Below are 50187 nucleotides of genomic sequence, written 5' to 3'. Positions count from 1 at the left end.
GGGGCTTCGCGCGTACCGGGCGGTCAGTCCCGCGGCTGCGAGGCCGCGAGCGCCCCGACCCGCTTGCGGACGGCGAACCAGCCGCCGACGAGCAGGAGCGCGATGACGGGGACGAGGTTCACGGTCGTCCGGCCGATGCCGCCGCCGTACCACATGAGGAACAGGACGGTGGCGAGGAAGACCAGCGTCACGATCTGCGTGTACGGCGCCCAGGGCAGCTTGTAGGACGGGCGGGTGACCTTGCCCTCCTTGGAGCGGGACCAGAACAGCAGCGAGCAGAGCATGATCATGCCCCAGGTGCCGAGGATGCCGAGGGAGGCGAGGTTCAGGACGATCTCGAAGGCCTCGCCGGGCATGACGTAGTTCAGGCCGACGCCGAGCACACCGAAGGCGGCGGTGAGCAGGATGCCGCCGTAGGGGACGTGGCCCTTGTTCATCCGGGCGGTGAACCGGGGCGCGGAGCCCGCCATCGCCATCGAGCGCAGGATGCGGCCGGTGGAGTACAGGCCGGAGTTCAGGCTGGACAGGGCGGCGGTGAGGACGACCAGGTTCATGATGTCCGACGTGCCCGGGATGCCGAGCTTGTCGAAGACGGTGACGAAGGGGCTCTGGTCGCCGGAGAAGGAGGTGTACGGCAGCAGCAGCGAGAGCAGGACGACGGAACCGACGTAGAACAGGCCCACGCGCCACATGATCGAGTTGATCGCCTTCGGCATGATCTTCTCGGGGTTCTCGGTCTCACCGGCGGCGACGCCGACCAGCTCGACGGAGGCGTAGGCGAAGACGACGCCCTGGACGACCATCAGCATGGGAAGCATGCCGAGCGGGAACATGCCGCCGCTGTCGGTGATGGTGGACAGGCCCGGGGTGTGACCGCCGACCTCGTGGGAGGTGACGACCAGGAAGATGCCGACGCACATGAAGATCACCAGCGCGGCGACCTTGATGATCGCGAACCAGAACTCCATCTCGCCGAAGTACTTCACGGAGATCAGGTTCGCGGTGAGGACGATCGCGAGGGCGATCATGGCGAGCGCCCACTGCGGGACATCGCTGAACAGCGCCCAGTAGTGGGCGAAGACGGCGGCCGCGGTGATGTCGGCGACGGCAGTGGTCGACCAGTTGAGGAAGTAGAGCCAGCCGGCCGTATAGGCGCCCTTCTCGCCCATGAACTCACGGGCGTACGAGACGAAGGCACCGGAGGACGGGCGGTAGAGCACCAGCTCACCGAGGGCCCGGACGACGAAGAAGGCGAAGACGCCGCAGACGGCGTACGCGATGGCGAGAGAGGGGCCCGCACCGGCCAGGCGGCCGCCGGCGCCGAGGAAGAGGCCGGTGCCGATCGCGCCACCGATGGCGATCATGTTGACGTGGCGGGACTTGAGGTCCTTGCTGTAACCGGCGTCACCGGCGTCGATGTGGGGGGCGCCCGTCGCCGCCGGCGTGCCCGGGCTCGGGGTGTCGGCCGCAGGCATGGTGCGGTCACTCATCTGGAAGTCGCCTTTGTGAGGGATCGTGCGGTATCAGCCGGCCGTGCGCGGGTGATGGGGGTGGTCACCGCGACAGAAGGCCAGGGCACATAGTCACGGCTTCGCCGCCGTTTGGCTGTGGCCTATGTCACGTACGGGCCGATCTGAGGTTTTCCTGAGGTTACCGACTGGTTCGTCGGCATTGAGCAGCTTAAGGGGTGGGGCTACGGCGCGAGGACGTCGAGTTCGAGCAGAGCGCCCGCCGCGATCTCCCTGGTGAGCTCCTCGGCACGGACCGCGTCCCGCTCCCGCACGGCCTCGGCGACCCGCACATGGAGGGTGACGGCGGCCGGGTCGGGGTCCTCGAACATCACACGGTGGTGGGTGCGGCCCGCGAGGACCTCCGCCACCACGTCCCCGAGGCGGGCGAACATCTCGTTGCCGGAGGCGTCGAGGACGACACGGTGGAAGGCGATGTCGTGGACGAGGTACGCCTCCAGCTGCCCGCCGCGCGAGGTGGCGACCATGCCCAGGGCCTGCTCGGTGAGTTCACGGCACTGCTCGGGGGTGGCGTGCGTGGCGGCGAGACCGGCCGCGACCGGTTCGACGGCGGAGCGGAGCACGGTCAGGGACCTGAGCTGGCGGGGGCGGTCGCTGCCGGCCAGCCGCCAGCGGATGACCCGCGGGTCGTACACGTTCCACTGCGCGGTGGGACGCACGGTCACACCGACGCGGCGGCGCGACTCCACCAGGTGCATCGACTCCAGGACGCGGACGACCTCGCGGATCACGGTGCGTGAGACCTCGAAACGCTGGGCGAGCTCGTCGGTGCGCAGCACACTGCCCGGCGGGCACTCCCCCGCGGTGATGGCCAGGCCCAGGGTGTCCAGCACATGCGTATGGAGCCCCTGGCCCTGCGTCGTCATATGCATAGCGTAACCGCCGCCGAAAAGTATGACTTTTATGTCACAGCCTCTTGTATATGTCGTACCTCATGGGTTTCAGTGTGCGGCGGCGGATGCCGCGGTGGCGTCCGATCGATGTCGAGGACAGCGAGGCACTCACCCATGCAACAACCCCCCGTCGTCGTCGTGATGGGCGTGGCCGGGACCGGTAAGACCACCGTCGGTTCACTGGTCGCCGAGCGCCTCGGTGTGCCCTACGCCGAGGGCGACGACTTCCACCCAGGGGCGAACATCGCCAAGATGTCGGCCGGCGTCCCGCTGGACGACGACGACCGGTGGCCCTGGCTCGACGCGATCGGGCGGTGGGCGCACGGGCGGGCGGCCCTCGGCGGGGTGGTGAGCAGCTCGGCGCTGAAGCGGGCGTACCGCGACCGGTTGCGCGCGGCCGCGCCCGGCGTCGTCTTCCTGCACCTGACCGGTGACCGGGCGCTGATCGAGCGGCGGATGGCCGCGCGCAAGGGGCACTTCATGCCCACCGCGCTGCTGGACTCCCAGTTCGCGGCGCTTCAGCCGCTCGGTGACGACGAGGCCGGGGTGTCCCTGGACGTCTCCGGATCTCCGGAGGACATCGCCGACCGGGCCGTCGCCGCACTGGGCCCGCTCGCCGGTCGCTGAACCCCAGGCAGGCGCGCCCCTGTCGTCCACGGGTGCGCCCCTTCCGTCCCCGGGCGCCCGGCAGCGCCGCCCCTGCCGTCCTCCCGAGCGGGCCGTGCCGTTTCCCCGCGGCCCGTGCCGTATCCCCGCACGGCCTGCCGGCCCCGTCCACTTCGCCGGGCCCGGCCCCTGACCTCCGACCCTGATTCCCGACCCCCGACCCCCGACCCCGATCCCCGAGGAACCCCTGTGACCAGTCTCAGCGTCGAGACGCTGGCAGCGGACGCCACCGAGCCGATCACCTCGGCCGCCAACGCCCAACTGGGCATCGCCGTCCTGGCGGGCATCGCCGTCATCGTCCTGCTCATCACGCGGCTCAAGCTCCACGCCTTCCTCGCACTGACCATAGGTTCGCTGGCGCTCGGCGCCTTCGCCGGCGCCCCGCTCGACGCGGCCATCGCCTCGTTCAGCAAGGGCCTCGGCTCGACCGTCGCGGGCGTCGGTGTGCTCATCGCCCTCGGGGCGATCCTCGGCAAGCTGCTCGCCGACTCCGGCGGCGCGGACCGGATCGTCGACACGATCCTGGCCAGGGCGGGCGGCCGCGCCATGCCGTGGGCGATGGTGTTGATCGCCTCGGTGATCGGGCTGCCGCTCTTCTTCGAGGTCGGCATCGTGCTGCTGATCCCGGTGGTGCTGATGGTCGCCAAGCGCGGCGACTACTCACTGATGCGGATCGGGGTGCCGGCGCTGGCGGGCCTGTCCGTGATGCACGGACTGATTCCGCCGCACCCCGGCCCGCTGGTCGCCATCGACGCCATCGGGGCGGACCTGGGCGTCACACTGGCGCTGGGCATCGTCGTCGCCGTCCCGACGGTGGTCGTCGCCGGTCCGCTGTTCTCCCGGTACGCGGCACGGTGGGTGGACGTACCGGTGCCCGAGCGCATGATCCCCCAGCGGGCGTCCGACCGCCTGGAGCGGCGGCCCGGCTTCGGCGTCACGGTGGCGACCGTTCTGCTGCCCGTGGTGCTGATGCTGGTCAAGGCACTGGTGGACATCGTCGTCGACGACCCGGAGAACCATGTGCAGCGGGTGGCCGACGTCGTCGGCTCGCCGCTGATCGCGCTGCTCGCCGCGGTCCTGGTGGGCATCTTCACGCTGGGCCGCGCGGCCGGCTTCACCAAGGAGCGGATCTCCTCGACCGTGGAGACGTCGCTCGCCCCGATCGCAGGGGTCCTGCTGATCGTCGGCGCGGGCGGCGGCTTCAAGCAGACGCTGATCGACGTGGGTGTCGGGCGGATGATCCTGGACTTCTCCGAGAACTGGGCGATCCCGGCGCTGCTGCTGGCCTGGCTGATCGCGGTGGCGATCCGGCTGGCCACCGGATCGGCGACCGTCGCCACCATTTCGGCGGCCGGACTGGTGGCGCCGCTGGCGGCCGACATGTCGACGTCGCACGCGGCACTGCTGGTGCTGGCGATCGGCGCGGGCTCCCTCTTCTTCAGCCACGTCAACGACGCCGGTTTCTGGCTGGTGAAGGAGTACTTCGGGATGAGCGTCGGCCAGACGATCAAGACCTGGTCGGTGATGGAGACCATCATCTCGGTCGTCGGGATCGTGTTCGTGCTGCTGCTGTCGCTGGTGCTGTAGGCACGGGTGTTCCGTGGTGGAGGGGACGCCGACCTGCCAGACTGACGCTCCATGGCGGACACCGAGCGGCTCAAGCCGTACCTGCTGGCATTTCCCGGGCCGTCGCGCGACCGGTTGGTCGCCGCCGTGCTGTCGGGTGAGAAGACGTCGACGACCGGACTGCTCGCCGAGTACGAGGCGGAGGACGAGGAACTCCCGCCCGTCGGCGAGCGGTCGGCGCTGATCGACTCGGACGGCCGCGAAGTGGCGGTGCTGGAACTGACGGAAGTCCGTGTCCTGCCGCTCGGCGAGGTGGACCTGCGCCACGCGCTTGACGAGGGCGAGGGCTACTCGTCGGTCGCCGGATGGCGCGCGGGCCACGAGAGGTTCTGGCACAGCGCCGAGATGCGCGAGGCACTCGGGGACCCGGACTTCACGGTCGATGACACCACGCTGGTCGTCGCCGAGCGGTTCCGGGTCGCGGAGGTGCTGGGATGAGTGGTGTCGACGAGGCCGTCGCGGGCGAACTGCGGCTCCTCGACCCGGCCGTACGGGCGTCCCGGACCGAGGCGGCGCGACTGCTGCACCCGGACTTCGTGGAGGTCGGCGCCTCCGGGCGGCGGTGGAGCCGGGACGGCATGCTCGCCGCGCTGCCGGAGATGGCGGGCGGCGACCCGGACGGGCCACGGTACGAGGTGTCCGGCATGAGGGGCGTCCTGCTGGCGCCGGACCTGGTGCACCTGACGTTCGAGACGGTCGTCGAGGGCCGCCGCGCCCGGCGCAGCTCCATATGGCGCCGGGACCCGGGCGCCGGCGGCGCCTGGCGGCTCTACTACCACCAGGGCACTCCGGTGCCGGGGGAATCCGGGACCTGAGGTCCGCGTAGCGGAGCACCGTTCACATGGCGCGCCCCCGCCCCCGGGAGGCGGGTGCTCCCGGGGCGGGGCCGCCCGCGAGGAGGGGCGCCCGCGAAGAGGCGCACCACCGCAGAAGGCCACCCGCCCAGAAGGCCACCCGCGAGGAGGGCGCCCGAGGAGGGCCGCCCGTGAAGAAGCGCACCACCGCAGAAGCCGACCGCGAGGAGGGCCGCCCGCCAGGGGGCGTTTCGCCTAGGAGCCGACCGCCTTCGCGGCGGCCCGGCCGGCCGCGCGGCCGGAGAAGATGCACCCGCCGAGGAACGTGCCCTCCAGGGAGCGGTAGCCGTGGACGCCGCCGCCGCCGAAACCGGCCGCTTCACCCGCCGCGTACACGCCGGGGAGCGGGGTGCCGCCGGCGGTGAGGACCCGGGACGACAGGTCGGTCTCCAGACCACCGAGCGACTTGCGGGTGAGGATGTTCAGGCGCACGGCGATCAGCGGGCCGGCCCCGGGGTCGAGGAGGCGGTGCGGGGCGACCGTACGGATCAGCCGGTCGCCGAGGTACTTGCGGGCCCCGCGGACCGCCGTGACCTGGAGGTCCTTGGTGAAGGGGTTGGCGATCTCCCGGTCGCGGGCGGTGATCTCGCGCCGCAGCCCGGCCTCGTCGATCAGCGGTTCCTTCGTCAGCGCGTTCATACCGCGCACCAGGGACGGCAGGTCCTTCTCGATGACGAAGTCGGCGCCGTGGTCCATGAACGCCTTGACCGGGCCGGGCACGTCGGCGCGGGCACGGTCCAGCACGCCGCGTACGGATCTGCCGGTGAGGTCCGGGTTCTGTTCGGAGCCGGAGAGGGTGAACTCCTTTCCGATGATGCGCTGGTTGAGGACGAACCAGGTGTAGCCGTACCCGGACCGCATGATGTGCTCGAGGGTGCCGAGCGTGTCGAAGCCGGGGAAGAGCGGGACGGGCAGCCGGCGGCCGCGGGCGTCCAGCCAGAGGGAGGACGGGCCGGGCAGGATGCGGATGCCGTGCCGGGCCCAGATGGGGTTCCAGTTCTCGATTCCCTCGGTGTAGTGCCACATCCGGTCGCGGTTGATGTGGTGGGCGCCGGCCTCCTCGGCGATGCCGAGCATCAGCCCGTCGACGTGGGCCGGTACACCGGAGAGCATCTTCTCGGGAGGAGTGCCGAGCCGCTCGGGCCACTGGGCGCGGACGAGGTCGTGGTTGCCGCCGATACCGCCGGAGGTGACGACCACGGCCTGGGCCCGGTACTCGAACGCACCGGTGACCTGTCGGCTGCTGGCCGTGCCGCGTACGGCGCCCGACGGCTCCAGGATCTCGCCGCTGACGGTGTCGACGGCGCCCGCGGTGCGGCCGAGGCCGGTGACGCGGTGCCGGAACGCCAGGCGTACGAGGCCCCTGGCCACGCCCGCGCGGACGCGCCGCTCGAACGGGGCGACCAGGCCGGGGCCGGTGCCCCAGGTGATGTGGAAGCGCGGCACGGAGTTGCCGTGCCCGGTGGCGTCGTAGCCGCCTCGCTCGGCCCAGCCGACGACGGGGAAGAAGCGGACGCCCTGCCGGCGCAGCCAGGCCCGCTTCTCGCCCGCCGCGAAGTCCACGTACGCCTCGGCCCACTTGCGCGGCCAGTGGTCCTCGGGCCGGTCGAAGCCCGCCGTGCCGAACCAGTCCTGGAGCGCGAGCGCGTGGCTGTCACGGATGCGCATCCGGCGCTGCTCGGGCGAGTCGACGAAGAAGAGCCCGCCGAAGGACCAGTGCGCCTGGCCGCCGATGGACTGCTCCGGTTCCTGGTCGAGGAGGATGACGCTGCGCCCGGCGTCGACGAGCTCGGCGGTGGCCACCAGGCCCGCGAGGCCCGCCCCGATCACGATCACATCTGCGTCGTACGCCATGGGTCATCATCCTTGTCGGCAGGGTGCTCCGATCTTCGGTACGCGGCGGTAACACGTCAACAGGTGGAGGGTGATTCGATGGGCGGCACGGGTGCGGCGGACGAGATCCTGGACGTCGTCGACGAGCACGACGAGGTGGTGGCGCGACTGCCGCGCGGCGAGGTGTACGCGCGGGGGCTGCGCCACCGGTGTGTGTTCGTCCTCGCGCGGGACGCCGAGGACCGGGTGTTCGTCCACCGCCGCACGGCCGGCAAGCTGGTCTTCCCGTCCCTGTACGACATGTTCGTGGGCGGTGTCGTCGGGGCGGGCGAGGGCTACGACGAGGCGGCGCTGCGCGAGGCGGAGGAGGAGCTGGGCGTACGGGGTCTGCCGAGGCCCGCACCGCTGTTCCGGTTCCTGTACGAGGACGGCGGCGGGCGCGGGTCGTGGTGGTCGGCCGTGTACGAGGTGCGGTGCGCCCTGCCGGTTGACCCGCAGCCGGAGGAGGTGGCGTGGTACGCGTTCCTGCCGGAGCGGGAGGTCGAGGCGCGCCTCGGTGAGTGGGAGTGGGTGCCGGACGGGCTGGCGGCGTACGAAAGGCTGCGGGCACACCGCGCCGGTAAGCTGATCATGTGAGTGATTTCGTGCGGGGCCTGCGGCTGTGGTTGTCGCCGCAGCGGATCCGGGAAGAAGGCGATACGCCCGACTACCGGTTCTCCCTCGCCAATGAGCGCACCTTCCTCGCCTGGATCCGTACCGCGCTCGCCCTCGTCGGTGGCGGGTTCGCGGTGGACCAGTTCCTGCCCGACCTGCGCTGGGGCGTCCGGGTCGGGATGGCGCTCGTGCTGCTGGCCGCCGGGGCGCTGTGCGCGCTGCGGGCGGTGAACCACTGGGTGCGGTGCGAGCGGGCGATGCGGCGGGACGAGGACCTGCCCGTCAGCCGGTTCCCGACCTTGCTGAGCCTGGCCGTGGGCCTGGTGGCCGGCGCGATGGTGCTGGTCGTCCTGCTCGGCTGGAGCGGCTGATGGCGGGTGGTCCGGCCGACGTCCGCGATCCGGGGCTGCAGCCGGAGCGGACGCGGCTGGCGTGGCGGCGTACGACGTTGTCGGCGACCGTCGCCGCGGTGCTCGCCGCCAAGCAGGCCGTGCACGACGAGGTCACGGCGGCCGGGCTGGTGGGCGCTGCGCTGTCGCTGCTGGTGTTGCTGGTGTTCCTGCGGGTGTCCCATCGCCGGATGGTGGCGCTGGGGACGGCGCGCCCGCGTCCGCTGACGCCCCGCGGGGCGGCCGCGGCGGCGGCGTGCACCGTGGCGCTGGCCGCCTTCGCGGTGGGCGTGGTGCTGTAGCCGGTCAGTCGCCGCGTCCCGTGGTCACGACGACCTTGCCGTGCAGGCCGCCCTCCATGTTGGCGCGCTGGGCGTCGGCGGCCTGCTCCAGGGGGAAGGTCCTGGCGACCCGTACCGTCAGCGCGCCTTCCTCCACCAGTCCGGCGAGCGCCGTGAGGTCCGCCGTGTCGGGGCGCACCCAGTAGTAGTGGCCGCCCATGCCCAGCACCTCGCCGTCCGCGATGGACGCGAGGCGGCCCTCGGGGGCGAGCAGGGCGGCCGAGTCCTTCAGCATCTGGCCGCCGACCGTGTCGAACGCGGCGTCCACGCCGTGCGGCGCCAGCTCCCGGACGCGGCCCGTGAAGCCGTCGCCGTACGGCACCGGTTCCGCGCCCAGCTCGCGCACCCGGTCCTGGCCGTTGTCGCGGGAGGCGCCGATGACGCGGGCTCCGAGGTGCCGGGCGATCTGCACGGCCATCGAGCCGACGGCGCCCGACGCGGCGTGCACCAGGACGGTGTCGCCCGGCCGGACGCGCAGGGCCCGGTGCAGCACCTGGTAGGCGGTGAGCCCCGCCAGCGGGAGGGCGGCCGCCTCCTCGAAGCCCAGGTTGCGCGGCTTGCGCGCGAGGGTACGGACGGGTGCGGCGACGTACTCGGCGAAGGTGCCGTGGCAGAGCACGTCCTCGCGTACGTACCCCATGACCTCGTCGCCGACCGAGAACTCGGGTACGGACACCCCGGGCTGGATGACGACGCCGGAGACGTCCCAGCCGGGGATCACCGGGAAGACGGTGTCGAAGGCCGTGTCGAGGTACCCCGCCTGGGCCTTCCAGTCGACAGGGTTGACCGCTGCCGCGCGTACTTCCACGAGTACCTTGTCGGGTCCCACCTTGGGGTCGGGGTGGTCGCCGAATTCGAGGACCTCGGGGCCGCCGTAGCGGCTGTAGCTGATCGCCTTCATGGTCCGACCCTCCGGCCGGTCCCGCACGACCGCAAGCCGAAACGGATCAATGGCGGCAAAAGGGACTAGCCTGGGAGTGTCACCGACGTCCACGCCGGAGGTCCGCGATGACCGCCCTCCACCAGGAACACTCCGCCCACGCCCACGCCCACGGTCCCGCCTGCGGGCATCAGGCGCTGGTCCACAACGATCACCTCGACTACGTGCACGACGGGCACCTGCACCGGGAGCACTCCGGGCACTGGGACGAGTGCGAGCCGGGCGAGCACGTCGCCCACAGCGGGCACGCCCATGAGCACGGCGACGGCTGCGGCCATCCGGCCGTCGCGCACGGCGACCACGTCGACTATGTGCACGAGGGCCACCGGCACGCCGCCCACGACGACCACTGGGACGACCACTGACCACGTCGACGACCGCCGACCACGTCGTCACCGGCACGGCACCGCTGCGAAGCCGCGCCGGGAACGCCGCACAGGCGGGCGGACGGTGGGGTTCGTCCACCTGGCCGGTGGGGCGATCAGCGGTGCGGGGCGGGGGGATCGGCTCCCGCACCCGCGGGCGGAAAGGCCTCCGCCACCAGCGCGCGACCGCCGAGGTGACCCAGGCGGGGGCGGTCATCCGCGTGGCCGCGGCCCCCGCGCGCTGACGCCGGCCTCCGGCGTGGGCGGGTCCGCCGCCCGTCCGTTCGGCGAGGCGGAAGAGGCCGTTCACGTCGGTGACCGGTGGCCGGGAAGTGCCTCGGCGAGGGATCGGGCGGGGTCCGGGTACGCGCTGTCCCCGTAGGTCTCGCGGGCCCCGGGGGCGCGTTCCCTGGTGACATCCTCCACGCCGGCGGACGCCCTGGGAGCCGAGGAGGGACGGTAGGGACGGTACGGCGACCAGGTCCGGATGACCGGACGTCGTCGGCCAGCAGCGCGATATCCCTACGTGAACCTTGTTCAGTGAGCCGGCCGGAGGGTCGGACTGGCGCACACGGGTTCGGGCCCGGCACTGGACGACATACCGACTGGTCGGTCATGCTGCGTACACCACTGTCCTTCCCGTCGCCGGAGGTGCGAACGATGAGCTCAGCTCCCCCACCAGGTCTCGATCCCGAGCGGTTGCGCGGCTTCCTGGACCGCGAGCGGCCCGGCCTGGTGAGCGGACCGCTCAGCGCCCGCATCATCGAGGGCGGCCGGTCGAACCTCACGTACGTCGTCACCGACGGCACCGGCCAGTGGGTGGTGCGCCGCCCGCCGCTCGGCCACGTCCTGGCCACCGCGCACGACATGAAGCGCGAGCACCGGGTGATCAGCGCCCTGCACCCGACGGCGGTGCCGGTCCCGGAACCGCTGGTGCTGTGCCAGGACGAGGAGGTGCTCGGAGCACCGTTCTACGTCATGGAGTTCGTGGCCGGGACGCCGTACCGCACCGCCGAACAGCTCGCCCCGCTCGGTCCCGAGCGCACGCGGGCCGCGGTCCTGGGGCTGGTCGACACGCTGGTGGACCTGCACGCGGTGGACCCCGAGGCGGTGGGGCTCGGCGACTTCGGGCGGCCCGACGGGTTCCTGGACCGGCAGTTGCGGCGCTGGGGCAAGCAGTTGGACGCCTCCCGCAGCCGCGACCTGCCCGGGATCGACGAGTTGCACGCCGCGCTCGGCCGCGAGCTGCCCCGCTCCCCCGCCCCGGCCGTCGTCCACGGCGACTACCGCCTCGACAACGCCCTCCTGGACGAGGACGACCGGGTGGGCGCCGTACTGGACTGGGAGATGTCCACGCTCGGCGACCCGCTCACCGACCTGGGCCTGCTGACCATGTACAGCGTCCCGCTGGACCTGCCGCACTCCCCCGTCTCCACCACCGCGGCGGTGCCCGGCCACCCGACCCCCGCCGAGCTGATCGAGCGCTACGCCGCCCGCTCCGGCCGCGACACCTCCGCCATCTCCTGGTACACGGCCTTCGCCTGGTTCAAGCTCGCCGTGATCCTGGAGGGCATCCACTACCGCTACACCCTCGGGCAGACCGTCGGCGCCGGCTTCGACCGCATCGGCGACCTCGTGCCCGTCTTCATCGAGCACGGCCTCACCACCCTCCAGGAAGGCTGACCGACACCCATGGACTTCGCATTCGACGCGCGCACCGAGGAACTGCGAGCGCGACTCCTCGCCTTCATGGACGAGTTCGTGTACCCCGCGGAGGAGGTGGCGCACGAGCAGCGGGCGAAACTCGCCTCGCCGTGGGACACCCCGGCCGTGGTCGAGGAGCTGAAGGCCGAGGCGCGCAGGCAGGGCCTGTGGAACCTCTTCCTGCCCGACGAGGAGCACGGGGCGGGCCTGACCAACCTCCAGTACGCGCCGCTCGCGGAGATCACCGGCCGCTCGCCGCAGCTGGCGCCCACCGCGCTGAACTGCGCGGCCCCGGACACCGGCAACATGGAGGTGCTCGCCCAGTTCGGTGACGAGCGGCAGCGGGAGCGGTGGCTCCGGCCGCTGCTCGCCGGGGAGATCCGGTCGGCCTTCGCGATGACGGAGCCGGAGGTCGCCTCGTCGGACGCGACGAACATCGAGACCCGCATCCGGCGGGACGGCGACGACTACGTCATCAACGGCCGCAAGTGGTACATCTCCGGCGCGATGAACCCGGACTGCGCGATCTTCATCGTGATGGGCAAGACCGACCCGGACGGCGAGGACATCCGCCGTCAGCAGTCGATGGTCCTGGTGCCCCGGGACACCCCGGGCCTGCACGTCCGGCGGGCGATGCAGGTGTACGGGTACGAGGACCACTCCCACGGCGGGCACGCCGAGGTCGTGTTCGAGGATGTCCGCGTCCCGGCGGCGAACCTGATCGGCGAGGAGGGCGGCGGCTTCGCCATCGCCCAGGCCCGGCTCGGCCCCGGCCGGATCCACCACTGCATGCGGCTGATCGGCATGGCCGAGCGGGCGATCGAGCTGATGTGCCGCCGCGCCGTGTCCCGTACGGCCTTCGGGAAGCCGCTGGCGGCACAGGGCCAGGTGCGGGAGTGGATCGCGGACGCCCGGGTGACGGTGGAGCAGCTGCGGCTGCTGGTGCTGAAGACCGCCTGGCTGATGGACACGGTCGGCAACCGTGGCGCGCACACCGAGATCCAGTCCATCAAGATCGCGACACCCCGCGCGGTGGTCGACATCATCGACAAGGCGGTCCAGGTGCATGGCGCGGGTGGGGTCAGCCAGGACTTCCCGCTCGCCGAACTGTGGGCCGCGGCGCGGACGCTGAAGCTGGCGGACGGCCCGGACGAGGTGCACCAGCGGTCGCTGGCGCGGCGGGAGCTGAAGAAGTACGTCTGACGATCCGTACGGTGGTGAGAAGCCCGGGGCCGCGGCCGGTCCCGGGCTTTACCACATGCGAGAGGCCCGGCAGGCGGAAACGGCACCAAGACGGCGGAATCCGGTGTCCCCGGCCTAGTTTCGGCCAAGGATCCCCGATTCGGCGGCGCACAGACAACCCACAGGGCCGACCGCCGGCTCTCACACGCCGGAGACGGCCACGCGCCATGACCACGCGCACCCGCCCGTCGTCCGCCGTCCCGACAGGCACTCGCAGAACGAGGAACGATGACCAGATCCCCCCAGGCCCGTCTCGGGCGCTCGGTGATCGCCGGAGCCGCGGCCGTCGCCGTGACCGCCGGTATCGTCGCCGCCGCGCCCGACGGCAAGGCCGCCCCGTCCGCCCCGCGGCTCAGCCTGATCGCCGCCTCGCAGTCGGTGACCCTCGACTCGTACAAGGAAGAGCCCGGCGTCTACCTCGACCTCGGTACGTACGTCACCGCCGAGAACGCCCCGCTGGAGCTGAAGGTGACCCGGAAGTCCTACAAGGACCCGGTCGTCGCCAGGCAGGTCTTCCGGGAGGGCGGCAAGACCCGGGAGAAGGTCCTGCCCAAGGGGCTGGTGAAGGACTTCGGCGGGCTGCCCGGCTTCCTCCGGATCACGGTCACCGACGCGGCGGGCAAGACCGTGCTGAACAGGTCCGAGACCTTCTGCCCCAACAACGCGTCCGGCCGGGTGCGTCCTGACGCGCCGGCCACCTCGAAGTACCCCGAGAGCTGCCCCACCAACCCGTTCACGCTCGGCTCCGTGTGGGGCGTGGAGAAGGGCTGGGCCGCCAACGCCTACGCGGGTGTCTACTCCGAGCCCGTGGCACTGCCGCCGGGGAAGTACACGGCCAAGGTGTCCGTGGCGAAGCAGTACCGCGACGTGTTCGGCATCGCCGACAAGCCGCAGACGGTGAAGGTGACCGTGCGGGAGGTCAGCTTCGAGGGCGCCGCCGGCGCCGCACCCGCCGCGCGGCGCGACGCCCACCCGGCGGGCCATGGCGCGCCCGCCGGTCACTCCGCGCCCACCGGCCAGGCGGGTCACGGCGGGCACGCCGGTCACGGCGGGCACGCCGGTCACGGCGCGGTGGCCCCGGCCGCGCCCGCGGCCCCGACGAGCGGCGCCGGGCCCTCGTACAACGTGGGTCACGGGCCGCTCGTCCCGGCGCCGCCCGCCGTGCCCTGGGCCGTGAAGAAACAGGGCCTCAAGGCGGGCGCGCGGATGGGTGACGGAGCCGGGCGGACGGACGGATCCCGTAAGGCGCCCGCCGTGAAGGCCGCGCCCAAGCGGCCGACGGGCAAGGTGACGGTGCCGAACGTGCCCAAGCCCGATCTGCGTTCGCTGCCCGCCTACGGCATCACCGTCAACGAGCCCGTCACGGAGGGCCCCGACAAGGGCAAGGACTTCCTGTCGTTCAGCGCCAACGTGTGGAACGCCGGTCCCGCGCAGCTGGTGGTCGACGGCTTCCGTTCGCCCGGCAAGGAGCTGATGGACGCCTACCAGTACTTCTACGACGCCAAGGGCAAGCAGGTCGGCTACACACCGACCGGCACCATGGAATGGGACCCGCGTCCCGGCCACGAGCACTGGCACTTCACCGACTTCGCCAGCTACCGGCTGCTGAAGGCCGACCAGAAGGAGGCCGTGCGCAGTGGCAAGGAGGCCTTCTGCCTCGCCAACACCGACGCGGTCGACTACACGGTGAAGAACGCCAACTGGCATCCGTTCAACACGGACCTGTCCACGGCGTGCGGTCAGCAGAACTCCATCTCCGTGCGTGAGGTTCTCGACGTCGGCTCCGGCGACACCTACACCCAGGACCTCCCCGGCCAGTCGTTCGACATCACCTCGCTGCCGAACGGCACCTACTACATCCAGGTGCTGGCCAACCCGGAGAAGCGGCTCAAGGAGACCGACCTCACCAACAACAGCGCACTGCGCAAGATCGTTCTCGGTGGCAAGAAGGGCGCGCGTACGGTGACCGTGCCCGCTCACCACCTGGTGAACGCCAACTGACAGCCGGCCGGTGCTCCTCCGGATCAGGCTCGCAAGGCCCTCAGCAGCAGGTCGGCCAGGTGCTCGGCCACCTGCTGGGGGCTGAGCGGGCCGTCCGGGCGGTACCAGGTGGACAGGTGGTGGACCGAACCGAAGTGGTAGTCCACCACCAGGTCCGCGGGCGTCGCCGTGGAGAAGACGCCTTCCGCCTGCCCCTCCTCGATGAGGGCCCGGAACCGCTCGTGGTAGCGGCGCCGCTCCGCGCGCACCTGCTTGTTCTTCTCCGGGCTCAGATGGTGCATCGACCGGAAGAAGATCGACGCGTCGTCGAGGTTCTCGATGGTGGTGACGACCACGTCGGCGGCGGCGTCCCGCAGCCGCTGGTCCACGGGGGCGTCCGCTCCCGCGAAGGCGTCCAGCCGCTCCTGCTGGAGCCGCAGCACGCGCGCGTACACCTCCTGGAGCAGGTCCTCCTTGGAGCCGAAGTAGTGGTAGAGGGCGCCCTTGGTGACGCCGGCCGCCTCGACGATCTCCTGGACCGAGGTGCGGTCGTACCCCTGTTCGGCGAAGAGCCGGGTGGCGGTGGCCAGCAGCCTCTGGGGGACGGGGGTGCCGTTCCCGTCCGTCGTCCTGGCCATGTGCCGCCACCTCTCTCGTACGCGTGCGTGTCGCCGGGTCCTACGCGGGGTAACGCAGTTCCCGCCTGAGGATCTTCCCACTCGTCGTTTTCGGCAGTTCCGGCAGGATCTCGACCTCGCGGGGATACTTGTACGCCGCGAGGCGCCGCTCGCAGTACGCGGAGAGCTCGGCGGGTCCGGCCGAGGCGCCCGGACGCAGACTGACGTAGGCCTTGACCGTCTCGCCCCGGTAGGCGTCGGGGACGCCCACGACGGCCGCCTCGCGGACCGCCGGATGGGTGTAGAGCACGTCCTCGACCTCACGCGGCCACACCTTGAAGCCCGAGGCGTTGATCATGTCCTTCTTGCGGTCGACGACGTAGAGCCAGCCGTCCGGATCCATGAAACCGATGTCGCCGGTGCGCAGCTCGTCGTCCGGGAACGTCTCGGCGGTGGCCTCCGGCAGCCGCCAGTAACCCGGCACGACCTGCGGGCCGCGTACCGCGATCTCGCCCTGTTCGCCGAACGGCACCTCCTCGCCGTTCTCGTCCACGATCCGGACGACGGTCTCGGGCCCGGGGACGCCCACCGAGAGGGTGCCGGAGGCGGGGTCGACCGGCGCCTCCTTCTCCGGCGGTACGGCGGCGCAGGGGGCGGTGCACTCGGTGAGGCCGTAGCCGTTGCGGATGTAGGGGCCGAAGCCGGACCGGAACTTCTCGACGAGCGCCGGGGGCACCGGGGCGCCGCCGGAGGAGATGACCTGGAAGGACGCGAAGTGGCCCGGCGTGGCCGCGGGGTGGGCGGCCAGCGCCATGAAGGCGGTGGAGGGGCCGACGGTGTAGGCGGGGCGGTGCTCGGCGAAGGCGTCCAGGACGACGCCCGCCTCGAAGCGGTACGCGAGGACGAGGGTGCCCGCGTTGGCGAAGCAGGCGGCCAGTTCGCAGACCATGCCGGTGATGTGGAAGAGCGGAGCGAGGGCGAAGTAGGCGGCGCCTTCGGCGATGGGGTGGCCGGTGCGCTGCCGCTCGGCGTTGTACATGATCCCGCGGTGCAGGTTCATGGCGCCCTTGGGCGTTCCGCTGGTGCCGGAGGTGTAGCTGATCAGGGCCACGTCGGCGGCGGTGAGGTCGCGCCCGCGCCCCGGCGCCGGGTGCTCCGCCCGGGCGACGGCGACCAGGTCGTCGGTGTCGTCCGGCACGGGCAGCCGGTCGAAGCCGAGGACGCGCGGGTCGTCGCGCGTCTGCAGGTCCTTCTCGCAGGCGGTGAGGGCGATGCGTACGGGCGAGTCGGCGGCCGTCTCGCGCAGGTACCCCTCCCAGGCGCGGTCGGAGCAGACCAGGGCGGTGGCCCCGGAGTCGTCCAGGACGTGCGCGACCTCGGCCGACTTGTACATCGGGTTCAGCGGGACGACGGTCGCGCCCGCCTTCCAGGCCCCGAGCAGGGCGAGGACGAAGTGCGGGGTGTTCTGGAGCATGATCGCGACCCGGTCGCCGCGTCCGACGCCCCGGGAGGCCAGGTGGCCGGCCACCGAGTCGGAGAGCGCGTCGGTCTCGCGGTAGCTCAGCCGCCCGTCGAAGTAGGCCAGGGCGGGGTGCTCGGGGGCCCGGGCGGCGGCGGCGCGGAAGGCGTGCACCACGGTGGCGGCCGGCCGTACCGGGGCCCGCTGGGCGTCGCTGAGCTGTGCGAGCCACGGCTTGGCCGCGTAGATCGAGGTCGTCGGCTTCACTCCCCGCTGCCCTCCCACTTCTGCTGGATGTGGCTCATATTGTTCAGCCACCGCTCGGGGTCGCTCGCACGGGCCCGGTAGTAGCCGGCGGCCTCGGGGTGGGGAAGGATCAGGAACCGGTCGGCCTCCATGCCCTCGAACAGCGCGTCGGCGACGTCCTCGGGCTCGATGGCGGTGGGGGCGAGGACGAGTTCGCCCGCCGAGCCGGCGGAGGCGAGCATGTCCGTACGGACGCCCTGCGGGCAGATCGCGTGCACCTTGAGGCCGCGGTGGCGGTAGGTGAGCGAGAGCCACTCGGCGAAGGCGTAGGCGCCGTGCTTGGAGACGCTGTAGGGCGCGGCGCCGACCATGGTGAGCAGTCCGGCGGCCGAGACGGTGGAGACGAAGCGGCCGGTGCCGCGCTCCAGCCAGTCGGGCAGCAGGGCGCGGGCCGCGCGGACGTGGGCCATCACGTTGACGTCCCAGGCGGCAGCCCAGACGTGCTCCTCGGCGAAGGCGTCTCCGGGGGAGGCCAGGCCCGCGTTGGCGCAGTAGACGTCGACAGTGCCGCCGAGCGCGTCGCGCGCCTCTTCGATGACGGCGGAGGCGTCGCCCGGGACGGCGGCGCCGCCGATCTCGTCGGCGACGGCCTTGGCGCGGCCGGGGTCGATGTCGTTGACGACGACGCGGGCCCCTTCGGCGGCGAATCTGCGGGCGAGCGCGGCCCCGATGCCGCCGCCCGCTCCGGTGACGACCACGCCCGCGCCCTGGACCGTACTCATCGGGACCCGCCTCTCGTCGTGACTTCGCGGCCATCGCTGGTGACCGAGGGACAGACTAACCAGTCGGTATGTGCGGGGGGAAGGCCGTGGCGCCGGGGGTCTCGGTGGCGGGAGGGCCTTGGCGCCGGGGATCTCCGTGGCGGAGGGCCTTGGCGCGGCCGGAGGGCCCTGGCGCCGGGGGGAAGGCCGTCGTGCCGGGGTCGGACGTCGTGCCGGGGAAGGGGGTGGGGCCGGGGGAAGGCTGTGGCGCCGAGGGAAGGCCGTCGTGCCGCCTTCGTTCCCCGGGGCCGGAGGGCGCGCTAGCGTGCGAGTCCGGATCGGTCGAGCGTCACGGAGGTGTCGGATGAGCGTGTCCAGACGGGGTCTGCTGGTCGCCGGTGGCGCGGCGGGAGTGGTGGCCGCCGCCCCGGGCCGGGCGGCCGCGCACGGAGTCGGCCGCCGGGTACGTACCGGCTTCGACCGGCTCGCGGCGGACGGGTACGCGGCGCTGGCCGGGCAGCGGGTGGGTGTGGTGACCAACCCGACGGGGGTGACCTCCGAGGTGCGGCACATCGTGGACGTCATGCACGCCGACGACCGGGTGGACCTGGTGGCGGTGTTCGGCCCCGAGCACGGCTTCCGGGGCACCGCCCAGGCGGGCGGTTCGGAGGGGCGGTACGACGACCCGGCGACCGGCCTGCCGGTGTACGACACGTACCTGAAGAACGGGCAGGCGCTGGCGGACGTCTTCACCGCCTCGGGGGCCGACACGGTCGTCTTCGACATCCAGGACGTGGGCGCGCGTTTCTACACGTACATCTGGACCCTGTACGACTGCATGGTGGCGGCGGCGCTGGCGGGGAAACGTTTCATGGTGCTGGACCGGCCGAACCCGGTGACCGGGCGGGCCGCCCTCGGGCCCGTACTGGACAAGGCGTTCGCGACGTTCGTGGGGCGGGAGCCGATCGCCCAGGCCCACGGGATGACGGTGGCGGAACTGGCCCGGCTGTTCAACGGCGAGTTCCTGGCGAAGCCGGTGGACCTGGCGACGGTACGGATGTCCGGGTGGCGGCGGAGCGACTTCTTCGACACGACGGGGCTGCCGTGGGTGCCTCCGAGCCCCAACATGCCGACGCCGGACACCGCACTGGTGTACCCCGGGACCTGCCTGTTCGAGGGCACGAACCTGTCGGAGGGGCGAGGCACGACCCGGCCCTTCGAACTCCTGGGCGCCGAGGGAGTCGACCGGCGGTGGGCGGAGGCGGCGAACGCCCTGGAGCTGCCGGGGGTGCACTTCCGCGAGGCGTACTTCGCCCCGGTGTTCTCCAAGTTCCAGGGGAAGACGGTGGGCGGGGTGCAGCTGCACGTGGACGACCGGGAGGCATTCGATCCGGTGCGCACGGGTATCGGACTGCTGGTGACGGCGAAGCGGAGCTGGAGCGGTTTCGCCTGGCGGGCGGACAACTGGATCGACAAGCTGACCGGTTCGACGAAGGTGCGGACGCTGATCGACGCGGGCGCGGGTACCGACGAGGTCGTGGGCGCCTGGGAGGCGGACCTCGCGGTTTTCCGGGCGGTGCGGCGGCGGTACCTGGCATACCGCTGAGCGGGTCCGGACCGCCGGTGGCCGAACCGGCCACGGAGGGGCGGGCGGAAGGCATTTCCGTCCGGCCGTCCGGAACGGTGGTATCCCGCCGTTGCCGTCGATCGTGCGATGCGACCGGTGAGGACGTATTTGTGCGGGCCCCGTCGCGCGGGATCCCGCGCTGTGGTGAGGGAGCGTCACTTCTCCGGAATCACCACACGGGGTGTCGTGGAGGCATTTCACGTCAGATGTCCCGCTGATGGACTCCATTCGTTTTTCGATGGAGCCGAACTGGGAACCCGTACGTCCATTCATCGACGCCGAAGTACGAGTGACGGAGGTGGCAGTGCGATGGCCGGTTTCCGGAGCCTGGCAAGACAGGTACGTGACCCAGGCTGCGATCTGGCGCTGCGGCGGTATTCGCTCCGCAAGTGCCTTGAGCGATTCGCCCCTTATGGGCACCGGGCGACCTGGGACCACCTGTGCTCCAGGCACAGGTTCGGGCCCGAGGACCGGGAGCCCGATCCGGCGCGGCTGGTGGCCGCGCTCGATGAACTGGAGGAGGCGCGGGCGGTGTGGCTCGCGTACGAGGAGCAGTTCGCCGCGCGCCGCAGGCGGGAGAAGCACGACGGGCTCCGGCGGCCCGGCTGGATCGACGACTGGCACCGGCGCACCTGGGGCGGCAACGGCATAGCACGGTGCGACGACCCGTCGCTGCACCCCACGGTGCCGCTGGCGGAGGCGCTGCGCCGGCTGATCACCGCTCTGGAGGCCGGGCCGGGCGAGCACTGCCCGGTGTGCGCGGGGGACGCGATCGTCTGGCGGCCGGACCTGTCGAACGAGCCGTGGTTCGGGCCGGTGTGCACCGACTGCGGTGTGGTGGTGCCGCAGGCGGTGCTGACGCCCGAGGCGCTGGCGCTGGCCAAACGGAGCCGGCACAAGGAACTCGCGTCGGTGGCATGAGCGCGGCAATGCGCGGGGGCGCGCGTCGGCGTCGGCACGCCCCCGTCGCCTGACACCGGCGCGCCTCGGCGCCGCCGTTTCCCGCGCCGATGTCGCTGCCGCCGTTGCCGGCGCCGCCGTTGCTGCCGGGGGCGGTGACGTTGGGGACGGTGACGGCCGGGCCGCGTCGAGGGCGGGCACGTCGTCATCGACGCACGCTGCGGGTGACGCCGTGTGAGCCGCGTGCTGCGGTGGGCCCTGGCGCGTGTTGCGGGTGACTGCCACGTGGGGCGCGTGCTGCCCCGATGGGCGGCGGCGTGGAGCGTGTGCTGCCGGTGGGCCCTGGCACGTGGTGCGGGTGACTGCCGACTGGAGCGCGTGCTGCCGGTGGGGCCTGGGCGCGTGCTGCCGGTGGGGATCGGGCGTCCGGGGGATTGACCGGTGGGCGGGCGGGACCGGGGCCCGGGGGTGTGCGCCGGCTGCCCAAGAAGGCGCGTCCGTCGGCCTGCGGAGGTGGAAGACGGTCGCCGCTGGAGGCGTTGTCAGTGGCCGGTGTCACCATCGAGGCATGATCCAGGTCTGCCTGAACGGGACCCGCGAGGCGGGGGATTCCGCCGCCGTCCCCATGTCGCCGGACGCCATGGCCGAGTCGGCCGCCTCGGCGGTGGCGGCGGGGGCCGCCGAGGTGCACGTCCACCCCAAGACGCCGTGCGGGGACGACACGTTGTCGCCGCGCGCGGTGGCCGCGGTGCTGAGAGCCATACGGGAGGCGGTGGACGTCCCGGTCGGGGTGACCACCGGCGCGTGGGCCGAGCCGGATTGGCGGCGGCGCGTGGAGCGGGTGCGGTCCTGGACGGAGCTGCCCGACTTCGCCTCGGTCAACTGGCACGAGCCGGGTGCCGAGGAGGTCGCCGCCGCGCTGCTGGAGCGCGGCGTGGGCGTGGAGGCGGGCCTCTGGTCGGGGACAAACGGGGCGCGGCGGTTCCTGGCGTGGCCCCTGGCGCCCCGGGTGTCGCGCGTGCTGGCCGAGGTCATGGACCAGGACCCGGTGACGGCCCCGGACACCGCCCGCGCCCTGCTGGCGGAGGTGGGCGGCGCTCATGGCGTACCGGTGCTGCTGCACGGCGAGGACGGCGGGGCGTGGCCGGTGCTGCGCCTGGCGGTGCGGCTCGGGCTGGACACCCGTGTCGGCCTGGAGGACACGCTGCTGCTGCCCGACGGCCGGCCCGCGGAGTCGAACGCGCGGCTGGTCACTGCGGCGTGGGCGGAAGGCGACCGTAGCGAGCGCTGAATCCGGTGGGCCACCGGATTCCCGCCACCGGCGTGTACGGAGCCGGAGTCCAGGACCTGACGTACGGCGCCGACGGCCGCGGCCAGGAAGTGGGTCGCGCCCGCCCGGCCACCGAGCGGTACAGCCCGGTGTGGGCGGCCGGGCGATAGCCAAGGCCGTGAGCCCCGCCTACCTCACCAGGGAGGGCGGCACCGAGTACGAGTGAGAATTATTGAGTGCACCCTTGTCAACTTTCGCGGGTGGAGTTATAAGGAAGGCAGAGGGTCAACAGCATCCGTGAGCAAGCAGAGGAGGGACCGACGATGCTGATGCGAACCGACCCCTTCCGTGAGCTCGACCGGCTCACCGAACGTCTGCTGGGCACCAGCGCCCACCCGGCGGCCATGCCGATGGACGCCTACCGCGAAGGGGACACGTTCGTCGTCCTGCTCGACCTTCCGGGCGTCACTCCGGAGAGCATCGACCTGGACGTGGAGCGCAATGTGCTCACCGTCCGGGCCGAGCGCCGGACCGCCCCGGCCGGTGACGCGGAGATGGTGATCGCCGAGCGACCCGCCGGGACCTTCAGCCGCCAGCTGTTCCTGGGCGAGACACTGGACACCGACCGCATCGAGGCGTCCTACGACATGGGCGTCCTCACCCTGCGGATCCCGGTCGCCGAGCAGGCCAAGCCGCGCAGGATCGAGATCAGCGGCGGCAGCGACCGCAAGCGGATCACGGGCTGATCCGCCCGCCGCACCGCACGATGGGCGGGGACGGGCCCCGCACCCGGCCCCGCCCGCACCCGTCGATCAAGGCCGAGGGAGAGAGATGCGCATGCAGTGGGACGCGTTCCTGGCCGCAGTACAGGAACGCGGTGAGTACCCCTCCCGGCGGGAGGCCGACCGGGCCGCTCGCGTCGTCCTGGCCCTGCTGGGGGCACATCTCGTCGGCAATGAGCGGGCCGAGCTGGCCGCCGGCCTGCCCGAGACGTGTGCCCTGGTGCTGCTCAACCCGCTCCCCGCGGCCGAGCCGCTCGGACCGGAGCGGTTCGTGCGGGCCACGGCGGCGTGGATCGAGGGCGCCACGGAGGAGACGGCCAAGTGGGACGTGGGAGCGGTCCTCAGCGTGGCGGCGGACACGGCGGGCGACGACCTGATGCGCCGGATACTCCTCCAGCTGCCGCCGGGCTACGACCTGCTCTTCGGCCGCCCCGGCATGACCTGACCCGGCCTCTCCCCCGGAGGCCCGGCACCGGGCGCTGACCGGTCGGCGCCGTCCCGCGCCCGCACTCACCTCTGCGTACGCGCCTTCGACGAGGGGCCGTCCGGCGAGGCCGGCCGCCGCCGCTCGGGCAGCAGGCGCGATCCGGCCATACGCTCGCCGAAGACGTCGTCCGGGTTGGAGAGCACACACGTCTCCAGGGAGAGGCAGCCGCACCCGATGCAGTCGGTGAGGTGGTCCCGCAGCCGGCTCAGCTGTTTGATCCGCTCGTCGAGTTCCGAGCGCCACGCCTCCGACAGGCGCGCCCAGTCCTCCCGGTTCGGTGTCCGTTCCTCGGGAAGTTCCGCCAGGGCGTCCCGGATCGTCGCGAGCGGGATGCCCACCCGCTGGGCGGCACGCACGAAGGCGACGCGGCGCAGCGCGTCCCTGCCGTAACGGCGCTGGTTGCCGCTGGTGCGGCGGCTGCTGATGAGGCCCTTGGACTCGTAGAAGTGCAGGGCCGAGACGGCCGCCCCGCTGCGTGCGGAGAGCTGGCCGACCGTGAGCTCGTGGATCTTCTCTGGAAGCTGCGGCATCCCTCGAAGCCTACTGGGCAGCACCTGCTCTCCGTTGACAGGACCGTGTCGCCCCCAGCATGCTGAGCAAGCGCTTAGACATCGAGTGTCAGGGGAGCCGGAACATGGCAGAGCCGAGGATCTTCACGTCCGCCGACGAACTGCGCGCAGCGGTCGGCGAGCAGCTGGGGCACAGCGACTGGCTGGAGGTCGAGCAGAAGAGGATCGACCTGTTCGCCGAGGCCACGGGCGACCACCAGTGGATCCATGTGGACCCGGAGCGGGCCGCGGCCGGACCGTTCGGCACGACCATCGCGCACGGCTACCTCACGCTGTCGCTGCTCCCCCTCCTCGTACCGCAGATCATGCGGGTGGAGGGCATGAAGATGGGCGTCAACTACGGCGCCAACAAGGTCCGTTTCCCCGCCCCGGTGCCGGTCGGGTCGCGGCTGCGCGCGACGGCCGTTCTGAAGAACGTCGAGGACGCGGGCGGCGGCGTGCAGGTGACGGCCGTGGTGACGGTGGAGCGCGAGGGGGGCGACAAGCCGGTGTGCGTCGCCGAGTCGGTGTCCCGCTACTACTTCTGAACGCCGGGCGCCCCGGCGCCCACCATGCGCAGCACGAGGTCGGCGTAGAGAGCGCCGACCTCGTCGGGCGTCCGGCGCCCCTCCGTGTTGAACCAGCGGGCCACGTCGATGCAGAGCGAGAGGACGGCGAGGGTGGTGCCGGAGACGTCCGGGACGTCGAACTCGCCCGCGGCCACGCCCTCGTTGATGATGCGGCGCACCGCGGCGTCGCTCTCGCGGCGCAGCTCGAAGATCTCCTCGCGGTGGTCGTCGCCGAGCGAGTCGAGTTCGTACTGGACCACGCGGGCGGTGGTGCGCCGCCCGGCGTGCCAGCGGACGAAGGAGCGTACGGCGTCGGCGAGCCGCTCCGCGGCGGTGCCGGGCCCGTCGGCGGCGGCCCGGAGGATCTCCAGCGCCTTCACATGGCCGATGCGGCTGATCCGGTGGAGCAGCTCTTCCTTGGTCTTGTAGTGGATGTAGAGCGCGGCCGGGCTCATCCCGGCCCGGCCCGCGATGTCCCGGGTGGTGGTGGCGTGGTAGCCGCGCTCGGCGAAGGCCTCGACGGCGGCGACGAGCAGCCGCCTGGCCGCGTCGGGGGTCACCTCGCCCCACGGCGTGTCCTCCCCGCCGGCCACTTCCTCCGCCGTGCTCATCGTTCGCCCCTTCCGGTGGTCACAGGACGAACACCATACCCCGACAGTGAGCAAGCGCTTAGAGCTTCTGGAAGGGGTCGTGCTCCGCGAGCAGCTTCTCCAGCCGGGCCTGGTCGACCCGGCTGACGATCTGCCCCGCTTCCTGACGGTCGCGGACGACCTTGGCGAGGGTGAAGGCGGAGGTGGTGAGGTAGAGGACCGCGACGCCCAGGAAGGCGCGCACCCAGGCGTCGGCCTCGAGGTTGAAGACGCCGAGGGCGACAGCGCCCAGCGCGATCGCGAAGGAGGCGACGGCCTGCCCGTAGTAGGCGGCCGTGTTCTGCTGCTTGACGGGTGTGTTCTCGCTCATGCGGCCAGGATGTGCGGCTGTGGCGCGGCCCGCATCCGTCGCCGTACTCATGCGGTACTCAGGCGGGGCTGCCGGTCAGAACGCGGAGACCCCCGTCAGGGCGCGGCCGATGATGAGCTTCTGGATCTGGCTGGTGCCCTCGTACAGGGTCATCACGCGGGCGTCGCGGAGCAGCTTGCCGACCGGGTACTCGTCGATGTAGCCGTAACCGCCGAAGACCTGGAGGGCGCTGTTGGCCGAGCGCACGGCGGCCTCGGAGGCGAAGAGCTTGGCCTTGGAGGCGGCCGTGGCGAACTCCTGCCCCCGGTCGACGAGGTCGGCGACCCGCCAGGTCAGCAGCCGCGCCGCGTCCACGTCGACGGAGATGTCACTGATCAGCTCCTGGACGAGCTGGTACGACGCGATCGGCTTGCCGAACTGCTCCCGCTCCCCCGCGTACCGCACGGCCGCGTCCAGCGCGGCCTGGGCGATGCCGACGCACCCGGCGGCGACGGACATCCGCCCCTTGGCCAGCGCGGACATGGCGATGGAGAAGCCCTTGCCCTCCGGGCCCATCAGCGCGGAGGCGGGCACCCGGACGTCCTCCAGCACCAGTTCGGCGGTGGCCTGGCCGCGCAGGCCGAGCTTGCCGTGAATGGTGCGGCGGGTGAGGCCGGGGGTGTCGGTGGGGACGAGGAAGGCGGAGACACCCCGGTGGCCGGGGGTGTCGTTGGTACGGGCGAAGAGGAGCACCACATCGGCCCAGGTGCCGTTGGTGATGAACATCTTCGTGCCGTTGATGACGTAGTCGCCGCCGTCGCGCACGGCCCGGGTGGTGAGGTTCCCCGCGTCGGAGCCGGTGCCGGGTTCCGTGAGGCCGAAGCAGCCGAGGGCGTCACCGGCGGTGAGACGGGGCAGCCAGTGCCGCTTCTGTTCCTCGTCGCCCCAGGCCGCGATGGTCTTGGTGACCAGACCCAGCGAGACGGACACGATGCCGCGCACCGACGAGTCACCGCGTCCCAGCTCCTCGGTGACCAGGCAGTACGCCAGGTGGTCGCCGCCCGAGCCGCCGTACTGCTCGGGGACGGTCAGGCCCAGGAAGCCGAGCTCGCCGAGCTTCTTGACGATCGACTTGTCGACGTTCTCGGCCCGGTCCCATGCGACGACGTGCGGGGCGATCTCGCGCCGGACGAAGTCCTCGGCGAGCTGCCTGACGGCCGTCTGCTCCTCGCTCAGCTCCAGGTTCACACGCGGTCACCCCACTTTAACTATCACTGCTAGTTTCTTTTTCCAGGCCTACTATGTGCCGCATGGCCCGACCGCGCAAGCCCCTCCTCAGCCGAGACCGCATCGTCGCCGCGGCCGGCGCGCTCGTGGACGCGGAGGGACTGGAAGCCGTCTCGACCCGTCGCCTCGCGGCCGAGCTGGGCGTCAGCGGGCCGTCGCTCTACAACCACTTCCGCACCAAGGACGAGATCCTGGAGGCGGTCGCGGACTCGGTGAGCGCGAAGGTCGACCTGTCGATGTTCGACGAGGACGACGGCCGCGACTGGCGGACCGCCCTGCACGACTGGGCCGTCTCCTACCGCGCGGCCCTGACCGACCACCCCAACATCGTCCCCGTCCTCGCCCGCGGCCCCGGACGCCGCCCGGCCGGTCTCCGCGTCGCCGACGCCGTCTTCGGCGCCATGGTCCGCGCGGGCTGGCCCCCGGCCCACGCCACCCACATCGGCGCGCTGATGCGGTACTTCATCACCGGCTCGGCGCTCGGGTCCTTCGCCCGCGGCTTCGTCGACGACGAGACGGCCTACGACCCGGCCGACTACCCCCACCTCGGCCAGGCCCACCTGCTCGCCGAACGGCAGGAGCAGGTCGACGAGGGCGCCTTCGAGACGGGCCTGCGGGCCCTGCTGGACGGACTCGCGGTGCGGTACGAGGGAGCGGTACGGCGCTGAGCGCGCGACGGGGCGGTCCGGCACCCGCCGGACCGCGGGCGCGCCCCGGAGGGACCGGGCGTGCCGAGCGGGCCACGGGTGATCCCGGGCGATGGGCGGCTCCCGGCCGCGGAAGGCGGACCCCATGGCCGGGAGCACGGCACCGCGGGACGCCGCCGTCAGCGAGAAGCGGCCCGGGCGGCCCGTGAGGCGAGGATCCTGATCGAGACCAGGGCGATCACGGCGAGGCCCATGATGTAGCCGGAGACGGCCATCGACGTGCCGGTCGCCTCCAGCAGCAGCACCATCACGAACGGCGCCAGCCCGCCGCCGAACACGGCGGCGATCTGGTAGCCGAGCGAGGCGCCCGTGTAGCGCATCTCCGGCGTGAACAGCTCGGCGAACAGCGCCGCTTGCGGGCCGTACATGATGCTGAGGAAGCAGCTGGTGACGAAGGTGCCGACGGCGAGCCACACCAGGGAGCCGGTGTCGATGAGCAGGAACAGCGGAACCGCCCACACCAGCAGTCCGGCCGCGCCCAGCGCGTAGATCCGCAGTCGGCCGATGCGGTCGGACAGGGCCGCCGAGGCCGGTATGAGCACCAGTTGGGTGAGGCTGACGCACAGGGAGACGGTGAGGACCGCGCCGCGCTCCATGGCGAGTTCGCGGGTCGCGTAGTCCAGCACGCCGGTGATGATGATGTAGAAGGTCGCGGTGTTGACGGCGAACGACCCCCCGGCGAGGAAGACCGTGCCGAGGTGCCGGCGCAGGATGATGCCCAGCGGCGACCGGGCCTCGCTCCTCTCCTTCTCCGTCAGCGCCCGTTCGGCGGCCTTGAACTCGGGGGTCTCCTCGACCCGGGTGTGGATGTACCAGGCGAGGCCGAGGACCAGGAAGCCGACGAGGAAGGGCACCCGCCAGCCCCAGGCGGCGAACGCGGCATCGCTGGTGAACGCTCCGGCGGCCAGGAACACGGTGTTGGCGGTCACGACGCCGATCGGGACGCCGAGCTGGACGAGGCTGCCGTACAGGCCCCGCTTGCCCTCGGGGGCGTACTCGGTGGCCATGAGCATCGCGCCGCCCCACTGGGCACCCACGGCGATGCCCTGGAGGATCCGCAGGACGACCAGCAGCAGCGGCGCGGCGATGCCGATCGTCTCGTACGTGGGCAGCAGCCCGATACCGGTGGTGGCCAGGCCCATCAGGGTGAGGGCCATGACCAGCATCGGCTTGCGGCCGCGCTTGTCGCCGAGCTGGCCCGCGATGATCCCGCCGACGGGCCGGGCGAGGAACCCGACGGCGAACGTCGCGAAGGCGGCGAGGACGCCGGCGGACGCGCTGCCGGACGGGAAGTACAGGTCGCCGAGGACGAGGGCGGCGGCGATACCGAAGACGAAGTAGTCGTACCACTCGACCGCGGAGGCGAGCGCGGCCGCGGTGGCCACCTTGCGCCGGTTGCGGTCGCTCGGGGCGGTGGTGGGCGGAGGGGACGAGGGTGCCGTGTCCATGCGGTGCACGCTCCGGGGGGTGCGGGGGACGGAAAGGGGGGCGGCGCCTTGATCCCGGGGACCGTACCGACCGGCTGGTATGGCGGTCAACGGCTCATACGGTCACGATTTCCGGCCCGTGCGCGCAGCCGCCGTGAGCGGCGCGGACAGCACGGAGACCCCGGCCGCGCGGGGGCGGCCGGGGTGTCCGTCGGGTGGTGCCGGAGGGCTAGAAGACGACCAGGGCCCGCCCGCCCCTGCCCGCGATCATGTTGTCGAACGCCGCCGGGATGCCGTCCAGCGCGATCCGCTCGGTGACGAGAGCGCCCAGGTCGAACCGCCCGGCCCGGATGTGGGCGGCGATGGCCGGCAGGTCCTCGGCCGGGCGGGAGTTGCCGTACACGCAGCCGGAGAGCGTGCGGCCCCAGTGGAAGATCTCCAGGGCGTTGAACGTCACCTGCTGGTCCTTGCCGCCGATGCCGACGACCGTGGTGCGGCCACCGCGCCGGGTGGATTCCCAGGCGGTACGGATGGTGACGGCGCGGCCGACGCACTCGACGGCCACGTCGGCGCCGTGGCCCCCGGTGAGCTTGCGGATCTCCCGGGCGGTGGTCTCGGAGGCGACGAGGTACTCGGTGGCGCCGGCCCGCCGGGCGAGTTCCTCCTTCTCGGGCGACACGTCGACGGCGATGACCGTCCCGGCGCCCGCGATGCGGGCCGCCTGGAGCGCGGCGAGGCCCACTCCGCCGACGCCGAACACGACGACGGACTCGCCCGCGCGCACCCGGGCGGAGTGGTGGACGGCCCCGAACCCGGTGAGGACGGCGCAGCCGAGCAGGGCGGCGTCGGTGAGCGGTACGCCGTCGGGGGCGGGCAGCACGCAGGTGGCGGGGACGACGGTCTCCTCGGCGAACGCGGCGACGTTCAGACCCGGGTAGAGCTCGGTGCCGTCCTCGGCGACGGCGTGGACCCTGCCCGCGCCGGTGAGCGCGTCGGCGCAGAGCCACACCTCGCCGAGCGTGCAGGGATGGCAGGAGCCGCAGGAGGGCGCCCAGTTGAGGACGACGTCGTCGCCGGGGGCGACATCGGTGACGCCGTCACCGACGGCGAGCACCGTTCCGGCGCCCTCGTGGCCCAGGACCGCGGGGACGGGAAGCCGCATGGTGCCGTTGGACAGGGACAGGTCGGAGTGGCAGACGCCGGCTGCGGCGAGGCGGACCCTCACCTGGCCGGGGCCGGGCTCCGGGAGTTCGATGCCGGTGATCTCCAGAGGAGCACCTATGGCGGGCAGGACGGCGGCGCGGACCACGATCGTTGTCTCCCGGTCTCGGTCAGAACTGAAGGGACTTGGTCTGAAGGTATTCGGCGAGGCCGTGCGCGCCCAGTTCGCGCCCGACGCCCGACTGCTTGTAGCCCCCGAAGGGGGCGAGCGGGTTGAACCGGCCACCGTTGATGTCGACCTGGCCCGTCTCCATCCGGCGGGCGAAGGCGACGGCGGTCTCCTCGTCGGCCGCCCACACCGCGCCGGCGAGGCCGTACACGGTGCCGTTGGCGATCCGCAGGGCGTCGTCCTCGTCCTCGTACGGCAGGATCGAGACGACCGGCCCGAAGATCTCCTCCTGGGCGATGGTCATGCCGGGCGTGACGTCCGCGAAGACGGTGGGGCTGACGTAGTAGCCCTTGTCGAGAGGGGCTTCGGGACCGCCGGCGACGAGCCGGGCGCCTTCCGCGATGCCCTGCTCGATGTAGCCGCGCACGCGTTCCTGCTGCTTGGCGTTGACGAGCGGGCCGATACGGTCGCCGGGCACGTACTTGGCGACGGCCTGGGCGGCGAGGGCGACGGCCTCCTCGTGCTGCTCACGGTGGACCAGCATCCGCGTCCAGGCGCTGCACGTCTGGCCGGAGTTGGACATGACGTTGGCGATCCCGACGTTGACCGCCTTGGCGAGATCGGCTCCGGGCAGGATGACGTTGGCGGACTTGCCGCCGAGCTCCAGGGCGACGCGCTTGACGGCCGCGCCGGCCAGGGCGCCGATCCGCCTGCCGACGGCGGTGGAGCCGGTGAAGGAGACCATGTCGACGCCGTCGTGCTCGGCGAGGGCCTGGCCGGCGACCGGGCCGAGCCCCGTCACGAGGTTGAACACGCCGGCGGGCAGACCGGCCGCGTCCACGGCCTCGGCGAACAGCTGGGCGGTCAGGGGCGTGTCCTCGGCGGGCTTGAGGACGACCGTGCACCCGGCGGCCAGGGCGGGCGCCACCTTGGCGACGATCTGGTGCAGCGGGTAGTTCCAGGGCGTGATGGCGCCCACCACGCCGACCGGCTCCAGCAGGACGGTGGAGTTGCCGGCCTTCTCCTCGAAGGCGTACGTCGCCGTCAGGTCCGCGTACGTGCCCGCGACGGCGACGGGCAGGCCCGCGTGGATGGCCTGGGCCGCCTGCGGCGGGGCGCCGAGCTCCGCCGTGACGGTCGCGGCGATCTCGTCCTTGCGGGCGGCCAGGGCGTCGCGCAGGGCGGCGATGCGGGCGGCCCGGTCGGCCGGCGCGGTGGCCGCCCACCCGGGGAACGCGGCGCGGGCCGCCCGGACCGCCGCGTCGACGTCCTCGACCGTGCCGGCCGGGACGTGGCCGATGACCTGCTCGTCGGCCGGGTTCACCACCGCGATGGTGCCGGTGCCGGCGGCGGGCCGCCACGCGCCGTCGATGTACATCCCGTCGTGGGCCTTCATCCGCTTCTCCTTCGGCCTTCGGACCTGTCTGGTCGGTCGTCCCCTCCAAACTAGCGGTGGTAGTTTTTGGATGCCAGGGGCTACGGGACCGACCACATCACATCAGAAGTCCACCGAGGTCCGTTCATCGAGGCGGGCCACCGACTCCTGGCCGAAAGCGCGCTCGTAGGCGTCGCGGATCCGCTCGATCCGCGGGTCGCGCGCCTTGGCCTCCCCCGCCGGGTACAGCAGGATCAGTTCGTACGACCGCTCCCGCTCGATCCGGCCGCTCGCGTCACGCCACTGCCCGCGCCCCTCCTGCACGGTCAGCCCCTCGGGAAAGGCGGGCGTGACCTCGCGGTCGACGAAGGCCATGAACTGCTGGTCCGTGACGGCCGGTCCCCCGTCGGGCCGCTCGGTCCCGAAGAGCAGCCTCGTCTCCAGGTACGCCGCGCCGCGGGCCGTGGCCGCGGTAGCGGTAGCGGTAGCGGTAGCGGTAGCGGCGGCCTGGTCGCCGAGGGTCGCGTACGCGGCGGGGGCGCCGGCCGCGAGCAGGACCGTCGCCGTGGTGAGCGCCAGTCGGGAACGGGTGGTGGTGAGAAGCGGCACGACGGAACCCTTTCCGTACGGGGGCGGGAGCGTCGATCACTCTGGCAGGCCGCGTCTCCGCGGTGCGGCCGAAACACCGGATCGGGCCGGATCCGGGCGGCGGTGCGGCCGCCGCGGACCGACGGCCACCAGCCCGGCGGCGCCCGGCCCTGGAGCGCCCGGTGCCTCACCCGGTCCGACGGGGACGGTCAGCCGGATCGGGGCGTCCGCGGCCTCGTCGGCCGGCGCGTCGACCGGGCCGACCGCGAACGCCGTGAGGCCGGCGCCCGGCCCCGGTGCGATCCGCCCCGCCTCCCCCTGCTCGCCGGCCGGGCCGCGCCGGGCCGCGCGGGGCACGGGCCGGGCGAGGACCTGCCGGGCGTCGTGGTGGGCGGCCGGCCGGCCGGAGCCGTGCGCCGGGTACGCCCTCGCGTCCCGCAGGTCGCGGCAGCGCCAGGCCCGCGACGCCCGCTCCTCCCCGAGCCGCCCGGACCACTCGTCGGTGTGGTCGTCCCGGGTGTACGCGGCGTGCGGCGGCTGCATCGAGGCGATGACGCCCGGGTCGGCGAAGCGGGCCCCTCGGCCCGGTGGGGCACCGGACGGGCGGACGCGGCGTCGGGGACGGCCCTGAAGGGGCCGGGCGCCCACCACCGCACCCTCCCGGCCGGCCGGGATCAGACCCGCTGCCGCGGCCCGCGCCGCCCCGCCCCGGCACCGACGGACGCGCCGGGCCCCCGCCCCGCCCGTACGCCCAGACCCGCCGCCGCCAGGAGCAGGGCGCCCAGCATGACGAACGGAGCGGCCGGGCCGGCGAGTCCGGCGATCATCCCGGCGGACGCCGGTGCCGCGACCTGGCCGAGCCGGTTGCCCGTCAGGCGCAGCGCGAGGGCCGTGGAGCGGGCCTCGTCGGGAGCGGCCCGGACCACGGTCGTCATCGACAGCGGCTGGCCGGCACCGAGGCAGAAGCCCAGCACGGCCAGCATCACGGCGAGCGCCCACACCGGGACGGGCAGCGCGATGCCCGCGCACAGCACCGCGGCGAGCAGGCATGTCACGGTCAGCAGCGCCGTACGACCCAGCAGCCGCAGCAGCGGGGTCATGACCAGCCGGCAGGCGATGGTGGCGGCGGCACGCAGGCTCAGCAGCAGACCGATGGTGGCGGGCGGGATGGAGCGGTGCTCACCGACGACCGGCAGGTAGGCGGTCAGGATGTCGGTCGTGGAGAGCACGGCGAGGCTGATGAAGATGCCGGCGGGCACTCCGCGCGTACGGAGGATGTGGTGGACGGGGACCTTCTGCGGCGCCCTGTCCCGCTCCACGCGCGCGTGCCCGGGGTTGGTGTCGCGGTGCTCGACGCGCCGGAGGGACGTGAGGGCGACCGTGGCGACGGCGGCCGAGACGACCAGGGCGAGGGCGCCGCCGCGGCCCATGTCGTCGCCGATGAGGAGCCCCGCCGCGACCGGTCCGGCGAGCTGCCCGAGCGAGGCGCCGATGGTGAAGTGGCCGAAGTTCCGGTCCTGTTCGCCCGGCGCCGACCGGCGGGCCACGAGCGACTGGGCACCGATCACGAAGCTCAGGTGGCCGAGGCCCATGACCCCGCTCCACGCCGCCATCCACACCGGCGACCCGGCCGCCCCGCTCAGCGCGCACCCGCCCGCGATCAGCACCACTCCCACGAGCAGCAGGGGTGCGCACCGCCCCCGGTCGGTCCTGCGCCCGAGCGGTACGGCGGCGAACAGCGGCAGCAGCGCGTACCCGCCCGCGATGACGCCGATCGCGCGCTCGTCCGCGCCGAGGGAGAGGGCGCGGTACGAAACGGCGGGCCGCGCCATCGACACCGCCGCCTGGGCGAAGCCGAAGGCGATGACGACGCGCAGCAGCCAGTACCGGCGCGCCATCAGATGATGCCGAAGAGCATTCCGGCGCCGAGCACCACCAGCGAGGTGAGGGCGGCCCACTTGACGGTGAACCGGGTGTGGTCGCCGAACTCGACCTTGGCCATGCCGACCAGGACGTACACGGCGGGCACGAGCGGGCTGGACATGTGCAGGGCCTGGCCCACCAGGGAGGCGCGCGCGATCTCCAGCGGCGGGACGCCGTGCGCGGCGCCGGCCTCGGCGAGGACGGGCAGGACGCCGAAGTAGAAACCGTCGTTCGACATGAAGTACGTCAGCGGCAGACTCAGCAGACCGGTGACGAGCGCCATGTGCGGGCCCATGGCCTCCGGGATGGCGCCGACGAGCCAGTCGGCCATGTGCTTGACCATCCCGGTGCCGGTGAGGACCCCGGTGAACACGGCGGCGGCGAAGACCATGCCGGCCACATTGAGGACGTTCTCCGCGTGGGCCGCGATGCGGGCCTTCTGGTCGGGCATGTGCGGGAAGTTGACCGTGAGCGCGAGGGCCGCGCCGATCAGGAAGAGCACCGGGATGGGCAGCATCTCCATGATCATGGCGGTGAGCAGGGCAACGGTGAGGGCGGCGTTGAACCAGTACAGCTTGGGGCGGAGGGTGGGGCGGTCCGGGTCGAGCCCCCGGAAGCCCTCGTCCGGTTCCGGCCCGGATCCGGCGCCGGCACCGGCGGCCTTGGCGCTGCCCTCGCCGCCACCGCCCCCGCCACCGCCCCCGCCGGCCGTCACCAGCACCGTCTCGGTGCGCGGCTCCAGGACCTGCGGCTCCGCGGCCTGGGACTCCACGGCCTGGGGCTCCAGGGCCGGCGGCTCCAGGACCTCGTCCAGCGTCAGGTGGCCCAGGCGCCTGCGCTCCCGCCGTCCCAGCACGTACGCGAGGGCGAGGACGAACAGCAGACCGGCGCCCAGGGCCGGGATCATCGGTACGAAGATGTCTCCGGCGTCCAGTTCGAGCGCGGTGGCCGCGCGGGCGGTGGGGCCGCCCCAGGGCAGCGTGTTCATCACGCCGTTGGCGGTGGCGGCGACACCGGTCATCACGACCAGGCTCATCTTCAGGCGCTTGTAGAGCGGGTACATCGCCGAGACGGTGATCATGAAGGTGGTCGACCCGTCGCCGTCCAGCGACACGATCGCGGCGAGGACCGCCGTGCCGACCACGACCCGCATCGGGTCGGCCTTGCAGAAGCGCAGGATGCCCCGGACGATCGGGTCGAAGAGACCGACGTCGATCATCACGCCGAAGTAGACGATGGCGAACATCAGCATCGCGGCGGTGGGCGCGAGGTTGCCGACGCCTTCGAGGACGTAGTCACCGAGCTGTGCGCCCTGTCCCACGAGGACGCAGAAGAGAGCGGGGATGAGGACGAGCGCCGCGATCGGCGACATCTTCTTCATCATGATCAGGACCAGGAAGGTCGCGATCATGGCGAAGCCGAGGATTGTCAGCATGGAGGACACCTAACGTTCACCCTTGAACTCCACCGGAGGGGTGGCGGTCCGGATGACGTTAGGTGTCCCGCTGAGCCGTTAACAAGGTGTTGACGCGTGAGCAATACGAGCAAAAGCCCAGCTCAGGAGCCGTCAGCGAAGTGCCGTCACCTGGACGGGGAAGCCGTTGAGCACGGCCGTGCCGGACAGCGGGTCGAGCCGGGTGCCGTCGAGCAACTGGTTCACGTTGACGCCGGGCCGCCCGGCGGCGACCGCCATGCGGGTCCCGGGCCGGTCGTGGCCCCAGCCGTGCGGAATGCTCACCACGCCGGGCCGCACCGTCTCGGTGATCTCCACCGGGACCTGGATCTCGCCGCCCTCGGCCTTGACGCGGGCGGGGGCGCCGTCGGTGAGCCCCAGGCGGTCCGCGTCGTCGGGGTGGACCTGGAGGGTGCAGGTGTTGGTACCGCTGTTGAGGGTGGGGACGTTGTGCATCCAGCTGTTGTTGGAGCGCAGGTGACGGCGGCCGACCAGGACGAGGGAGTGGCCCGGTGCGCGCAGGGCCTCCCGCAGCCGGGGCAGGTCGGCGGCGATCGGCTCCGGCAGGAGTTCGACACGTCCGCTGCGGGTCTTCAGCACCTGGGGGACGCGGGGCTCCAGCGGGCCGAGGTCGATGCCGTGGGGGTGCTCGCGGAGCCGGTCGAGGGTGAGGTCGTACGGGCCCAGGCGCAGCATCAGGTCCAGACGCCGCTCGGCGCCGGTGCGGCCGGTGAGGCGGGCCGCGTACTCCTCGGGGTCCTGGCCGTGGGCGGGTGAGTGCGGCTCGGTGACGGCCTTGGCGAGGGTGCGTGCGACGGCCATGTCGTCGACGGCCTCGGGCGGCGCCCCGTGCATACCGGTGGCGGCCAGGATCAGCCGGGCGTGGATCTCGCACTCGTCCATGCGGCCCGGTTCCAGGGGGACGGGCGCGGGGGTGTAACGAGCCTGGTTGCGGACCGCGAAGCCGTTGAACGCGAAGTCGAAGTGGGCGCTCTGGGACGGCGGGGGCGGGGGCAGGATCACATCGGCGTGGCGCGAGGTCTCGTTGAGGTACGGATCGACGCTCACCATGAAGTCCAGTGCGCCCAGGGCCCGGTCGAGGCGGTCGCCGTCGGGGGCGGAGAGGACCGGGTTGGCGGCGATGGCGACGAGCGCGCGGACGCGGCCCTCGCCCGGTGTCTCGATCTCCTCCGCCAGTGCGGCCGTGGGCAGTTCGCCCTTGGCCTCGGGGTGCCCGGAGACGCGGCTCGCCCAGCGGCCGAGCGCGAAGCCCTTGCCGGGGCCCGCCGGGCGGGGCGCCGGGGCCGTGGCGGAGAGCGGGAACAGCGCGCCGCCGGGCCGGTCGAGGTTGCCGGTGAGTACGTTGAGGACGTCGACGAGCCAGTTGGTGAGGGTGCCGTACGTGACGGTGCTGCCGCCGACCCGCCCGTACACGGCCGCCGCCGGCGCGGCCGCCAGCTCACGGGCGAGGGTCCGGATGGTGCCGGCGTCCACGTCGCACGCGCCGGCGACCACCTCGGGCGTGAACTCCCTCACGGCTTCCCGGACGTCCTCCACACCCTGGACGTGCTCGGCGAGCCCCCCGAGGCCGGTGAGGCCCTCCTCGTACAGCACGTGGACGAGGGCGGCGAGCAGGAGCGCGTCGGCACCGGGCCGGATGGCGACGTGCCGGTCGGCGAGGCGCGCGGTGCGGGTGCGGCGCGGGTCGACGACGGTGAGGGTGCCGCCCCGCTTGCGCAGCGCCTTCAGCCTGCCGGGGAAGTCGGGCGCGGTGCACAGGCTGCCGTTGGACTCCAGCGGGTTGGCGCCGATGACGAGCAGGTGGGCCGTGCGGTCCAGGTCCGGGACGGGGATGGCGAACGCGTCGCCGAACAGCAGCCCGCTGGAGACGTGCTTGGGCATCTGGTCGAGGGTGGACGCGGTGAACACGTTGCGGGTGCGCAGGGCGCCGAGGAGGAGGGGCGGGTAGAGCGCCCCGGCCATGGTGTGGACGTTGGGGTTGCCGAGGACGACCCCGACGGCGTCGGCGCCGTGCCGCTCGACGATCGGCGGCAGCCGGCGTGCGACGAGATCGAACGCCTCCTCCCAGGAGGCCTCCCTGAGGACGCCGTCCTCGCCGCGTACGAGCGGGGTCCGGAGGCGGTCCGGGTCGGCGTCGAGTTCACCGAACGACGCGCCCTTCGGGCAGATGAACCCCTGGCTGAAGACGTCGTCCCGGTCACCGCGCGCGCCGGTGACGCGCGTGCCGTCGATGGTGAGGGTGAGCCCGCAGGTGGCTTCGCAGAGCGGACAGATACGCAGAGCGGTGGGCATGGGGCCTCCCGGGGCGCGGCAGCCGTGGGGCCGCGGCGGCGTGACACGCGGACACCGCCGAGCATACCGACCGGTACGCATGGTGGCGATGGTTCAGTCCCGGAGAACGGGCGCGAGATAGGCGTGGAGCAGCACGCGGGTCTCGGCGATCAGTTCGGGGTCCCCCGGCGGGCCGCCACGGAAGGCGAGCCGGAGCAGCGCGTCGGCGGCCTCGACCGCCACGAGCACCTTGCGGCGCGGCACGTCGCCGGAAGGGTGGACGAGGTGCCCGGCGAGCAGGCCGCGGATCCGGTCGGCGACGAGGTGGTTGACGTGGCGGCCGGAACCACCGGAGCCGGAACCGGCCCGCCCGGCACCGTCACGGCCGGGATCGGTGCCCGTGCCGGGGCCGGGGCCGGGGCCGGCAGGGCGCGGATCGGGACCGGGGCCGTCACGGCCGGGACCACCGGAGGCGGGTCCGGCCTGCCCGGGGACGCCGTCCGGGCCTTCCGGTGCCCCGGGGACGCCGAAGTCGACGAGCCCGAAGCCGGGCACGGTGCGCTTCATGGCGATGTACTCGTCGAGCACGGAGTCGACGGCCCCGTACGCGTCCAGATCCGGCCGCTCCGCCAGCCGGGCCGCCACACGCTCGGCGTAACGGTCGAGATTGCGGTGGGCGAGCGCGGCGGCCATGTCGCGCTTGCCGGAGAAGAAGCGGTAGACCGATCCGATCGGCACACCGGCCCGCACGGCCACGCCCCGGGTGCTCAGCTCGTCGTAGCCGGCCTCCTCGATGAGCTCGGCGCAGGCGTCGAGGATCCGGGCCAGGCGCTCGGCACTGCGCTGCTGCACGGGCGTACGGCGGAGCGGGGGCGGCGGGGGCACGGGTCCATGATGCCGTGCCGCGCCACGGGAACCCGCGCCCTCCGGGAAGCGTCCAAGCCCTACCCCCGTTGACGCGGACTCTTTCGAATCCTACGGTCTTACATAGGATTCCATCCGGGGCAGGCCGAGCGACAGGAGCGGGCGACGATGACGAGCGATGCCACCGAACAGGCGAAGAAGATCGCGGAGGCCCTGGAGTACTCCACCGGCTTCGGCAACGAGCACAGCTCCGAGGCCGTTCCCGGCGCCCTGCCGCTCGGCCGGAACTCCCCCCAGCGCGCGCCGCTGGGCCTGTACGCCGAGCAGCTGAGCGGTTCGGCGTTCACCGAGCCGCGCGCCCACAACCTGCGCGCGTGGCTCTACCGCATCCGCCCGTCGGCCGCCCACCCGCCCTTCACCCGCGCGGACAACGGCGCCATCCGCACCGCACCCTTCACCGAGACCGTCGCCGACCCCAACAGGCTGCGCTGGAACCCCCTCCCGGACCCGGCGCCCGGCACGGACTGGCTCGCCGGACTGTGGACCCTCGGCGGCAACGGCGACGCGGCGCAGCGCACCGGCATGGCCGTGCACCTGTACCACGCCAACGCGTCCATGGACCGGGTGTTCAGCGACGCCGACGGCGAGCTGCTGATCGTCCCGGAGCGCGGCGGCCTGCTGCTCCGCACCGAGTTCGGCATCCTCGCCGCCCGCCCCGGCGAGGTCGCGCTGGTCCCGCGCGGGGTCCGCTTCCGCGTCGAGCTGCTCGACGAGACCGCACGCGGGTACGTCTGCGAGAACTACGGCCGGCCGTTCCAGCTCCCCGACCTCGGTCCGATCGGCGCCAACGGCCTCGCCAACCCGCGGGACTTCCGGGCGCCGGTCGCCGCGTACGAGGACGTGGAGGGCGAGGTGGAGGTGGTGAACAAGTTCTGCGGGAACCTGTGGACCGCGACGTACGACCACTCCCCCCTCGACGTCGTCGCCTGGCACGGCAACCACGTCCCGTACGTGTACGACCTGCGTACCTTCAACGTCATCGGGACCATCTCGTACGACCACCCGGACCCGTCGATCTTCACGGTGCTCACCTCGCCGTCCGACACCCCGGGCCTGGCGGGCGTCGACTTCGTGGTCTTCGCACCGCGTTGGCTGGTCGGCGAGGACACCTTCCGCCCCCCGTACTTCCACCGCAACGTGATGAGCGAGTACATGGGCCTGATCGAGGGCGCGTACGACGCCAAGGCCGAGGGGTTCGTCCCGGGCGGCGGCTCGCTGCACAACATGATGTCGGCGCACGGCCCCGACCGGGAGACGTTCGACAGGGCGAGCTCGGCGGAGCTGAAGCCGCAGAAGATCGACGACGGTCTGGCCTTCATGTTCGAGACCCGCTGGCCCGTCACGGCCACCGCCCAGGCGACGGACGCCGGCCATCTGCAGCGCGGGTACGACGACGTGTGGCAGGGTCTTGAGCGCCACTTTCGGCCGTAGTACGGAGTACATGTGACCGCTTTCGCCCCCGACTCGCTGGTCCTGAACCGCAAGCTCCCGCTGTGGTACCAGGTCTCGCAGTCCCTCCGCGCCTCCATACTCGGGCGGGCGCCGGACGCCTCGCTGCGCCTGCCCACCGAGGAGCAGCTGGCCACGCACTACGGCGTCAGCGTCCTGACCATGCGGCAGGCACTCAAGGAGCTGGAGGCGGAGGGGCTGATCAGCCGGCACCGGCGGCGCGGCACATTCATCGAGCCCGGCGCCCGGCGCAGCGCACCGCGCCGGCTGCTGGGCTCGATCGACGCGATCGTGGCCCAGCAGTCGGGCGAGCTGACGACGATTCTCGGCCACGGCGAGGACAAGGTCCCCGGTGAACTCACCGAGCACTTCCCGGACCTCGCGGAAGTGGTGATGTACCGGCGGCTGCGCCGCGACGGCGAGACCGGCGAGCCGACGAACTGGGCGGAGAACGCCGTCCGGCCGGAGGTCGCCGCCCGGATCGACCTCGCCGACCTGGAACGGTGGCCGATGACGAAGGTGCTGCGGGACGCGGTCGGCGTGCGGATCAGCCGGATCACCGACACCGTGGAGGCCCGGCTGGCCGACCCCGAGACGGCCGAGCTGCTCCAGGTCCCGCTGCTGTCGCCGATCCTGCACTACACGGGCGTGACCTACGACGAGGACGGCCGGGTGGTGGACGTGGCCCGCATCCGCTACCGGGGCGACCGGTTCTCCTTCACGGTCACGGTGGAGGCGGACTGACCACGGTGCGGGCGGACCTGACCGCTCGGTGCGGGCGTAAGGCGGCGGGGGGCGGGGCGGACGGCGCTGGGGAGGCGGGCCGGGCGGGCGGCGCGGTGGAGGCGGACCGAGCGCGGTCACTAGCATGCGGGCCGTGACGGATGATGTGCCCCTGCTCGACGATCTGATGCCCTGGTCCGTGGCCCCGCTGCGGCTGGGACGCCCCTGGGTCGTCGCCCCGGACGCGCGCACCCTGCGTGCCCGCTGGGAGGCGCTGGTACGGGCCGGGGAGGACGAGCGGGCGGCCCTGTTCCGGCCCACCCGGGCGCGTACGCTCACGACTTCGGTCGCCGCGCTGCCCGGGCAGCGGACCGCGACGGCCCGGTTCGCGCGGGAGGCGGGCCCGTGCCCCGAGCCGGTACGGCTGGCCCACGGGCCGTTCGACGAGCAGTGGCTGCTGCCGGACCACCGGCTGCTGGACGCGGCCCGCCCGGAGCTGTGGCGGGTGGCCGACGAGCGGCAGGTGTTCGCCGTCGAGCAGGGTTACGTGCCACGGGCCGCGGGCCCCGCGCTGCTCATGACGGCGGCGCTGCCGGACGGCCGCTCCCCGGCGGGCCGCCCGGGCCGCATCCGCCCGCTGTACCGGCGCCCCGGCGGGCGGGAGCCGAACATCGCGCCCGGGTTGCTGGAGCTGCTGGGCGAGCGGTACGGCACCGGGGTCGCCCCCGAGGACCTGACGGCCTGGGCGCTGGCGGCCGCCCGCCCCTCCCCCGCCGGGTGCGCCGTCCCGCTGCCGGCCGACCCCGCCGTCTGGGCGGCCGGGGTGGCGCTGGGCCGCCGCATGGCGGACGTCCAGCTGCGCGGCGCGCGGGGCGGGGAGCGCCCCCGGCTGCCCGGCGGGCGCCGCCCCTACGTCCGCGCCACGCTCCCGGCGCGCCCGCACCTCCTGGCGTACGAAGCGGAGGACGAGGCCCTGCTGGTCGGCGACGGCGGCCGGATCTCGCCCGTACCGGCCGAGGCGTGGGAGTACCGGGTCGGCGGCGTCCGGATACTGGAGCTCTGGTTCGAGCGCCGCACCGCCCCCGCCCAGTCCGGCACCCTGGAGGCGATCCGCCCCGCCACCTGGCCCCAGGAGTGGACGTCCGAGCTGCTGGAGCTGATCACCGTGCTGGCCCTCCAGGCCCGGCTGGAGTCGGAACGCCCGGACCTGTCCGGCACGGAGCCGCTCACCCGCACGGGCCTGCGCGCGGCCGGCGTGCTGCCCGCCCCCGGCGCGGCCCGCCGCCCCGCTTCGGTACTGGACCGGGAGGAAGAGGGCCCCGAGGGCCAACTGTCCCTCCTGTAGGCGGCGAAGGAGTGCGGCAGCCGGCCGACGGGGTGCGGCAGCCGCCGCGGTGCCTGCCGCCGCCAGTGTCGGACGCGTACACCGGACGGCCTGCCGGACGGCGGCCGTGACGGCCGCCGGGTGGTCGCCGGTCCCTGCGGTGACCGAGGCGGCGCGGGACCCGTCCGGCGACGCGCCCGTGCCGGAGGGCACCGCCCGGTCGCCCGCCCGTCCGTCGGCGGCGCCGTCCGCCCGTCCGCCGGCGCCGCCGACGGTGTGCGTGCCGCTCGTGGCGCGGAGGCACACGACCCCGAAGGGGTGACAAAGGTGGCACGTACACGGTAGGTACGGCTGTCATGAGCACTCTGCCGCTGCCCCTCGAAGGCATCACCGTCGTCGCCGTCGAGCAGGCCGTCTCCGCGCCGTTCGCCACGCGCCAGCTCGCCGACCTGGGCGCCCGGGTCATCAAGATCGAGCGCCCGGACGGCGGTGACTTCGCGCGGGGCTACGACACCGCGGCGGGCGGCCTCGCCTCGCACTTCGTGTGGTGCAACCGGGGCAAGGAGTCGGTGGCCGTGGACCTCAAGGACCCGCGCGGCATCGACGTCGTCCACCGCCTTGTCGCGGGCGCGGACGTGTTCGTCCAGAATCTGGCGCAGGGGGCCGCGGCCCGGCTGGGCCTGGACGCGGCGACCCTGTGCGCGGCGCACCCGCGGCTGATCGGGGTCGACATCTCCGGGTACGGGGCTGGTGGCCCGTACGCCCACAAACGGGCGTACGACATGCTCGTGCAGTGCGAGGCGGGGCTCGTGTCGGTGACCGGGACGCCCGACCGGCCCGTCAAGGCGGGGATCCCGGCCGCCGACATCGCGGCGGCCATGTACGCCTTCTCGGGCGTACTGGCGGCCCTGCTGCGGCGGGCGACGACGGGGCTGGGCGGACCGGTGGAGATCTCCATGCTGGAGTCGCTCGCCGAGTGGATGGGACATCCGCTGCACCACGGGATGCACGGGGGCGAGGCCCCTGCTCGTACGGGGCTGGGGCACGCCGTCATCGCGCCCTACGACGCGTACCCGACGGCCGAAGGGGGGCAGGTGCTGTTGTCGGTGCAGAACGACCGTGAGTGGCGGCGGCTGGCCGAGCTGGTGCTGGGCCGGCCGGAGCTCGGCGACGACCCGGCGTTCGCCACGAACACGGCACGGGTGGCGCACCGGGCGAAGACCGACGCGGTGGTGGCCGAGGCGCTGGCCGGGCTGACCGCCGCGGAGGCGATCGACCGCCTGGACGCGGCCGGCATCGCGTGCGCCCGTCTCAACACGGTCGCGGACGTGGCCGCCCATCCCCAGCTCGCGGCCCGCGACCGGTGGCGGGAGGTGGACACGGCGGTGGGTCCGCTGCGGGCGCTGCTGCCGCCGATCACGTATCCCGGCGGCGCTGACGCCCCGATGGGGGCGGTGCCCGCCCTGGGCGAGCACACGGACGCGGTACTGCGGGAGCTGGGCATGCCGGACGGCGAGCAAGTGGAGCTGCGGCGTGACGGAGTGGTGGCCTGACGCCTGACCGCGGGCCGACCACGCCCGGTGGACCGGGGCGCGGCCCCTGTCGGCTCGTCCCGGCCCCAGAGGGGGTACGGCCACGAGGACGGTCGCCGTGCGGTCCCTGACGGGGAGCCGTGCCGACGCCGTCCACCCCCGCGGGGGCGGCCCCGCACGGCGCCCCGCCCGGGCCGGATGCCGACTGCGGACCGTGGGTCGTGGCCGGGAACGACCCTGCACGGCGGGACTTCCGGCGGATGGGTACGGGCGGGCGGGGTGCCGTCAGGCGTGGTTGCCGAAGAGCGAGCGGCGCAGTCGGCGCAGCGGTGCGAAGAGCCGGACGCGGGCGCTCTTGCTCGTGCGGGCGTGACCGACATCACGCGACGTCAACTCCCGCATCAGCAAGGTCGCTTCGGCGGACTCGCGCTGCGGGACGACCGGGCCGCCCAGCACCGAGAGATGGCGGTCGAGACGCGTACTGGTCGCGCTGCTCCCGCACGTGATCGCAGGCACCCGAGGCCTGCTGCGCACCGTTATCTGTTCCATGTCACTCCCCACCCGTACGAGGGCACCCGGCCGCTGCAGATTAACCCTATCGTCCCCGCATCTCATGCGTGTATCCCGGTGACGGGATTCACCACACATGTACGAGGGTTGACGACTACCCTCCGAATACAAGTGAATTCAGGGCGAGTTGGACAAGTTGCCACCGAGGCCGGGACGAGCCGGCCCAGGACCCCGCAACCGAAGACCCGGACGCGGTACGGGAGGTGGCGGGACGACCCCCATGCCGCCCCGCCCGGTGGGCGGGGGGCGCGGGCCCGGGTCCGACGCCGGGAGACGGTGGAGTTCCGCCCCGGCGAGGGCACCGTGCGGCGGGCCGGGCACCCGGGGCATGCGTACGGAGAGGGCGGGACACAGCCCGGCCGGGTCGGGCCGGAGACCCGGAAGCCCGGTCGGGGCGCCGCCCCATTGAGCGGGGGTCTCGTTCGGGCGCGAGGACGGCCGGGGGCGCAAGGACGCCGGGTGCGAGGACGCCGACTGCAGGATGGGCGGGCGCAAGGACGGTCGTGGGGCAAGGACGGTCGTGGGGCAAGGACGGTCGTGGGGCAAGGACGGTCGTGGGGCAAGGATGCCGGGACGCCGGACGGAACGCCCACCAGGGGGCGCCGTCCGGCGCCCCCTGAGGGCGCCACACCGGCGGGGCGGTACGCCGACTCCGCGCGGGACCGCTCCGCCGAGCGCGGCTCCTTACAGCGCGGCCTTGAAGGTGGGCAGGTAGCCACCGGACTGTCCGGCGGCGGTGGGGTGGTACGACTCACCGATGTTGAGCCAGTTGACGCTGTGCAGCCAGGAGGCGCTGGAGCAGATCTCGTGGCCGGTGAAGGCGGGGGCGACGTCCGCCCAGGTGTAGCCGTGGTCGGCGGCGCGTTTGGCGGTCGCGGCGTTGAGGTGGTCCGCGCCGCTGTTGATGGCACGGCGCTCGTTCTCGCTCAGGCCGGCCAGGCAACTGCCACCGAGCTTGTAGAAGCGCGGGTAGCCGAGTACGACGACCCTCGCCGACGGCGCCTTGGATCTGATCGCCGAGTACACCGAGTCGAGGCGGCCGGGGAGGGTCGTGTCGACGTAGTTCTTCGCCTCGTTGACGCGGGCGATGCAGGTGGCCTCGGACTGGAGGACGCAGGTGGTCATGACGTCGGCGAAACCGGCGTCGTTTCCGCCGATGGTGATGGAGACGAGGTCGGTGGCGGAGGAGAGCGGGCCGAGCTGACCCGCCGTCACGTCGTTGGTGCGGGCACCGGAGCACGCCGTGAAGGCGAAGGAGGAGGGGGAATTGGCGGCCGCCCAGAGCTGCGGGTAGGCCCGGGTACTGCGCTTGCAGTTGCCGCTCGCGCTGTCATAGCTGCCGGCGCCGACTCCGGAGGAGTAGGAGTCGCCGAGGGCCACGTAGTCGAGGGCTGCGGCCGACGAGTCGGCCTGCGCCGCCCCTGCCCCCGTGAGGGTCAGGGCGGCACCGAGGAGGAGTGAGGTGGTGAACGCCGCGGCTCGGGACAGTTTCATGGAACCTCCCATTGGCAGGATTTCTGCCTTAAAAGTTCGTAGCAGGATGCAGTGTCCATGCCAATAGCCGTGGCGTGGCGTGGAGTTGACGTCGAGTTGAAGTCTGCTCCCCCTCGAGGCCCGATATCCGCAAGTTAGGGGGCAACTCACCCATGCGGAGGAGTTTTTGTCGGGGTGACGCCACGCCTCTGGACACCGCGGCGACGGTGGCGGTGACGAACACGAAAAGCCCCTGTCGGCCGCGGCCGGTCCCGGCGCGCCCCGCGCGGCGCCCCGCCCGGAGCACCCCACGGGTTCCGCCGGCCGGCCGAGGGCAGTGCGCGGTCTTCCGGAGTCCCCGACGGGTCCTCACCGTGCGGGTGGGGACACGTACATAAACACTGTGCGGCGGACACGTGCGTGCCGGATCATGGGGCGCATGTCTGCCAACCCTCATGAGGCCCTGCCGATCCGGCTCACCGTCGACGACAGCGATTCCCCCGCCGACGTCGTCGACGCGCTGTTCCTCGGGCGCTTCGCGACGGGTGAGCAGCCGTACTCGCACACGTCGTCCCTCGACCGGGTCAAGCCCGGTGCGACCCTGCTCCCGCCGGGGGCCTCGGTGCTGCGCTCGGCCCGTGACGACGACCGCAGCGCCACGCTCGCCGAGGGCGAGGGGTGGACGCTGCTGGTCTCCCGCTGGAACCGGGGCGCCGACGTGACCGTCACGGCGGTCGGGCCGGAGCTGGCCGAACGGGTGCTGAAGCAGGCGACCGACGGCGCGAAGGACGACCCGGAGCCGCAGCCGGACAACGTGACCATGGGCTTCTGGTACGTGTCGCCGCGCCGGGGCCCGCACCGCACGACCCGCCGGATCGCCGCCGGTACCTGGGAAGAGGTGCGGCCCAACTACACCGCACCGGTGGCGGAGGCGATGGACCGCCTGATGAAGGTCACGCCCGACGACATCTCGGGCCGTCTGCTCCTCCTGCACGGCCCGCCGGGCACCGGCAAGACGTCGGCTCTGCGCACGCTGGCCCGCTCGTGGCGCGACTGGTGCCAGGTCGACTGCGTACTGGACCCGGAACGGCTCTTCAACGACGTCGGCTACCTGATGGACATCGCGATCGGCGAGGACGAGGGCACGGCGAACGGCCGGTGGCGGCTGCTGCTCCTGGAGGACTGCGACGAGCTGATCCGCGGCGAGGCCAAGCACACGGCCGGCCAGGCCCTGTCGCGGCTGCTGAACCTGACGGACGGGTTGCTGGGGCAGGGCCGCAACGTCCTGGTGGGGGTCACCACCAACGAGGACCTGGAGCGCCTGCACCCGGCGGTGGTCCGCCCCGGCCGCTGCCTGGCCCGGATCGAGGTCGGCCCGCTGACCCGGCCGGAGGCGGTGGCGTGGCTCGGCAGCGAGGACGGGGTCGGCCGCGACGGCGCGACGCTGGCGGAGCTGTACGCGCTGCGGCGCGGCACCGGTCCGGCGGCGATCCCGGACCAGGCGCGCGGCGCGGACGCGGGGCTGTACCTGTAGACGGCGCACCGGCCGGTGCCCGAGGCCCCGTCACGGCCCCGCGTCCGAGTCACCCGAGCCGCGCCCAAGGGCCCCGTCACGGCCCCGCACCCGGACACCCGAGCCGCACATAAGGCTTAGTCACGGCCCCTGCCCGGACGCCCGAGCCCGACCTGAGGCCCCGTCGCGGCCCGCCCACGGACACCCGAGCCGCACATAAGGCTCCGTCACGGCCCGTACACCGCTCGCAGTGCGTCCGCAACGGCCGCTTCCGCGTCGGCGCGGCCGAGGCCCAGGCGGTGGGCCTCGGCCACGTACGCGGCGGCCGCCGTGGCCGCCTGGCGGGCGGCGGCGTCCCCGGCCGCCGCGACGAACGTGCCGGCCCGGCCCCGCGTCTCGATCACCCCGTCGGTCTCCAGCACGCGGTACGCCTTGGCGACGGTGTTCGCCGCGAGGCCCAGTTCCCCGGCGAGCCCCCGGACGGTCGGCAGCTTGTGGCCGACGGGGAGGCGGCCCGATCGGACCTGGTCGGAGATCTGGGCGCGCAGCTGCTCGTACGGGGCGGTCGGGGAGCCCGCGTCGATGGAAATCTTCAGGGTCACGGGACGATTCTCCCCCTTCGATCCCCGGGAACCGGCGCAAGCCGGCCTTCAGGGCGCCCGCACGCCGACCTCCCGCCCCCGACGCCCCCGGGGGTCCGCCTCGGTGTGTCACCCACCGAGGCGGACCGGCATACCGGCATCGAGGCGCAGAGGCCGGCCACCGGGCTGGACGGGGCTGGGCCGGCTGGGCTCAGGACGTGTGCTCAGCGCTTGGCGGGAGTGGCCTTCTTCGCCGGGGCCGGCTTCTTCTTCGCCGCCTCGTCCTTGGCGCGGGCCTCGTACTGGCCGATGTCCAGGAAGTGGCGCAGTTCCTCCGGCGTACCGGTCAGGCCTTGCGGGCCGCCGCCTTGACCGCGGGGCCGCCGGCTTCGGCGATGCGGGTGGCGCGGATCCGGTCGTCGACGAGGCGCGCGTCGTGCTGGCCGGTCTCCAGGAAGGCCTGGACGGCCTGCTCGGTGTTGGCCTGCAGCACCGCTCGCCCACGTTCCTTGACCGTCGGGCCGCCCACGCTCATGATCTGCGCGACCCGCACCCGGTCGTCCTGGAAACGCGCCTCGTACTGGCCGGTCTCCAGGAAGCGCCGCACATCGTCCGCGGTGCCGTCCAGCGCCTTGCCGGCCGCCTCCTGCACGCCGCGGCCGCCACGGTGCCGCGTCGATCCCGTGCGATCTCTGATATCCGGCCACAAGGTTCAGGGGCACCACCCCGGAGCGGACACTCGTCGTTCTGCCGTGAACGGCGGCACTGTTCGACCTGGCGATACGCCGGCTTCCCTACGTGACGGGCAGTCTGGGCTGCAGGGCCGACGAAACGTTGTCGAATATCCCCCAGTACCCCTCGACCCAACTGCTGTCCGGAAGACCGGTCTTCGTGTCCACGTGGGTGAAGGCCTCGACTCCGACCCAGCCCTGGAACTTTCCGGAGTCGTCGATGATCTGCAGCATGGGCCGGGGGTGTGAGTTGTACTTGTAACAGGGCTGGCCCTGCGCCAGGGATTGACACCAGTATTCCTCGGTGTTCCTGCGCCCTCCGCCGATCTCCGCGATGTAGCGCACACGGTCCTTATCCGTTCCCGCACAGCTGGTATTGGGCTGCAGCCAGCCCATGCAGGAACCGCCGGAGCAGAGCTTCCACGGGTTCGACGTACCACCGAAGGTCCATGTACCGCCGGAGCCCTCACGTCCCACGATACCGACGCGGGTGGCCGGATCCGAAGAGGATGCCTTCGCCACGACAAACGCACCCTTGTAGGACTGGGCGTTGTAGCGCGGGTCGTTTACGAGCTGGTCCATGGTGGCGCGGGTCTCACGGTCCAGCGAGGCGTTGCTTCCGTAGCCTATGCCGAAGTTGGCGGTGTAACTGGAGAATTCACCACTGGCCGGGACTTGCACGTTGTTGCCGTACGCACCGTAGAAAGTGGGGCTGGTCATACGTGCCGCGGCCCCATTGGCGAGACCGCTCTCCAGATTCCACCGCTCGGTGAGGGGACTGTTGAGTGCTGCGCCAGAAGCGTCCTTGGACCATGTGACGACCAGACGCCCGTCGGTCGCGTAGGTGTAGGTGCCCCGGAAGCCTCCGGTGGGTGAGCCGGCGAAGCCCTCGACGGTTCGGACCGCGCAGGTGGGAACGTTTCCGCCACAGTCGGCGGTCATCGCGTCCACGCGCTTGGGCTGGTCACGCTGTGCCCAGTTCCAGTAGGAGGTGGTCACCGTGCCGTCGTTGGCGAAGACGTAGTAGCCCAATCGCACCCAGTTGCGGTAGTTGTTGCTGCCGGCGGTGTCCATGTGCCCGACGGAGACCACCCAATTCGCCTTGCCCCCGGGCAGGGGCTGAGCGGCGGCTTGGGCCGATGCAGCCGCGGTCAGCTGTGAGGCGAAAAGTGCGAGTACGGCCATTATGGCCGCAGTCGTGGTCCTCGTCAGGCGTCTCATCACTCGTATCAAGAGGGCTCCTTGGCGGCTGCGCCGGGCCGGACCTGACGGCACCGGCGTATCGATCACCCTTCTTTACCCGATCGGGCCGATCGGGTTCACGGTGCCGGATGATGGGCGTGAACCGGATCGGCCCGACCGGGTGAAGAAAGGTGCGCCTCTGACACGCCTGACACGGAGGATCACTTGAACGGCCGGCAGCTCGAGGCCGGCGTCGGCAGCGAGCAGGGCATCGCCAGGACCAGCGACAGAACCACCCGCTTGGGGACCGGTTTTCTCATGGCCACCACCATCCCTCGACACGCGGACCTGGCGCCGGTCACGCGCCACGCGAACCGCCGTGCCGCGGGTTCTGGAGAATACGGAACACGGCGGGAGACGAACCGGACACCCCCGTGGCCCGCCCCGACCACCTCTCCTGCGGGGAGGCCCGGGCATGCCGGTTGTTGTGGGGACCGCGCCCGTAGGACGCGGTCTAAGACGTCGTTTCCTTTGGCGGTTCGGCTCGTTGTACCGGGCATGACGAGCCTTGCTGAGCGGCTG

At 72.7% G+C, this 50187-nt stretch carries 47 protein-coding genes and 2 pseudogenes; 24 read left to right on the top strand and 25 right to left on the bottom strand.

Features of this window, described 5'->3' with window-relative positions; genetic code table 11:
* Nucleotides 1-23: 23 nt before the first annotated feature.
* Together ABD347_RS30040 and ABD347_RS30035 are read right to left on the bottom strand one after the other, a co-directional pair.
* The gene (locus tag ABD347_RS30040) at nucleotides 24-1490 is read right to left on the bottom strand and encodes an amino acid permease (RefSeq protein ID WP_344367106.1); all 1467 of its coding nucleotides are present in this window, start codon (nucleotides 1488-1490) and stop codon (nucleotides 24-26) included.
* 203 nt (nucleotides 1491-1693) lie between these two features.
* Complete coding sequence (locus ABD347_RS30035) at nucleotides 1694-2395, bottom strand: FadR/GntR family transcriptional regulator (protein WP_344367104.1); 702 nt, start codon at nucleotides 2393-2395, stop codon at nucleotides 1694-1696.
* A gap of 141 nt (nucleotides 2396-2536) precedes the next feature.
* On the opposite strand from ABD347_RS30035, the gene ABD347_RS30030 reads away from it, so the two are divergent.
* The 4 genes from ABD347_RS30030 to ABD347_RS30015 all read left to right on the top strand — a co-directional run bounded on the left by ABD347_RS30030 (nucleotide 2537) and on the right by ABD347_RS30015 (nucleotide 5529).
* A complete protein-coding gene (locus ABD347_RS30030; protein WP_344367102.1) occupies nucleotides 2537-3049 on the top strand; it encodes a gluconokinase in 513 nt (170 codons plus the stop codon).
* Nucleotides 3050-3277: 228 nt separating this feature from the next.
* Nucleotides 3278-4675: a GntP family permease gene (locus ABD347_RS30025; protein ID WP_344367100.1), complete on the top strand. Its 1398-nt coding sequence runs from the start codon at nucleotides 3278-3280 to the stop codon at nucleotides 4673-4675.
* 51 nt (nucleotides 4676-4726) lie between these two features.
* A complete protein-coding gene (locus ABD347_RS30020; RefSeq protein WP_344367098.1) occupies nucleotides 4727-5152 on the top strand; it encodes an ASCH domain-containing protein in 426 nt (141 codons plus the stop codon).
* Nucleotides 5149-5529, top strand: a complete 381-nt coding sequence (locus ABD347_RS30015; protein WP_344367096.1) for a nuclear transport factor 2 family protein — start codon at nucleotides 5149-5151, stop codon at nucleotides 5527-5529. Before ABD347_RS30020 ends, ABD347_RS30015 begins: the two co-directional genes overlap by 4 nt.
* A 234-nt stretch (nucleotides 5530-5763) precedes the next feature.
* Here ABD347_RS30015 and ABD347_RS30010 read toward each other — a convergent pair whose 3' ends face one another.
* Nucleotides 5764-7422 carry an FAD-binding dehydrogenase gene (locus tag ABD347_RS30010; protein WP_344367094.1) on the bottom strand — a complete coding sequence of 553 codons (1659 nt, stop codon included), beginning with the start codon at nucleotides 7420-7422 and terminating at the stop codon, nucleotides 5764-5766.
* A gap of 78 nt (nucleotides 7423-7500) precedes the next feature.
* Between ABD347_RS30010 and ABD347_RS30005 the strand changes: the two genes are divergently transcribed.
* Genes ABD347_RS30005 through ABD347_RS29995 form a run of 3 tightly spaced genes read left to right on the top strand, consistent with a single transcriptional unit; the run spans nucleotide 7501 to nucleotide 8746 of the window.
* Nucleotides 7501-8037 carry an NUDIX domain-containing protein gene (locus ABD347_RS30005; RefSeq protein WP_344367092.1) on the top strand — a complete coding sequence of 179 codons (537 nt, stop codon included), beginning with the start codon at nucleotides 7501-7503 and terminating at the stop codon, nucleotides 8035-8037.
* Nucleotides 8034-8426, top strand: coding sequence for a YidH family protein (locus ABD347_RS30000; protein WP_344367090.1), 393 nt, complete (start codon nucleotides 8034-8036; stop codon nucleotides 8424-8426). Before ABD347_RS30005 ends, ABD347_RS30000 begins: the two co-directional genes overlap by 4 nt.
* On the top strand, nucleotides 8426-8746 hold the full coding sequence (locus tag ABD347_RS29995; RefSeq protein ID WP_344367088.1) for a DUF202 domain-containing protein: 321 nt from the start codon (nucleotides 8426-8428) through the stop codon (nucleotides 8744-8746). The genes ABD347_RS30000 and ABD347_RS29995 overlap by 1 nt, the downstream gene beginning before the upstream one ends.
* A gap of 4 nt (nucleotides 8747-8750) precedes the next feature.
* Here the strand turns inward: ABD347_RS29995 and ABD347_RS29990 are convergent, their stop codons facing one another.
* Nucleotides 8751-9686, bottom strand: a complete 936-nt coding sequence (locus tag ABD347_RS29990; protein ID WP_344367086.1) for an NADP-dependent oxidoreductase — start codon at nucleotides 9684-9686, stop codon at nucleotides 8751-8753.
* Between the two features lie 107 nt (nucleotides 9687-9793).
* Between ABD347_RS29990 and ABD347_RS29985 the strand changes: the two genes are divergently transcribed.
* The 4 genes from ABD347_RS29985 to ABD347_RS29970 all read left to right on the top strand — a co-directional run bounded on the left by ABD347_RS29985 (nucleotide 9794) and on the right by ABD347_RS29970 (nucleotide 15037).
* Nucleotides 9794-10090 carry a hypothetical protein gene (locus tag ABD347_RS29985; protein WP_344367084.1) on the top strand — a complete coding sequence of 99 codons (297 nt, stop codon included), beginning with the start codon at nucleotides 9794-9796 and terminating at the stop codon, nucleotides 10088-10090.
* 660 nt (nucleotides 10091-10750) lie between these two features.
* Nucleotides 10751-11773: a phosphotransferase family protein gene (locus tag ABD347_RS29980; RefSeq protein WP_344367083.1), complete on the top strand. Its 1023-nt coding sequence runs from the start codon at nucleotides 10751-10753 to the stop codon at nucleotides 11771-11773.
* 9 nt (nucleotides 11774-11782) lie between these two features.
* A complete protein-coding gene (locus ABD347_RS29975) occupies nucleotides 11783-12997 on the top strand; it encodes an acyl-CoA dehydrogenase family protein (RefSeq protein ID WP_344367082.1) in 1215 nt (404 codons plus the stop codon).
* A gap of 267 nt (nucleotides 12998-13264) precedes the next feature.
* Entirely contained in the window at nucleotides 13265-15037 is a 1773-nt protein-coding gene (locus ABD347_RS29970; protein WP_344367080.1) for a lysyl oxidase family protein, read from the top strand.
* A gap of 23 nt (nucleotides 15038-15060) precedes the next feature.
* Here ABD347_RS29970 and ABD347_RS29965 read toward each other — a convergent pair whose 3' ends face one another.
* From ABD347_RS29965 to ABD347_RS29955, 3 genes are read right to left on the bottom strand one after another with little or no spacing between them, the layout of a single operon-like run.
* On the bottom strand, nucleotides 15061-15654 hold the full coding sequence (locus tag ABD347_RS29965) for a TetR/AcrR family transcriptional regulator (protein WP_344367078.1): 594 nt from the start codon (nucleotides 15652-15654) through the stop codon (nucleotides 15061-15063).
* Between the two features lie 40 nt (nucleotides 15655-15694).
* Nucleotides 15695-17359 (bottom strand): AMP-binding protein, encoded by a 1665-nt coding sequence (locus tag ABD347_RS29960; protein ID WP_344367076.1) that lies wholly within the window; start codon nucleotides 17357-17359, stop codon nucleotides 15695-15697.
* Nucleotides 17356-18120 carry an SDR family oxidoreductase gene (locus tag ABD347_RS29955; RefSeq protein ID WP_344367074.1) on the bottom strand — a complete coding sequence of 255 codons (765 nt, stop codon included), beginning with the start codon at nucleotides 18118-18120 and terminating at the stop codon, nucleotides 17356-17358. The genes ABD347_RS29960 and ABD347_RS29955 overlap by 4 nt, the downstream gene beginning before the upstream one ends.
* Before the next feature lie 343 nt (nucleotides 18121-18463).
* On the opposite strand from ABD347_RS29955, the gene ABD347_RS29950 reads away from it, so the two are divergent.
* The 6 genes and pseudogenes from ABD347_RS29950 (at nucleotide 18464) to ABD347_RS29925 (ending at nucleotide 23123) form a co-directional block, all read left to right on the top strand.
* The gene (locus ABD347_RS29950; protein WP_344367072.1) at nucleotides 18464-19705 is read left to right on the top strand and encodes an exo-beta-N-acetylmuramidase NamZ family protein; all 1242 of its coding nucleotides are present in this window, start codon (nucleotides 18464-18466) and stop codon (nucleotides 19703-19705) included.
* Nucleotides 19706-20035: 330 nt separating this feature from the next.
* On the top strand, nucleotides 20036-20647 hold the full coding sequence (locus tag ABD347_RS29945; protein ID WP_344367070.1) for a hypothetical protein: 612 nt from the start codon (nucleotides 20036-20038) through the stop codon (nucleotides 20645-20647).
* Between the two features lie 547 nt (nucleotides 20648-21194).
* Nucleotides 21195-21917 (top strand): 3-keto-5-aminohexanoate cleavage protein, encoded by a 723-nt coding sequence (locus ABD347_RS29940; protein ID WP_344367068.1) that lies wholly within the window; start codon nucleotides 21195-21197, stop codon nucleotides 21915-21917.
* Nucleotides 21918-21949: 32 nt separating this feature from the next.
* Nucleotides 21950-22122 (top strand): annotated as a pseudogene (locus ABD347_RS29935) (RNA ligase (ATP)); the annotation flags it as partial.
* A 97-nt stretch (nucleotides 22123-22219) separates the two neighbouring features.
* Nucleotides 22220-22642, top strand: a complete 423-nt coding sequence (locus ABD347_RS29930; RefSeq protein WP_344367066.1) for an Hsp20/alpha crystallin family protein — start codon at nucleotides 22220-22222, stop codon at nucleotides 22640-22642.
* A gap of 85 nt (nucleotides 22643-22727) precedes the next feature.
* A complete protein-coding gene (locus ABD347_RS29925; RefSeq protein WP_344367064.1) occupies nucleotides 22728-23123 on the top strand; it encodes a DUF2267 domain-containing protein in 396 nt (131 codons plus the stop codon).
* A 65-nt stretch (nucleotides 23124-23188) separates the two neighbouring features.
* Here the strand turns inward: ABD347_RS29925 and soxR are convergent, their stop codons facing one another.
* A complete protein-coding gene (gene soxR / locus ABD347_RS29920; protein WP_344367063.1) occupies nucleotides 23189-23695 on the bottom strand; it encodes a redox-sensitive transcriptional activator SoxR in 507 nt (168 codons plus the stop codon).
* Nucleotides 23696-23799: 104 nt separating this feature from the next.
* Between soxR and ABD347_RS29915 the strand changes: the two genes are divergently transcribed.
* Nucleotides 23800-24261 carry a MaoC family dehydratase gene (locus ABD347_RS29915; RefSeq protein ID WP_344367061.1) on the top strand — a complete coding sequence of 154 codons (462 nt, stop codon included), beginning with the start codon at nucleotides 23800-23802 and terminating at the stop codon, nucleotides 24259-24261.
* On the opposite strand, the gene ABD347_RS29910 is transcribed toward ABD347_RS29915, so the two are convergent.
* The 3 genes from ABD347_RS29910 to ABD347_RS29900 form a co-directional block, all read right to left on the bottom strand.
* Nucleotides 24252-24893 carry a TetR/AcrR family transcriptional regulator gene (locus tag ABD347_RS29910; RefSeq protein ID WP_344367060.1) on the bottom strand — a complete coding sequence of 214 codons (642 nt, stop codon included), beginning with the start codon at nucleotides 24891-24893 and terminating at the stop codon, nucleotides 24252-24254. The two genes, ABD347_RS29915 and ABD347_RS29910, sit on opposite strands and share 10 nt — an antisense overlap.
* 58 nt (nucleotides 24894-24951) lie before the next feature.
* Nucleotides 24952-25242 (bottom strand): YiaA/YiaB family inner membrane protein, encoded by a 291-nt coding sequence (locus ABD347_RS29905; RefSeq protein WP_344367058.1) that lies wholly within the window; start codon nucleotides 25240-25242, stop codon nucleotides 24952-24954.
* A 75-nt stretch (nucleotides 25243-25317) separates the two neighbouring features.
* Entirely contained in the window at nucleotides 25318-26469 is a 1152-nt protein-coding gene (locus ABD347_RS29900; protein ID WP_344367056.1) for an acyl-CoA dehydrogenase family protein, read from the bottom strand.
* Between the two features lie 53 nt (nucleotides 26470-26522).
* Between ABD347_RS29900 and ABD347_RS29895 the strand changes: the two genes are divergently transcribed.
* Complete coding sequence (locus tag ABD347_RS29895) at nucleotides 26523-27176, top strand: TetR/AcrR family transcriptional regulator (protein WP_425575795.1); 654 nt, start codon at nucleotides 26523-26525, stop codon at nucleotides 27174-27176.
* Nucleotides 27177-27334: 158 nt separating this feature from the next.
* On the opposite strand, the gene ABD347_RS29890 is transcribed toward ABD347_RS29895, so the two are convergent.
* The 9 genes and pseudogenes from ABD347_RS29890 to ABD347_RS29850 form a co-directional block, all read right to left on the bottom strand.
* A complete protein-coding gene (locus ABD347_RS29890; RefSeq protein ID WP_344367052.1) occupies nucleotides 27335-28663 on the bottom strand; it encodes an MFS transporter in 1329 nt (442 codons plus the stop codon).
* A 208-nt stretch (nucleotides 28664-28871) separates the two neighbouring features.
* Nucleotides 28872-29951, bottom strand: coding sequence for a zinc-binding dehydrogenase (locus ABD347_RS29885; protein WP_344367051.1), 1080 nt, complete (start codon nucleotides 29949-29951; stop codon nucleotides 28872-28874).
* A gap of 22 nt (nucleotides 29952-29973) precedes the next feature.
* Nucleotides 29974-31368 (bottom strand): aldehyde dehydrogenase family protein, encoded by a 1395-nt coding sequence (locus ABD347_RS29880; protein ID WP_344367049.1) that lies wholly within the window; start codon nucleotides 31366-31368, stop codon nucleotides 29974-29976.
* Between the two features lie 102 nt (nucleotides 31369-31470).
* On the bottom strand, nucleotides 31471-31956 hold the full coding sequence (locus ABD347_RS29875) for a DUF3574 domain-containing protein (RefSeq protein WP_344367047.1): 486 nt from the start codon (nucleotides 31954-31956) through the stop codon (nucleotides 31471-31473).
* Between the two features lie 155 nt (nucleotides 31957-32111).
* A pseudogene (locus ABD347_RS29870) lies at nucleotides 32112-32526 on the bottom strand (amidohydrolase); the annotation flags it as partial.
* A gap of 83 nt (nucleotides 32527-32609) precedes the next feature.
* Nucleotides 32610-33833, bottom strand: a complete 1224-nt coding sequence (locus ABD347_RS29865; protein WP_344367046.1) for an MFS transporter — start codon at nucleotides 33831-33833, stop codon at nucleotides 32610-32612.
* Nucleotides 33833-35293: a CitMHS family transporter gene (locus ABD347_RS29860; protein ID WP_344367044.1), complete on the bottom strand. Its 1461-nt coding sequence runs from the start codon at nucleotides 35291-35293 to the stop codon at nucleotides 33833-33835. The genes ABD347_RS29865 and ABD347_RS29860 overlap by 1 nt, the downstream gene beginning before the upstream one ends.
* A 132-nt stretch (nucleotides 35294-35425) precedes the next feature.
* Nucleotides 35426-37624 carry a molybdopterin oxidoreductase family protein gene (locus ABD347_RS29855; RefSeq protein WP_344367042.1) on the bottom strand — a complete coding sequence of 733 codons (2199 nt, stop codon included), beginning with the start codon at nucleotides 37622-37624 and terminating at the stop codon, nucleotides 35426-35428.
* 93 nt (nucleotides 37625-37717) lie between these two features.
* The gene (locus tag ABD347_RS29850) at nucleotides 37718-38488 is read right to left on the bottom strand and encodes a TetR/AcrR family transcriptional regulator (protein ID WP_344367040.1); all 771 of its coding nucleotides are present in this window, start codon (nucleotides 38486-38488) and stop codon (nucleotides 37718-37720) included.
* Between the two features lie 147 nt (nucleotides 38489-38635).
* Between ABD347_RS29850 and hmgA the strand changes: the two genes are divergently transcribed.
* The 4 genes from hmgA (at nucleotide 38636) to ABD347_RS29830 (ending at nucleotide 43576) form a co-directional block, all read left to right on the top strand.
* On the top strand, nucleotides 38636-39958 hold the full coding sequence (gene hmgA, locus ABD347_RS29845) for a homogentisate 1,2-dioxygenase (protein ID WP_344367038.1): 1323 nt from the start codon (nucleotides 38636-38638) through the stop codon (nucleotides 39956-39958).
* Between the two features lie 12 nt (nucleotides 39959-39970).
* The gene (locus tag ABD347_RS29840) at nucleotides 39971-40720 is read left to right on the top strand and encodes a GntR family transcriptional regulator (RefSeq protein WP_344367036.1); all 750 of its coding nucleotides are present in this window, start codon (nucleotides 39971-39973) and stop codon (nucleotides 40718-40720) included.
* A 124-nt stretch (nucleotides 40721-40844) separates the two neighbouring features.
* Entirely contained in the window at nucleotides 40845-42044 is a 1200-nt protein-coding gene (locus ABD347_RS29835) for a type ISP restriction/modification enzyme (protein ID WP_344367034.1), read from the top strand.
* Between the two features lie 335 nt (nucleotides 42045-42379).
* Nucleotides 42380-43576 (top strand): CaiB/BaiF CoA transferase family protein, encoded by a 1197-nt coding sequence (locus tag ABD347_RS29830; RefSeq protein WP_344367032.1) that lies wholly within the window; start codon nucleotides 42380-42382, stop codon nucleotides 43574-43576.
* A gap of 264 nt (nucleotides 43577-43840) precedes the next feature.
* Here ABD347_RS29830 and ABD347_RS29825 read toward each other — a convergent pair whose 3' ends face one another.
* Complete coding sequence (locus tag ABD347_RS29825) at nucleotides 43841-44104, bottom strand: hypothetical protein (protein WP_344367030.1); 264 nt, start codon at nucleotides 44102-44104, stop codon at nucleotides 43841-43843.
* Nucleotides 44105-44809: 705 nt separating this feature from the next.
* Entirely contained in the window at nucleotides 44810-45619 is an 810-nt protein-coding gene (locus ABD347_RS29820) for an SGNH/GDSL hydrolase family protein (protein WP_344367028.1), read from the bottom strand.
* 418 nt (nucleotides 45620-46037) lie between these two features.
* Between ABD347_RS29820 and ABD347_RS29815 the strand changes: the two genes are divergently transcribed.
* The gene (locus ABD347_RS29815; protein WP_344367026.1) at nucleotides 46038-47132 is read left to right on the top strand and encodes a DUF5925 domain-containing protein; all 1095 of its coding nucleotides are present in this window, start codon (nucleotides 46038-46040) and stop codon (nucleotides 47130-47132) included.
* 206 nt (nucleotides 47133-47338) lie between these two features.
* On the opposite strand, the gene ABD347_RS29810 is transcribed toward ABD347_RS29815, so the two are convergent.
* The 3 genes from ABD347_RS29810 to ABD347_RS29800 all read right to left on the bottom strand — a co-directional run bounded on the left by ABD347_RS29810 (nucleotide 47339) and on the right by ABD347_RS29800 (nucleotide 49497).
* On the bottom strand, nucleotides 47339-47713 hold the full coding sequence (locus ABD347_RS29810) for a GntR family transcriptional regulator (protein WP_344367024.1): 375 nt from the start codon (nucleotides 47711-47713) through the stop codon (nucleotides 47339-47341).
* A 325-nt stretch (nucleotides 47714-48038) separates the two neighbouring features.
* Nucleotides 48039-48344 carry an ALF repeat-containing protein gene (locus ABD347_RS29805; RefSeq protein WP_344367022.1) on the bottom strand — a complete coding sequence of 102 codons (306 nt, stop codon included), beginning with the start codon at nucleotides 48342-48344 and terminating at the stop codon, nucleotides 48039-48041.
* A gap of 142 nt (nucleotides 48345-48486) precedes the next feature.
* On the bottom strand, nucleotides 48487-49497 hold the full coding sequence (locus ABD347_RS29800) for a hypothetical protein (protein ID WP_344367020.1): 1011 nt from the start codon (nucleotides 49495-49497) through the stop codon (nucleotides 48487-48489).
* Nucleotides 49498-50187: the final 690 nt, after the last annotated feature.

Source organism: Streptomyces gobitricini, from assembly GCF_039532985.1.
GTDB lineage: Bacteria > Actinomycetota > Actinomycetes > Streptomycetales > Streptomycetaceae > Streptomyces > Streptomyces gobitricini.
The sequence above is the reverse complement of the archived record's forward strand: the minus strand, read 5'-3'. Positions and strand labels throughout refer to the sequence as shown.

Bases quoted from the DNA above. Each gene is read 5' to 3' on its own strand.
- ABD347_RS30040 (WP_344367106.1), bottom strand. From the start codon at position 1,490: ATGAGTGACCGCACCATGCCTGCGGCCGACACCCCGAGCCCGGGCACG.
- ABD347_RS30035 (WP_344367104.1), bottom strand. From the start codon at position 2,395: ATGACGACGCAGGGCCAGGGGCTCCATACGCATGTGCTGGACACCCTG.
- ABD347_RS30030 (WP_344367102.1), top strand. From the start codon at position 2,537: ATGCAACAACCCCCCGTCGTCGTCGTGATGGGCGTGGCCGGGACCGGT.
- ABD347_RS30020 (WP_344367098.1), top strand. From the start codon at position 4,727: ATGGCGGACACCGAGCGGCTCAAGCCGTACCTGCTGGCATTTCCCGGG.
- ABD347_RS30015 (WP_344367096.1), top strand. From the start codon at position 5,149: ATGAGTGGTGTCGACGAGGCCGTCGCGGGCGAACTGCGGCTCCTCGAC.
- ABD347_RS30010 (WP_344367094.1), bottom strand. From the start codon at position 7,422: ATGGCGTACGACGCAGATGTGATCGTGATCGGGGCGGGCCTCGCGGGC.
- ABD347_RS30005 (WP_344367092.1), top strand. From the start codon at position 7,501: ATGGGCGGCACGGGTGCGGCGGACGAGATCCTGGACGTCGTCGACGAG.
- ABD347_RS29995 (WP_344367088.1), top strand. From the start codon at position 8,426: ATGGCGGGTGGTCCGGCCGACGTCCGCGATCCGGGGCTGCAGCCGGAG.
- ABD347_RS29990 (WP_344367086.1), bottom strand. From the start codon at position 9,686: ATGAAGGCGATCAGCTACAGCCGCTACGGCGGCCCCGAGGTCCTCGAA.
- ABD347_RS29985 (WP_344367084.1), top strand. From the start codon at position 9,794: ATGACCGCCCTCCACCAGGAACACTCCGCCCACGCCCACGCCCACGGT.
- ABD347_RS29980 (WP_344367083.1), top strand. From the start codon at position 10,751: ATGAGCTCAGCTCCCCCACCAGGTCTCGATCCCGAGCGGTTGCGCGGC.
- ABD347_RS29975 (WP_344367082.1), top strand. From the start codon at position 11,783: ATGGACTTCGCATTCGACGCGCGCACCGAGGAACTGCGAGCGCGACTC.
- ABD347_RS29970 (WP_344367080.1), top strand. From the start codon at position 13,265: ATGACCAGATCCCCCCAGGCCCGTCTCGGGCGCTCGGTGATCGCCGGA.
- ABD347_RS29965 (WP_344367078.1), bottom strand. From the start codon at position 15,654: ATGGCCAGGACGACGGACGGGAACGGCACCCCCGTCCCCCAGAGGCTG.
- ABD347_RS29955 (WP_344367074.1), bottom strand. From the start codon at position 18,120: ATGAGTACGGTCCAGGGCGCGGGCGTGGTCGTCACCGGAGCGGGCGGC.
- ABD347_RS29950 (WP_344367072.1), top strand. From the start codon at position 18,464: ATGAGCGTGTCCAGACGGGGTCTGCTGGTCGCCGGTGGCGCGGCGGGA.
- ABD347_RS29945 (WP_344367070.1), top strand. From the start codon at position 20,036: ATGGCCGGTTTCCGGAGCCTGGCAAGACAGGTACGTGACCCAGGCTGC.
- ABD347_RS29940 (WP_344367068.1), top strand. From the start codon at position 21,195: ATGATCCAGGTCTGCCTGAACGGGACCCGCGAGGCGGGGGATTCCGCC.
- ABD347_RS29930 (WP_344367066.1), top strand. From the start codon at position 22,220: ATGCTGATGCGAACCGACCCCTTCCGTGAGCTCGACCGGCTCACCGAA.
- ABD347_RS29925 (WP_344367064.1), top strand. From the start codon at position 22,728: ATGCGCATGCAGTGGGACGCGTTCCTGGCCGCAGTACAGGAACGCGGT.
- soxR (WP_344367063.1), bottom strand. From the start codon at position 23,695: ATGCCGCAGCTTCCAGAGAAGATCCACGAGCTCACGGTCGGCCAGCTC.
- ABD347_RS29915 (WP_344367061.1), top strand. From the start codon at position 23,800: ATGGCAGAGCCGAGGATCTTCACGTCCGCCGACGAACTGCGCGCAGCG.
- ABD347_RS29910 (WP_344367060.1), bottom strand. From the start codon at position 24,893: ATGAGCACGGCGGAGGAAGTGGCCGGCGGGGAGGACACGCCGTGGGGC.
- ABD347_RS29905 (WP_344367058.1), bottom strand. From the start codon at position 25,242: ATGAGCGAGAACACACCCGTCAAGCAGCAGAACACGGCCGCCTACTAC.
- ABD347_RS29895 (WP_425575795.1), top strand. From the start codon at position 26,523: ATGTGCCGCATGGCCCGACCGCGCAAGCCCCTCCTCAGCCGAGACCGC.
- ABD347_RS29890 (WP_344367052.1), bottom strand. From the start codon at position 28,663: ATGGACACGGCACCCTCGTCCCCTCCGCCCACCACCGCCCCGAGCGAC.
- ABD347_RS29880 (WP_344367049.1), bottom strand. From the start codon at position 31,368: ATGAAGGCCCACGACGGGATGTACATCGACGGCGCGTGGCGGCCCGCC.
- ABD347_RS29865 (WP_344367046.1), bottom strand. From the start codon at position 33,833: ATGGCGCGCCGGTACTGGCTGCTGCGCGTCGTCATCGCCTTCGGCTTC.
- ABD347_RS29860 (WP_344367044.1), bottom strand. From the start codon at position 35,293: ATGCTGACAATCCTCGGCTTCGCCATGATCGCGACCTTCCTGGTCCTG.
- ABD347_RS29855 (WP_344367042.1), bottom strand. From the start codon at position 37,624: ATGCCCACCGCTCTGCGTATCTGTCCGCTCTGCGAAGCCACCTGCGGG.
- hmgA (WP_344367038.1), top strand. From the start codon at position 38,636: ATGACGAGCGATGCCACCGAACAGGCGAAGAAGATCGCGGAGGCCCTG.
- ABD347_RS29835 (WP_344367034.1), top strand. From the start codon at position 40,845: ATGCGGGCCGTGACGGATGATGTGCCCCTGCTCGACGATCTGATGCCC.
- ABD347_RS29830 (WP_344367032.1), top strand. From the start codon at position 42,380: ATGAGCACTCTGCCGCTGCCCCTCGAAGGCATCACCGTCGTCGCCGTC.
- ABD347_RS29825 (WP_344367030.1), bottom strand. From the start codon at position 44,104: ATGGAACAGATAACGGTGCGCAGCAGGCCTCGGGTGCCTGCGATCACG.
- ABD347_RS29820 (WP_344367028.1), bottom strand. From the start codon at position 45,619: ATGAAACTGTCCCGAGCCGCGGCGTTCACCACCTCACTCCTCCTCGGT.
- ABD347_RS29815 (WP_344367026.1), top strand. From the start codon at position 46,038: ATGTCTGCCAACCCTCATGAGGCCCTGCCGATCCGGCTCACCGTCGAC.
- ABD347_RS29800 (WP_344367020.1), bottom strand. From the start codon at position 49,497: ATGGACACCGCCGGCAGCAACAACTACCGCAACTGGGTGCGATTGGGC.